The sequence below is a fragment of the Pseudomonas sp. RW10S2 genome, assembly GCF_014268985.1.
Taxonomy (GTDB): domain Bacteria; phylum Pseudomonadota; class Gammaproteobacteria; order Pseudomonadales; family Pseudomonadaceae; genus Aquipseudomonas; species Aquipseudomonas wayambapalatensis.
The window spans coordinates 1-49,990 of the sequence record NZ_JABWRO010000024.1 but is presented as its reverse complement, the minus strand read 5'-3'; the positions used below and the strand labels follow the sequence as shown (position 1 = coordinate 49,990).

Annotated in this window: 50 protein-coding genes; 16 read left to right on the top strand and 34 right to left on the bottom strand. The window is 59.8% G+C overall.

The window, feature by feature from the left end; genetic code table 11:
* Window positions 1-82: 82 nt before the first annotated feature.
* Complete coding sequence (locus tag HU729_RS07965; protein WP_186709488.1) at window positions 83-490, top strand: SMI1/KNR4 family protein; 408 nt, start codon at window positions 83-85, stop codon at window positions 488-490.
* Window positions 491-622: 132 nt separating this feature from the next.
* Here HU729_RS07965 and HU729_RS07960 read toward each other — a convergent pair whose 3' ends face one another.
* Entirely contained in the window at window positions 623-2,383 is a 1,761-nt protein-coding gene (locus HU729_RS07960; protein WP_186670145.1) for a cation:proton antiporter, read from the bottom strand.
* Between the two features lie 325 nt (window positions 2,384-2,708).
* Here HU729_RS07960 and HU729_RS07955 point away from each other — a divergent pair, with 325 nt between their 5' ends.
* Window positions 2,709-3,188: an acyl-CoA thioesterase gene (locus tag HU729_RS07955; RefSeq protein ID WP_054892983.1), complete on the top strand. Its 480-nt coding sequence runs from the start codon at window positions 2,709-2,711 to the stop codon at window positions 3,186-3,188.
* Here the strand turns inward: HU729_RS07955 and pdxY are convergent.
* Window positions 3,167-4,054: a pyridoxal kinase PdxY gene (gene pdxY / locus HU729_RS07950; RefSeq protein ID WP_186670147.1), complete on the bottom strand. Its 888-nt coding sequence runs from the start codon at window positions 4,052-4,054 to the stop codon at window positions 3,167-3,169. The two genes, HU729_RS07955 and pdxY, sit on opposite strands and share 22 nt — an antisense overlap.
* Before the next feature lie 120 nt (window positions 4,055-4,174).
* Here pdxY and HU729_RS07945 point away from each other — a divergent pair, with 120 nt between their 5' ends.
* Window positions 4,175-4,567 (top strand): DUF3301 domain-containing protein, encoded by a 393-nt coding sequence (locus HU729_RS07945; RefSeq protein ID WP_054892985.1) that lies wholly within the window; start codon window positions 4,175-4,177, stop codon window positions 4,565-4,567.
* Here HU729_RS07945 and HU729_RS07940 read toward each other — a convergent pair whose 3' ends face one another.
* The 3 genes from HU729_RS07940 to zigA all read right to left on the bottom strand — a co-directional run bounded on the left by HU729_RS07940 (window position 4,568) and on the right by zigA (window position 7,464).
* The gene (locus HU729_RS07940) at window positions 4,568-5,542 is read right to left on the bottom strand and encodes a CobW family GTP-binding protein (RefSeq protein WP_186709486.1); all 975 of its coding nucleotides are present in this window, start codon (window positions 5,540-5,542) and stop codon (window positions 4,568-4,570) included.
* An 84-nt stretch (window positions 5,543-5,626) separates the two neighbouring features.
* Complete coding sequence (locus tag HU729_RS07935; RefSeq protein ID WP_186709485.1) at window positions 5,627-6,259, bottom strand: DUF1826 domain-containing protein; 633 nt, start codon at window positions 6,257-6,259, stop codon at window positions 5,627-5,629.
* Window positions 6,256-7,464, bottom strand: coding sequence for a zinc metallochaperone GTPase ZigA (gene zigA / locus HU729_RS07930; RefSeq protein WP_186709484.1), 1,209 nt, complete (start codon window positions 7,462-7,464; stop codon window positions 6,256-6,258). The genes HU729_RS07935 and zigA overlap by 4 nt, the downstream gene beginning before the upstream one ends.
* Window positions 7,465-7,577: 113 nt before the next feature.
* Here zigA and HU729_RS07925 point away from each other — a divergent pair, with 113 nt between their 5' ends.
* Window positions 7,578-7,961: a hypothetical protein gene (locus HU729_RS07925; protein WP_063541878.1), complete on the top strand. Its 384-nt coding sequence runs from the start codon at window positions 7,578-7,580 to the stop codon at window positions 7,959-7,961.
* Between the two features lie 25 nt (window positions 7,962-7,986).
* Complete coding sequence (gene folE2, locus HU729_RS07920) at window positions 7,987-8,874, top strand: GTP cyclohydrolase FolE2 (RefSeq protein WP_186709483.1); 888 nt, start codon at window positions 7,987-7,989, stop codon at window positions 8,872-8,874.
* Between the two features lie 8 nt (window positions 8,875-8,882).
* Here the strand turns inward: folE2 and HU729_RS07915 are convergent, their stop codons facing one another.
* Window positions 8,883-9,413, bottom strand: coding sequence for a DUF3617 domain-containing protein (locus HU729_RS07915; RefSeq protein WP_054892991.1), 531 nt, complete (start codon window positions 9,411-9,413; stop codon window positions 8,883-8,885).
* 130 nt (window positions 9,414-9,543) lie between these two features.
* Between HU729_RS07915 and cls the strand changes: the two genes are divergently transcribed.
* On the top strand, window positions 9,544-10,983 hold the full coding sequence (gene cls / locus HU729_RS07910) for a cardiolipin synthase (protein ID WP_186670233.1): 1,440 nt from the start codon (window positions 9,544-9,546) through the stop codon (window positions 10,981-10,983).
* A gap of 40 nt (window positions 10,984-11,023) precedes the next feature.
* Here the strand turns inward: cls and cfaB are convergent, their stop codons facing one another.
* Window positions 11,024-12,208: a C17 cyclopropane fatty acid synthase CfaB gene (gene cfaB / locus HU729_RS07905; protein WP_063541884.1), complete on the bottom strand. Its 1,185-nt coding sequence runs from the start codon at window positions 12,206-12,208 to the stop codon at window positions 11,024-11,026.
* A gap of 205 nt (window positions 12,209-12,413) precedes the next feature.
* Between cfaB and lpdA the strand changes: the two genes are divergently transcribed.
* Entirely contained in the window at window positions 12,414-13,814 is a 1,401-nt protein-coding gene (gene lpdA / locus HU729_RS07900; RefSeq protein WP_186709482.1) for a dihydrolipoyl dehydrogenase, read from the top strand.
* Window positions 13,815-13,870: 56 nt separating this feature from the next.
* On the opposite strand, the gene hcnC is transcribed toward lpdA, so the two are convergent.
* From hcnC to HU729_RS07880, 4 genes are all read right to left on the bottom strand, one after another.
* Window positions 13,871-15,121, bottom strand: coding sequence for a cyanide-forming glycine dehydrogenase subunit HcnC (gene hcnC, locus HU729_RS07895; protein ID WP_186709481.1), 1,251 nt, complete (start codon window positions 15,119-15,121; stop codon window positions 13,871-13,873).
* A 2-nt stretch (window positions 15,122-15,123) separates the two neighbouring features.
* Complete coding sequence (gene hcnB / locus HU729_RS07890; RefSeq protein WP_186709480.1) at window positions 15,124-16,518, bottom strand: cyanide-forming glycine dehydrogenase subunit HcnB; 1,395 nt, start codon at window positions 16,516-16,518, stop codon at window positions 15,124-15,126.
* On the bottom strand, window positions 16,515-16,829 hold the full coding sequence (gene hcnA / locus HU729_RS07885) for a cyanide-forming glycine dehydrogenase subunit HcnA (protein ID WP_186709478.1): 315 nt from the start codon (window positions 16,827-16,829) through the stop codon (window positions 16,515-16,517). The genes hcnB and hcnA overlap by 4 nt, the downstream gene beginning before the upstream one ends.
* Window positions 16,830-16,920: 91 nt before the next feature.
* Window positions 16,921-17,283, bottom strand: coding sequence for a DUF417 family protein (locus HU729_RS07880; protein WP_186709476.1), 363 nt, complete (start codon window positions 17,281-17,283; stop codon window positions 16,921-16,923).
* Between HU729_RS07880 and HU729_RS07875 the strand changes: the two genes are divergently transcribed.
* Together HU729_RS07875 and HU729_RS07870 are read left to right on the top strand one after the other, a co-directional pair.
* A complete protein-coding gene (locus HU729_RS07875) occupies window positions 17,282-17,485 on the top strand; it encodes a hypothetical protein (protein ID WP_186709474.1) in 204 nt (67 codons plus the stop codon). The two genes, HU729_RS07880 and HU729_RS07875, sit on opposite strands and share 2 nt — an antisense overlap.
* A gap of 166 nt (window positions 17,486-17,651) precedes the next feature.
* Entirely contained in the window at window positions 17,652-19,028 is a 1,377-nt protein-coding gene (locus tag HU729_RS07870) for an amino acid permease (protein ID WP_186670169.1), read from the top strand.
* Window positions 19,029-19,142: 114 nt separating this feature from the next.
* On the opposite strand, the gene HU729_RS07865 is transcribed toward HU729_RS07870, so the two are convergent.
* Both HU729_RS07865 and HU729_RS07860 read right to left on the bottom strand, forming a co-directional pair.
* A complete protein-coding gene (locus HU729_RS07865; protein WP_186709472.1) occupies window positions 19,143-19,391 on the bottom strand; it encodes a pyocin S6 family toxin immunity protein in 249 nt (82 codons plus the stop codon).
* Window position 19,392: 1 nt separating this feature from the next.
* Complete coding sequence (locus tag HU729_RS07860) at window positions 19,393-19,887, bottom strand: colicin E3/pyocin S6 family cytotoxin (protein WP_186709471.1); 495 nt, start codon at window positions 19,885-19,887, stop codon at window positions 19,393-19,395.
* 52 nt (window positions 19,888-19,939) lie between these two features.
* Between HU729_RS07860 and HU729_RS07855 the strand changes: the two genes are divergently transcribed.
* The gene (locus HU729_RS07855) at window positions 19,940-20,650 is read left to right on the top strand and encodes an alpha/beta hydrolase (protein ID WP_186709469.1); all 711 of its coding nucleotides are present in this window, start codon (window positions 19,940-19,942) and stop codon (window positions 20,648-20,650) included.
* A gap of 215 nt (window positions 20,651-20,865) precedes the next feature.
* Here the strand turns inward: HU729_RS07855 and glmS are convergent, their stop codons facing one another.
* From glmS to rpmH, 21 genes are all read right to left on the bottom strand, one after another.
* Entirely contained in the window at window positions 20,866-22,701 is a 1,836-nt protein-coding gene (gene glmS, locus HU729_RS07850) for a glutamine--fructose-6-phosphate transaminase (isomerizing) (protein WP_186670171.1), read from the bottom strand.
* A gap of 2 nt (window positions 22,702-22,703) precedes the next feature.
* The gene (locus tag HU729_RS07845; protein WP_063541896.1) at window positions 22,704-23,480 is read right to left on the bottom strand and encodes a DeoR family transcriptional regulator; all 777 of its coding nucleotides are present in this window, start codon (window positions 23,478-23,480) and stop codon (window positions 22,704-22,706) included.
* Window positions 23,481-23,660: 180 nt separating this feature from the next.
* A complete protein-coding gene (glmU, locus tag HU729_RS07840; protein WP_186670173.1) occupies window positions 23,661-25,028 on the bottom strand; it encodes a bifunctional UDP-N-acetylglucosamine diphosphorylase/glucosamine-1-phosphate N-acetyltransferase GlmU in 1,368 nt (455 codons plus the stop codon).
* Window positions 25,029-25,149: 121 nt separating this feature from the next.
* Entirely contained in the window at window positions 25,150-25,569 is a 420-nt protein-coding gene (locus HU729_RS07835; protein WP_054893003.1) for a F0F1 ATP synthase subunit epsilon, read from the bottom strand.
* Between the two features lie 44 nt (window positions 25,570-25,613).
* Window positions 25,614-26,990 carry a F0F1 ATP synthase subunit beta gene (gene atpD, locus HU729_RS07830; protein ID WP_186670175.1) on the bottom strand — a complete coding sequence of 459 codons (1,377 nt, stop codon included), beginning with the start codon at window positions 26,988-26,990 and terminating at the stop codon, window positions 25,614-25,616.
* Window positions 26,991-27,017: 27 nt separating this feature from the next.
* A complete protein-coding gene (gene atpG / locus HU729_RS07825; RefSeq protein WP_003253195.1) occupies window positions 27,018-27,878 on the bottom strand; it encodes a F0F1 ATP synthase subunit gamma in 861 nt (286 codons plus the stop codon).
* 48 nt (window positions 27,879-27,926) lie between these two features.
* Entirely contained in the window at window positions 27,927-29,471 is a 1,545-nt protein-coding gene (gene atpA, locus HU729_RS07820; RefSeq protein WP_054893006.1) for a F0F1 ATP synthase subunit alpha, read from the bottom strand.
* 21 nt (window positions 29,472-29,492) lie between these two features.
* Entirely contained in the window at window positions 29,493-30,029 is a 537-nt protein-coding gene (locus HU729_RS07815) for a F0F1 ATP synthase subunit delta (protein WP_054893007.1), read from the bottom strand.
* A 12-nt stretch (window positions 30,030-30,041) separates the two neighbouring features.
* Entirely contained in the window at window positions 30,042-30,512 is a 471-nt protein-coding gene (locus HU729_RS07810) for a F0F1 ATP synthase subunit B (protein ID WP_054893008.1), read from the bottom strand.
* A 57-nt stretch (window positions 30,513-30,569) separates the two neighbouring features.
* A complete protein-coding gene (gene atpE, locus HU729_RS07805; RefSeq protein WP_003097235.1) occupies window positions 30,570-30,827 on the bottom strand; it encodes a F0F1 ATP synthase subunit C in 258 nt (85 codons plus the stop codon).
* Between the two features lie 143 nt (window positions 30,828-30,970).
* Window positions 30,971-31,840, bottom strand: coding sequence for a F0F1 ATP synthase subunit A (gene atpB / locus HU729_RS07800; protein WP_054893009.1), 870 nt, complete (start codon window positions 31,838-31,840; stop codon window positions 30,971-30,973).
* Between the two features lie 16 nt (window positions 31,841-31,856).
* Complete coding sequence (locus HU729_RS07795; RefSeq protein ID WP_054893010.1) at window positions 31,857-32,264, bottom strand: F0F1 ATP synthase subunit I; 408 nt, start codon at window positions 32,262-32,264, stop codon at window positions 31,857-31,859.
* 149 nt (window positions 32,265-32,413) lie between these two features.
* On the bottom strand, window positions 32,414-33,286 hold the full coding sequence (locus HU729_RS07790) for a ParB/RepB/Spo0J family partition protein (protein WP_054893011.1): 873 nt from the start codon (window positions 33,284-33,286) through the stop codon (window positions 32,414-32,416).
* Window positions 33,287-33,295: 9 nt separating this feature from the next.
* The gene (locus tag HU729_RS07785) at window positions 33,296-34,087 is read right to left on the bottom strand and encodes a ParA family protein (RefSeq protein WP_063541904.1); all 792 of its coding nucleotides are present in this window, start codon (window positions 34,085-34,087) and stop codon (window positions 33,296-33,298) included.
* A gap of 18 nt (window positions 34,088-34,105) precedes the next feature.
* Window positions 34,106-34,756 carry a 16S rRNA (guanine(527)-N(7))-methyltransferase RsmG gene (gene rsmG, locus HU729_RS07780; RefSeq protein ID WP_186670178.1) on the bottom strand — a complete coding sequence of 217 codons (651 nt, stop codon included), beginning with the start codon at window positions 34,754-34,756 and terminating at the stop codon, window positions 34,106-34,108.
* Window positions 34,753-36,645 (bottom strand): tRNA uridine-5-carboxymethylaminomethyl(34) synthesis enzyme MnmG, encoded by a 1,893-nt coding sequence (gene mnmG, locus HU729_RS07775; protein WP_186670180.1) that lies wholly within the window; start codon window positions 36,643-36,645, stop codon window positions 34,753-34,755. The genes rsmG and mnmG overlap by 4 nt, the downstream gene beginning before the upstream one ends.
* A gap of 509 nt (window positions 36,646-37,154) precedes the next feature.
* The gene (gene mnmE / locus HU729_RS07770) at window positions 37,155-38,525 is read right to left on the bottom strand and encodes a tRNA uridine-5-carboxymethylaminomethyl(34) synthesis GTPase MnmE (RefSeq protein ID WP_186709467.1); all 1,371 of its coding nucleotides are present in this window, start codon (window positions 38,523-38,525) and stop codon (window positions 37,155-37,157) included.
* An 86-nt stretch (window positions 38,526-38,611) separates the two neighbouring features.
* Window positions 38,612-40,294: a membrane protein insertase YidC gene (gene yidC / locus HU729_RS07765; protein ID WP_186709465.1), complete on the bottom strand. Its 1,683-nt coding sequence runs from the start codon at window positions 40,292-40,294 to the stop codon at window positions 38,612-38,614.
* Window positions 40,295-40,296: 2 nt separating this feature from the next.
* Complete coding sequence (yidD, locus tag HU729_RS07760; protein WP_011536514.1) at window positions 40,297-40,542, bottom strand: membrane protein insertion efficiency factor YidD; 246 nt, start codon at window positions 40,540-40,542, stop codon at window positions 40,297-40,299.
* Window positions 40,535-40,939 (bottom strand): ribonuclease P protein component, encoded by a 405-nt coding sequence (gene rnpA, locus HU729_RS07755; RefSeq protein WP_081255180.1) that lies wholly within the window; start codon window positions 40,937-40,939, stop codon window positions 40,535-40,537. The genes yidD and rnpA overlap by 8 nt, the downstream gene beginning before the upstream one ends.
* A 13-nt stretch (window positions 40,940-40,952) precedes the next feature.
* Window positions 40,953-41,087 (bottom strand): 50S ribosomal protein L34, encoded by a 135-nt coding sequence (rpmH, locus tag HU729_RS07750; protein WP_003253163.1) that lies wholly within the window; start codon window positions 41,085-41,087, stop codon window positions 40,953-40,955.
* 579 nt (window positions 41,088-41,666) lie between these two features.
* Between rpmH and dnaA the strand changes: the two genes are divergently transcribed.
* The 6 genes from dnaA to HU729_RS07720 all read left to right on the top strand — a co-directional run bounded on the left by dnaA (window position 41,667) and on the right by HU729_RS07720 (window position 49,965).
* Complete coding sequence (dnaA, locus tag HU729_RS07745) at window positions 41,667-43,196, top strand: chromosomal replication initiator protein DnaA (protein WP_186670186.1); 1,530 nt, start codon at window positions 41,667-41,669, stop codon at window positions 43,194-43,196.
* A 40-nt stretch (window positions 43,197-43,236) separates the two neighbouring features.
* The gene (gene dnaN, locus HU729_RS07740) at window positions 43,237-44,340 is read left to right on the top strand and encodes a DNA polymerase III subunit beta (RefSeq protein WP_186709464.1); all 1,104 of its coding nucleotides are present in this window, start codon (window positions 43,237-43,239) and stop codon (window positions 44,338-44,340) included.
* Between the two features lie 15 nt (window positions 44,341-44,355).
* On the top strand, window positions 44,356-45,459 hold the full coding sequence (recF, locus tag HU729_RS07735) for a DNA replication/repair protein RecF (protein ID WP_186709462.1): 1,104 nt from the start codon (window positions 44,356-44,358) through the stop codon (window positions 45,457-45,459).
* Window positions 45,460-45,463: 4 nt separating this feature from the next.
* A complete protein-coding gene (gene gyrB, locus HU729_RS07730; protein ID WP_186670192.1) occupies window positions 45,464-47,884 on the top strand; it encodes a DNA topoisomerase (ATP-hydrolyzing) subunit B in 2,421 nt (806 codons plus the stop codon).
* 820 nt (window positions 47,885-48,704) lie between these two features.
* Window positions 48,705-49,343, top strand: coding sequence for a TnsA endonuclease N-terminal domain-containing protein (locus tag HU729_RS07725; protein WP_186709460.1), 639 nt, complete (start codon window positions 48,705-48,707; stop codon window positions 49,341-49,343).
* Window positions 49,324-49,965 (top strand): hypothetical protein, encoded by a 642-nt coding sequence (locus tag HU729_RS07720; RefSeq protein ID WP_238348330.1) that lies wholly within the window; start codon window positions 49,324-49,326, stop codon window positions 49,963-49,965. The genes HU729_RS07725 and HU729_RS07720 overlap by 20 nt, the downstream gene beginning before the upstream one ends.
* Window positions 49,966-49,990: the final 25 nt, after the last annotated feature.

Genomic DNA, 49,990 nt, shown 5'->3' with positions numbered 1-49,990 from the left:
GGGGGGGGGTTTTTGCTTTTGCCATACTGGGCTACTAGGGTATAACGCGCAGCGTTGTCATCAAGGTAAGAGGAAGTGAACTGTGGAAGAAGTGATCGAACAACTCCGTGAAGCCAATGAGCCAGTACCGGTGCCCCTGGAGCTTCCCGACGAAGACCAACTGGTCGAAATCGAAGAACAGCTGTTCATCAACATTCCGTTCGTTTTCAAAGAATTCCTGCTGACCGTCAGCGACGTGGTCTATGGATCCCTCGAACCGGTCACTGTCACCGACCCGCAGTCGCACACCTACCTGCCTGATGTTGCCGCCAATGCCTGGGATGCCGGCGTACCACGCGACCTGATCCCCCTTTGCCAGGACGGCGACAATTACTACTGCGTCGAGGAAGACGGGACGGTGGTGCTGTGGGATGGCGACGAAGAAATCGTTGCCGAGGAAAGCTGGGAGTCGGTGTGGCACTGGGCGCGGGACGTCTGGCTGGAAAGCTGAACCCGATCACGAAAAAATGGCATATAGCCATTAAGTACTCGTAGAATCGCCAGGCTTTCTGCGCCTGGCGACATCGTTACCGCCTGATCCCCTCGGACTACCATGAAGTCTTGCGCAGGGAGCGATTACTCCTCAATGCGAGTGATCGCGGCTGTTCTCCAACGTTTCCAGCAGGGCGATCTGCATGCGCGTATGCACGCGCACGAACCAACGCCACAACAGCGCAACCACCACGGCCGCGACCACGGCGATGACCAGCAACAGCTCGTTGGTCGGCAGGATGCTCGCCGACAGTGCCGACAGCAGCAGGAAGATCACCAGCAGCGACAACAGCGGAATCACTTCGGCAATCACGCGGCGCACGCGCTGGGTGTGACGCCCGGCCATCTCCGGCTTGACGCCCATCTCTGCCAACAGCATCGACAGCGCCTTGAGCTTGCGATAAGCGGCGATCAGGAACGGCAGAGACAACAGCAATGCCGCGCCCCAGATCACTGCCTTCTGCTGCCCCACATCACCGATCCATTCGCTCAGCCACGTGCCGATGCGTACCGCGAAGTAACCACCGCTGAAGAAGATCGCGATCACCAGTGCCAGGTTCACCCCCACTTGCAGCAGGATGCGCCGGATCATCGCCGCCAGCATCGCACCCTCGCCTTGAGGCTGAATGTTGCGCAACCACTCGCCATACAACGACAGCACCCGCGACAGGCGTTGCGGCACCACCTTGCCCAGGCGAATCGACAGGGGGTCCGCGGCGCGGATCAGGTAAGGCGTGAGCAAGGTGGTGATGGCCGAGACCGCCACTGCGACCGGATAGAGGAAGTCGCTGGTGACCTGCAAGGTCATGCCCAACGCAGCGATGATGAAGGAGAATTCGCCAATCTGTGAAAGCCCCATCCCCACACGCAGTGAGGTGCGCCCATCGTTACCGGCAATGAAGGCGCCCATGCCGCAGGAGAGCATCTTGCCCAACACTACAGCCAGGGTGATCACCACGATCGGCCAGGCGTAGTCGATCAACACCTGCGGATCGATCATCAGGCCAATGGCGACGAAGAAGATGGCACTGAACAGGTCGCGTACCGGTTCGATCAGGCGCTCAATCTTCAGCAACTGGCGCGATTCGGCCATGATCGCACCGATCAGGAAGGCGCCCAGCACCATGCTGTACTCGAGCTTCACCACCAGCAGGCAGAAGCCGAAGCACAGCCCCAGCACCGTAATCAGCAACATCTCGTTGCTCTCGAACTTCGCCACGTAGGCCAGCAGCCGCGGCACAAGCAGAATGCCGATGACCAACGCCACGATCATGAACAGCGACAACTTGCCGACGGTAGAGAACACCTCGCCGGAACTGACCGAACCGCTGACCGCGATGCCTGAAAGCAGCGCAATGATGCCGATGCCAAGGATGTCCTCGACGATCAGCACGCCGAAGATCAGTTGCGCGAACCGCTCGTTCTTCATCTTCAGGTCGTTGAGCGCCTTGACGATGATCGTCGTCGAGGAAATCGCCAGGATGGCGCCGAGGAACAGCGAGTCCATGGTGTTCCAGCCGAACCAGCGGCCGATCTCGAAGCCGATCCAGATCATCAGCACGATTTCGAGGAAGGCGGCGATGAAGGCAGTCGCCCCCACCTTGAACAGCTTGCGCAGGCTGAACTCCAGGCCCAGGCAGAACATCAGGAAGATCACCCCGAGCTCGGCCAGGGTCTTGATGGTGTCTTCGTCGTGGATAAGGCCGAACGGCGGCGTGTGAGGGCCGATGATGAAACCGGCGACGATGTAGCCCAGCACCACCGGTTGGCGCAGCCTGTGGAAAAGAATGGTTACCACCCCTGCGACCAGCATGATCACGGCCAGATCCTGGATGAAACTGATGGCATGCATGGCGTGGCACTCCTTTTCTCTACGCACGGGGGGCAGACCGCTCCTCTGCCAGGCATCCCCGATCGAGCAGCTAGTACAGATTGTGTTGAAGGGTCGAACACCCATGTTGCATGGGCGTACTCAGGGTAACATCGCGTCCGCTCGTCAAACGCCGGTGCAATATGTAGAAACAGATCGGCAAAAGTGCGCGGGGTAATGGCATGATCGGCGTGACGACGGACCGTCGAGCGACGTCCGTTTCCAGGATGGGAAACCTCAACAGAGGGGAACAGAAGTGTCTGCAGATACCCGCCCCGTTTCAGCGCAACCTCACCGTGAGCACACTATGGAACCTGGAAACGCCCAGCTGAGCATGACTGTCCTGATGACACCGGACATGGCCAACTTCTCGGGCAACGTACATGGCGGCACCCTGCTCAAGTACCTCGACGAAGTGGCTTATGCCTGCGCCAGCCGCTATGCCGGCACCTACGTCGTGACCCTGTCGGTGGATCAGGTGATCTTCCGCGAGCCGGTGCATGTCGGCGAACTGGTGACCTTCCTCGCCTCGGTCAACTACACCGGCAACACCTCCATGGAAGTGGGCATCAAGGTGGTGACCGAGAACATTCGCGAGCGCTCCGTTCGCCACTCCAACAGCTGCTTCTTCACCATGGTCGCGGTCGACGACAATCGCCGTCCGGTTGCGGTGCCGCCACGTCAGCCACAGAACAGCGAAGAGAAGCGCCGTTTCCTGCAAGGCCAGCAGCGCCGCCAGATCCGCCAGGAGCTGGAGAAGCGCTATCAGGACCTGAAGACCGAGTGATCTAGGCTCTGTGCCTCGAAGCGCACCCGCGGATGGGCGATACGGTCCTGCGCCCGCACCAGCTGCAACTCGTAGCTGGCGCAGGCCTGGGTTTCCAGCAGCACTTCGTGCACCGCCGCCGCGGTGAACTCGAAGGCCCGCAGCCACGAATCCCCCAGCAGTACCCGCGCCAGGAACAGCCCCGAGGTCAGGTCACCGACCCCCACTGGCTGGCGCGGAAACGCCAGCAGCGGACGGCGCAGGTGCCAGTTCTGTTCGCGGGTCACCAACAGCATCTCGAAAGCATCCTCGCCGCGCCCCGGGTACGCCAGGTGCTTGACCAGCACCGCCTGCGGCCCGTGCTCCAGCAGGCTGCGCGCCATGACCACGCAATCCTCCAGCGACTGCGCATGCCGACCACAGAAACTGTCGAGCTCAAGCTGGTTGGGGCAGAGGATGTCGGCCACCGACGCCGCCTCCTTGAGCAGGAAGTCGCTGACCTCCTGGGGCACGATGCAGCCCTTCTCGGCATGGCCCATCACCGGGTCGCACAGGTACAACGCTCGCGGGTTGACCGCCTTGATCCGCTCGACGCCGGCCAGGATCGACCGCCCCTGTTCGGCACTGCCCAGGTAGCCCGACAGCACTGCATCGCAGTGGCCCAGCTCGCCGATATTGGAAATGCCTTCCACCAACGCAGGAATTTGCGCCGGAGCAAGCACTTCGCCAGCCCACTGGCCATACTGAGTGTGATTGGAGAACTGCACGGTGTTGAGCGGCCAGACATTGACGCCGATGCGCTGCATTGGAAACACCGCGGCGCTGTTTCCGGCATGGCCAAAGACCACATGGGACTGGATCGCGAGCAAGTGCGGTGTACGTTTCATGCAGGAGATTTCCGAAGCTGTGTGGATAACTGAAAGTCGAGCAGTATGAACCCGAAAGCCACCTGTACGACAGGCCAGGGACGCAGTTAAGCTGAAGCCACCTGTCTGGAGCATATGCAAATGTTGACCCTGGAGAACCTGTTCGTCCTGATGCTGTTGGCGACGGCTGGCGCCTGGCTGTGGCACAACCATGGCTTGCGTGAGAAGGCGCTGGAACGGGTCAAGCAGCATTGCGCGAAACTCGACCTGGAGCTGCTCGACGACGCCGTGGCCCTCAAGCGTATCGCCTTCGTGCGCGATGCCAATGGCCGCAAGCGCCTGGCACGGGTCTATGCCTTCGAGTTCACCGTCACCGGTGAACAGCGTCACCCTGGCACCGTGACCCAGTTCGGTGCCCATACCGTACAGATCGAACTGGCGCCCTACCCGTTCGAGATAAAGACCCCGCCGCGCACCGACAACGTCATCGAAATGCAGCAATGGCGCCAGGAGCACAACCGCTGGCGCAACTGATCAGCCGTTTACGCGACAGTGCTCGATGGCGGCCTGAAGGGGCTGCAACGGCTGAGGCTGATCGAAGATCAGCTCGATGCGCGAGTCCCTGCGCCATTCGCTCGAACGCCATTCAGGCACACCGCCCTCCAGGCCGTTGAAAGATTGCCAACCCCGAGCGCTGTGGATAACCCCTTTGGCCCGCCGCCACGCCCATTGCGCGAGCACGCCACGCAATGCAGCCTCATCGAAGCGCTGGCTCGGGTGCCAGCGCCAGCCAACACTCCACCCGCCCTCACCTTGCTGCGCCTGGCAGATGGGCTCGCGCGGATCTGTCCACAGGGTAGCCAAGCTGACTGGAGTCTTGTCCACAGGCAGGCTGGAAAGACTCGCCGGGGGGAAAACCTCTGTGGGCAGAATGGGCAGCTTGTCCAAGGCGAGAACAGCATGATCCGTCCAGACCGCCCTGCTTCCGCCAAATTGGGCAGTTATCAACAGCCGCTGAGCGTCATCCACAGCCCCTGACTTGTTGAAAATCAACAACCCCGCCTGCGCCACTGCCTGCTGTTGCGCGTCGGGCAGCGGTTCTCCCCGCGCCAGCGCCACAGCATCCAGCACCATCAGCAGTGGCTGTACATCCAGCACACCGATCCAGGGTGCTTGCTTCAACTGCTCCAGCAATTGCACGGGATGACCGAGGCCGGAGGGCTCGATGAACAGCCGGTCGGGCCTGGCCTTGCGCAGAAGACGCCCCAGACCGACCTGAAACGGCGCCCCGTTGATACAACACAGGCAACCGCCCGCGACTTCACCGATGGCGACGCCGTCCTCGTCTGTGCTGAGCAGGGCAGCGTCGAGGCCGATCTGGCCGAACTCATTGACCAGCACCGCCCAGCGCTGTTTTTCCGGGCGCTGGCCGAGCAGGTGGCGAATCAGGCTGGTCTTGCCTGCGCCCAGTGGGCCGGCGATGACGTAGGTGGGAATGTGCTGCAACATGGTTCGAGGTCTAGGTGGACGTGAAGCCAGTCTATCTTGGATGCAGGTATCTTGCCTTTGCTGGTCTCTTCGCGGGCAAAACCCTCAACCCAACCAATCAAGGCTCAACAACAAACGTTTCTCACCGCGCGGCGTCGGCGGCGAGCGGTGCACCAGGCCCGCGCCCTCATTACCCAGCCACTTCTCCCCCTTGAGCAAGGCCACATCGCCCACCTGCAAGCGCCGAATGTTATCCACAGGTGCTTCCGCCAGTTGCAAGCGATTGCGGTCAATGTCGCGTTCTTCCAGCCACTCACTGCCCGCGCCCACATAGGTGGTCAGCAGGCGCAGCGGGACATGATCCACATGAAAGCGCGGACACATCGCCCCGTCGAGCACCTTCAGCCGCAGGCCCACGCGGCGTGCGCCCAGCAGGCAGGTATAGGCCGCCACCAGCCACGACACGTCAGCCACGAAGCCTTCGTAACCGTGCAGGTCCGCCGCCTCGGGCAGCAAGCGATGCAACACCGGTGCCTCCCGCTCATCCACCTCCATCACACGCTCATCCGACATCGGCTGGCCAAGGTTGACCACCAGGGCCGCGAAGTCCTCGACCTGTGCCGGCAAGCGTCGCTGCCACACGGCCAGGTTGACGCCATCCTGAAGGATTTCGGTCATCACCTGCGGCGACTCACCGAACGCCTGGCGGATATCCACAAGCCGCGATGCCACCCTCATGCTGCCGCCTCTTCATACCAGGGGCCGAACGGGTCCTCCAGGCGCAACCAGGCCATCGGCCCTAGTTCCATCTCCTCATCCGTCAGCAAGCACGCTTCAAGCTCTGTGGATAACCGTGCGAAGTCGATGTTCTGACCGATGAACACCAGCTCCTGGCGGCAGTCGCCAGCCTCGACCGTCCACTGCTTGAGGATCGCTTCGAGGTTCTCTTCATCTTGCGGCCACTGCTCACGCGGCACGAAACGCCACCAGCGACCCGCCAAACCATGGCGCATCATGCCGCCTGCCTGCGACCAGCTGCCAGCTTCCTGGTACTTGCTGGCCAACCAGAAAAAGCCTTTCGAACGCAGCAGCCGGCCATTGCTCCAGCTGTTGTGGATAAAGTCGAAAAAGCGCTGTGGATGAAACGGCCTGCGCGCCTGCCAGGTGGTCGAGGCGATTCCGTACTCTTCGGTTTCCGGCACATGCTCGCCGCGCAGTTCCTGCAACCAGCCCGGCGCCTGGGACGCTTGCTCGAAGTCGAACAGCCCGGTATTCAGAATACGCTCCAGCGGCACCTGGCCCATCACCATCGGCACAATCTGGGCGCGAGCGTTGAGGCTGCGCAGGATTGCGCTCAGTTCCTCGCGTTCGTGCTGGCTGATCAGGTCGATCTTGCTCAGCAGCAACACGTCAGCGAACTCGATCTGCTCGATCAGCAAGTCGCTGATCGAGCGCTCGTCCTGCTCCCCCAGTGTTTCGCCACGACTGGCCAGGCTATCTGCCGCCTGGTAATCCCGCAGGAAGTTGAGGCCGTCCACCACAGTGACCATGGTATCCAGGCGCGCCATATCGGAGAGGCTACGGCCCTGTTCGTCACGGAAGGTGAAGGTCTCGGCCACCGGCAACGGTTCGGAAATGCCGGTGGATTCGATCAACAGGTAATCGAAGCGGCCTTCGTCGGCGAGCCGTGCCACTTCCTCGAGCAGGTCTTCGCGCAGGGTGCAGCAGATGCAGCCATTGCTCATCTCGACGAGCTTTTCTTCGGCGCGATTGAGGCTCACATTACGCTGTACCTCGCTGGCATCGATGTTGATTTCACTCATGTCGTTGACGATCACCGCAACCCGCAGGTTTTCACGGTTGCGCAGGACATGGTTGAGCAGCGTGCTCTTGCCGGCCCCGAGGAAGCCGGACAGCACGGTGACGGGAAGGCGGTTGGTCATGGTGAACCTCATCGGGCAAAGCGCATTCGAAACGATGCATTGCACAGCGTTATAATATAACAATACAATTTCGCCAAGCCGCGTCTGTCGAACGGCTGCCCGAGAGGATGGACATGAAGCACTCGAACCTCGCCCTATTGCTGCTGGCACTTGCCGTGCCCATCCCGCTCTACGCTGCGATCCCACAGCCCGGCCTGGCGCTGTGCACCCGCAGCGCCACGCTGTTGGCCTGCGAAGACGGCAAGGGCAGTTACTACAGTGTGCGAACCGAAGGCCGTGATTTTCATCTGCGCGGGTATGACAGCAACAGTCGACGACTCTGGGCGCAGACCAACAGCCGCTATGGACAGATGACCTTTTTCACCGGCCTGGCCAGCGACGGCGAAGCCTGGGTGGGCTACAGCCGCCGCGTTGGTTGGACCACCCTGAACCGCGTATCCAGCTCAAGCGGCCAACGTTTCAACCTGCACTGCAGCTTGATCGGAGGTTGCCGCTGAAGCCCCTTTTTCATGGACTCTATCGATGACCAGCCTGACGCTTCCCGACATCGCCGCGCAAACCAGCCACAAGCTCCAACCCCTGGACTGGGTCGGGATGCGCGGTATCGCCCTGCCTGTGCAATTGAATGGGCATCGCCTCAGCGCCTGGGCTGACGCCGGCGTGAGCCTGGATGATGGCGAATCGCGCGGTATCCATATGTCGCGCCTGTACCTCGCCCTGGAAGCACTGGAGCACACCGAGCTGACCCCCTTGGCACTGCGCCAGCTCCTGGCTCGCTTTCTCGACAGCCACGAAGGGCTTTCGTCCAGCGCCTACCTGCGATTGAAGTTCGACTATCTGCTGAAACGTCCTGCGCTTGTGAGCCCACTGGAAGGCTGGAAACGCTACCCGATCATCCTTGACGCACGCATCGAGAATGAGATGTTCCACGTGGAACAACACGTGGAAGTCCCCTATTCGTCGACCTGCCCCTGCTCCGCTGCGCTGGCTCGCCAGCTGATTCAACAGCAATTCCTCAAGGACTTCGCCAACCAGACACTCGACCCACAGGCCATCCTGCAATGGCTTGGCAGCAGCGCAGGTATCGTCGCGACGCCCCACAGTCAGCGCAGTCAGGCCATCGTCAAGGTGCGCCTGCAGCACAACCTGCAGACGCTACCGCTCGACGCGCTGATCGATACCGTGGAAAGCGCATTGGGCACAGCAGTGCAGACGGCCGTGAAAAGAGCCGACGAACAGGCGTTCGCCTTGGCCAATGGTCAGAACCTGATGTTCTGCGAAGATGCTGCACGTCGCCTGCACCGAGCGTTGCGCGAACTGGAATGGGCCAACGGCTTCGACCTGCGCGTGGAACATGCAGAAAGCCTGCATGCCCACGACGCAGTGGCTGCCAGCCAATGGCAATGGTGACGCGCTAGCTAGCTGCGCGGACGTACGTTTCCGCAGTCATTACCCAGCCACACCGCCCGGGTGTTCATGCTGCCCTGCTGCTGAACACCCGAGGCATTGAAGGTGCCGCTGACCTGGGTGGTGAATTCGCGATCACTGAGGAAGGTTGCCTGACCGGTGCCTTGGGCCTTGGGGCAACTGAACTGGAACTTCCAGACATTGCCTTGGCGGTCGGTGATCTTCTGCGTGCAACCTGACTGCGGATCCTGCAGCGGAATATCGTTGGTAGCGACCTGCTCTGGTGTCAGGCACGAGCGCACGCCATTGCCACCCACGGTGATGCCTTGCTTGGCCAGGGCGCCCTCCATCATGGCGCGCTGCTCCGGCGGCAGGTTCTTCAGTTGGCCGAGCATGAACGCCATGTCGGGCAGTGGCTTGCCGTCGACCTGCATGTTGCTGGTGGTCAACTCCCACAGACCGGGTTGCAGCATCTGCGCTTGCGCCAGCAGCGGGCTGCCCAGGCCCAATGCCAGGGCAATCAGTGGCAGACGAATCTTCATGGATCAGTGCTCCTCGAAATACCGGCTCCAGGCCGGACAGAGCCTTAGACGTCTTTTTCGCCCGCGGGTTGCAAGCGGCCCCGGGAACATGCTCTGTTAGGCGGCAGTGCTCTTGGAATGCAGGATGCGTATGGATTACCACAGCCCCTACTTCTTCGGTTACCTGCTCGGACTGATTCACTTCCTGGGCATCGTCGCTGCGCTGCATGCGGTGTTCACCGTGCGTACCGCTCAGGGCGCAATCGCCTGGGCAATGTCACTGTTCTTCATTCCGTACCTGACCCTGGTGCCCTATCTGGTCTTTGGCGCCCGCTCCTTTTACGCCTATATCCAGGCGCGGCGCCAGGCCAACCAGGAGATGCACGTGGCGATGGCCGACCTCAACTGGCGCCCCTGGGTGGAGGAAGCCCTGACCGCGCGGGAGTCGGAAAGCTACGCGGCACTGCGTGCCATGCCCAAGCTTGGCCGCATGCCCTGCCTGGCCAACAACCAGGTGAAATTGCTGATCGATGGCACTGCGACCTTCGACGCGATCTTCGCTGCCATCAGCGAGGCGCGGGACACGGTGCTGGTGCAGTTCTTCATCATCCACGACGATGCCATCGGCCAGGAGCTGCAACAACTGCTCCTGCGCAAGGCCGCTGAAGGGGTAAGGGTTTACGTATTGTTCGATCAGGTCGGCAGCCATGCCTTGCCGGCGCGTTACAGCCAGGTGCTGCGCGAGGGTGGCGTACAGATCCAGGCCTTTTCCTCGCGCCGTGGCTGGTTCAACCGCTTCCAGGTCAACTTCCGTAACCACCGCAAGATCGTCGTGGTCGATGGCCTGCTCGGCTTCGTTGGCGGGCACAATGTCGGCGATGAGTACATGGGTGGGCATCCGCGGCTGTCGCCCTGGCGTGACACCCATGTCCAGGTCAGCGGCCCGGTGCTGGCCTGTCTACAGGAGTCGTTCGCCGAAGACTGGTACTGGGCCACCCGTGCCTTGCCGCCGCTGATCCTGCCGGATGCCTATCCGGAGAACGGCGTGTTGTGCCAGGCCCTCGCCACTGGCCCGGCCGACCCCCAGGAAACCTGCCAACTGTTCTTCGTCGAAGCCATCCACTCGGCGACCCGGCGCATCTGGATCACCAGCCCCTATTTCATCCCCGACGAGGCAGTGTTCGCAGCCCTGCGCCTGGCGGTGCTGCGTGGCGTCGATGTGCGAATCCTGATCCCGTCGAGGCCAGACCACCGCATCGTCTATGCCGCGTCCAGTCTGTTCGCCTTCGAGGCAGTGCGGGCAGGTGTGCGGATGTTCCGTTATCAGCCAGGGTTCCTGCACCAGAAGGTGGTGCTGGTGGACGACGATGTCAGCGCCATCGGCAGTGCCAACCTCGACAACCGCTCGTTCCGTCTGAATTTCGAGATCACCTTGCTGACCATCGACCGCGCCTTTGCCGATCAGGTCGAGGCCATGCTGCTGTGCGACTTCGAGCAGTCGCGGGAGATAACCGCCGAAGACAGCCGCGACACTCATCGGCTGCAGCAGCTGGGAATGCGCATCGCGCGCCTGATTTCACCGATTCTGTAGCCAGAAAAGAAGCGGGGCCGCAAAGGCGGCCCCGTCTTGATCAACGATAGAGATCTTCTCGCGTCCACGGCAGGTCGTGGTGGCCATCCGCATACGGCTTCACTGCAAGAATCTGGTGCAGGTTGATCCAGCCCTTGGTGAAGGCATAGGCGCATCCGGCCAGGTACAGCCGCCAGATCCGCAGCGTCTTCTCCGGCACCAGCGCCGCAGCGCGATGCAACTGGTTCTCGAGGTTTTCACTCCAGTGATTGAGGGTCTTGGCGTAGTGCAGGCGCAGGCTTTCCACGTCCACCACTTCCAGCCCTGCCTCACAGATACGCGCGGTAATCATCGAGATGTGCGGCAGCTCGCCGTGCGGGAATACATAACGATCGATGAAATCTCCAGCACCTCGCCCAACAGGCCGACCATCCACATGCTTGGCGGTGATGCCATGGTTCATCACCAAGCCGCCTTCACGTACGGCGCCGAACAGTCGCTGGCAGTACAGTTCGAGGTTGGCATGGCCGACGTGTTCGAACATGCCGACGCTGACCGCCTTGTCGAAACGGCCATCCTGGGGCAGGTCGCGGTAGTCGAGGATCTGCAGGTCGACCTTGTCGGCCAGTCCTTCATCCTTGACCCGCTGGCGCCCCAGCGTCAGTTGCTCCTTGCTCAGGGTGATGCCGAACACCTTGGCGCCATATTCGCGTGCGGCAAAACGCGCCAGGCCGCCCCAACCGCAGCCGACATCCAGCAAGTAATCGCCGGCCTGCAGCCGCAGCTTGCGACACAGATGGTCGAACTTGTCTTGCTGGGCCTGGGCGAGGGTGTTGTCCGGCTCCTTGAAGTAGGCGCAGGAATAAGCCATGTCCGGATCGAGCCACAGTTGGTAGAACTCGTTGGACAGGTCGTAATGGTAGGAAATGGCTTCGGCGTCGGTTTTCTTGTCGTGCGAGGTGCGCACCGGGACTACATCTTCATCGTCTTTGAGCAAAGCCTCGCTGAGCTCGTCGCAAACGCGGATGACTTCGCCAATGTTCCCTTCGAGTTCAAGCTTGCCCTCGACAAAGGCTGTGCCCAGTTCATCCATGCTCGGGTGCGTCAGCTGACTGATCAGTTGAGGCTCCTTGACCAGGATGGTGACCTGCGGGCTAGGCCCTAGATCGAACTGGTTGCCGTCCCACAGCTTTAGACGTAAAGGCAAGTGCAGGCTCTGCAACGCAGGTGGAAGTTGCGCAAGCATGAAAGACCCCCCTTTCAATTACGGACGCCGTACAAGGATTCGAGCGTCACCGGATCAGGGTAGTTCATTCGTCGGAAGTTTCCTTTTATAGCGACCATAGTCCAATGCTAACGGCCATACCGCGACCAACAGATTGTATACAATCTTCCATTCAGCGACTAACCTTGTGGCCCTCTCGCGCATCTTCTTCCCTGGAGTGAATCCCATGAAATCCTATGATGTGGTGATCATCGGTGGCGGCCCTGGCGGCTACAACGCGGCCATCCGTGCCGGTCAGCTGGGCCTGAGCGTGGCCTGCGTCGAAGGACGTTCGACCCTCGGCGGCACCTGCCTGAACGTCGGCTGCATGCCCTCCAAGGCGCTGCTGCATGCCTCCGAATTGTACGAAGCCGCCAGCGGCAGCGAGTTCGCGCACCTGGGCATCGAGGTCAAGCCGACCCTGAACCTGGCGCAGATGATGAAACAGAAAGATGAAAGCGTGAGCGGCCTGACCAAGGGTATCGAGTACCTGTTCCGCAAGAACAAGGTCGACTGGCTCAAGGGCTGGGGCCGCCTCGACGGCGTCGGCAAGGTCATCGTCAAGGCCGAGGATGGCAGCGAAACCACGCTTCAGGCCAAAGATGTCGTGATCGCCACCGGCTCCGAGCCAACCCCGCTGCCGGGGGTGAATATCGACAACCAACGCATCATCGACTCCACCGGCGCCTTGTCGCTGCCCCAGGTTCCCAAGCACCTGGTGGTCATCGGCGCGGGCGTGATCGGCCTTGAACTGGGTTCGGTCTGGCGTCGCCTGGGGGCCGAAGTGACCGTGATCGAATACCTCGACCGCATCTGCCCCGGCACCGACGAGGAAACCGCCAGGACCCTGCAAAAAGCCCTGGCCAAACAGGGCATGAGCTTCAAGCTCGGCAGCAAGGTGACCCAGGCCACGCCTTCGGCGAGCAGCGTCAGCCTGACGCTTGAACCTGCCGCTGGCGGCGATGCGCAAACCCTGGAGGCCGACTATGTACTGGTGGCCATCGGCCGCCGCCCGTACACCCAAGGCCTGAACCTGGAAAGCGTCGGCCTGCAGACCGACAAACGCGGCATGCTCGCCAATGACCACCACCGCTCCCAGGTCCCCGGCATCTGGGTGATCGGCGACGTCACCTCTGGGCCGATGCTCGCGCACAAGGCCGAAGACGAAGCGGTGTCGTGCATCGAGCGCATTGCCGGCAAGGCGCATGAGGTCAACTACAACCTGATCCCCGGCGTTATCTACACACGACCGGAACTGGCGAGCGTCGGCAAGACCGAAGAACAGCTCAAGGCCGAGGGCCGTGCCTACAAGGTCGGCAAGTTCCCCTTCACCGCCAACAGCCGCGCCAAGATCAACCATGAGACCGAAGGCTTCGCCAAGGTGCTGGCCGATGCCGAGACCGACGAGGTGCTGGGTGTGCATCTGGTCGGGCCGAGCGTCAGCGAGATGATTGGCGAGTTCTGCGTGGCCATGGAGTTCAGCGCTTCGGCCGAGGATATCGCCCTGACTTGCCACCCGCATCCGACCCGCTCCGAAGCCTTGCGCCAGGCAGCGATGAACGTGGAAGGGATGGCGATGCAGATCTGAGCACAAGGCCGCTCCTGCAGCGACTACGAAACCTGCAGGAGCGCCCGCCCGAGCCCCTACCCCACCGCCCAGTTCTTATCCACAGCCCGCCCGAAACGCCTCGCCAGGAAAGGCGTAAGGTCCAGCGGCAGTGGCTCGCTGTGGATAACCTTGTCCAGCAGCACGCCGGTAATGGCCGAGGTGAGAATCCCGGTGCGGAAGTGTCCACAGGCGTTGAAGTAGCCGGGCACGTCATCCACAGGACCGAGAATCGGCAGTTCATCAGGCGACCCGGGCCGCAATCCTGCCCAGGTGCGCTTCAGGCTCACCTGCGCCAGTTCCGGCACACAACGCACTGCCCCCTGCACCAACCCGGCAATTTCGGGGAAGGTAGTGCTGACATCGAAGCCCTTGTCTTCCGTAGTGCTGCCAATCAGGACCTCGCCATTATCCTTTTGAGCCATGTAGCAATCACTGGTGGTCAGGCAGCCATCGAGCAGCTTGGGCAGACGTTCGGTGAGAACGATCTGGCCTTTCACCGGCTTGACCGGGATCGAAGTGCCGGTGGCCCACTCACTGAGCTCGCCCGCCCAGGCCCCCGCAGCATTGAGCAAGGTGTGGCAATGGAACCCCCCCGCCTCGGCAGTACGCACACCCTTGATCTGCGAGTTCCCATGCAGCACATCGGTGATGTTTGTGTTCAGGTACAGATCGACGCCGTTCTGCCGCGCGGCTTCCAGATAGGCATCGCCCAGACGGAACGGGCTGACCTGGTGATCGCAGAGGAACTCCAGCGCCCCCTTGGCCTGCAGGGTCACCGCCGGCTCCCTCTCGCGCAGTGCCTGGCGATCCAGCCAGCGCACCTGGTCCGCCAGATGCGGGATCTGCGCGACGATGTGCTCGGCGTACAGTTGGTCCTCATCGTCCTGGATGATGTACTTCAATCCGGTGCGCTCGAACTTGAAGTCCATGCCATGGCGCTCGATCAGCTCCTGGTGCAGCTGTGGATAAAGTGCGTTGGATTGCAGTGCCAGGTCGAAAAAGCACTGCGGCAGGATATGCGGCGTGCTCGAATCCACTGCCACTGCTGCGCCATGGGCCTCGCGTTTGCTGCGCGAGGACATCATGCGAAAGAAGATCACTCCGCACCCAAGGCCCACGGACTCGCCGATGGCCCACAGGCCGCCCGCCGATGCACGTGTCGCATTACCTGGACGCTTGCTGTCGATCAGGGCGATTTTCAGCCCCTTGCGCTTGGACAACTGATAGGCACACGAAGCGCCGATCACCCCGCCACCGGCGATGACGATGTCATAGGTCTTGTTCATGCTCAGGCCTCCGTGGCCAGGTGCTGGAATGCGGAAAATGGGATGGGATCGATCGGGAAACGCGGTCGCAGCCAGCCGACATCCGCCCGCCCGGTACTGGCGCGCAGGCGATCGCTGCAGTAGCCCACACACATGCGCCCCTGGCAGTCGCCCATGCTCACCCGGGTGCGCATCTTCAGGCTGACCATGTCCTGCACGCCTTGCTCGAGCGCCAGGTCGATATCGCTGCGGGTGACGTGCTCGCAGCGGCAGATCACCGTGTCGGCCTGCGGCAGCTCGATCTGCGCTGCGCCACGTTGGGTATAGCGCTCGACACCCGCTCTGAAGCGCGTGATCGCAGCCAGCTTGCCCAGGTACCGCTCGCGCCGCTCGATGGCCTGGTTGGCGTCGAGCACTCCGCGTTGCTGCAGGATCGACACCGCAGCGATGCGCCCGGTCAGCATCGCTGCCTCGCCACCACGGATACCACCCATGTCGCCGGCCAGGTGGATATGCGCCTGGCTGCTCTGCTGCCAGACATTGCATACCGCGCGCAGGTAGCCGTCGTCGCTGAACCCATGCGTTAGCCCCAACTGCTGGCTGAGCTGGGTGCGCGGGATGAAGCCATAGCCGACTGCCAAGGTGTCCACCGGCTCGCGCCGCACGCGGCTCATGTCGGCTTTCCAATCCTGGCCATAGGGCGCAAGGCTGACTTCGCGCAGTTCACCTTCACCACTGGCGCTGACCAAGCCCCAGCCATAGTGCATCGCAATGCCGTTGAGCTTCATGTAAGCCAGCATGCTGAGGCCGTCGAGAAACAACTGCGGTTTATTCAGCAGCGCCAGGCTTTCCTTGGCGATACGGTTGAAGGCGCAGGCCTCATAGACTCCGGCAACCTTGGCGCCAGCCGCATGCAGTTGGCAGGCCACCAGCGGCAGCAGTGGACCGGTCCCTGCGATCAAAGTGCTGCCCAGTGGCTTGACCGCACCGCTCTTGATCTGCAACTGCAGCCCGCCCAGCAGCATCACGCCAGGCAGCGTCCAGCCGGGGAACGGCACATTGCGCTCATGGCAGCCGGCCGACAGCAGCAGATGGGAATAGTCGATCTCGTGCAGTTGCTCGTCGGCATCGAGCACCATAAGGCGCTCGGTATCACCGCCAACCACACGATGGTTGAGGCGCAGGTCGATGTGCTCGGCGTTGGCGGCGAAATCCTCGTGCAATGTCTGTAGCGCCTTGCTGTAGCGCGCCCCCAGGTAACCCAGGTCGACACCGGCGCGCAGCGGCCCGCGATAGACCACGCCACCCGGACGCGACGCTTCATCGAACAGCAGGCAATCGACACCCTGCTCGGCCAGTTCGATGGCCGCCGCCATGCCGGCCGAGCCACCGCCGACGATCACTGGACGCAAGCTCATGACTGCGCCCCCTCGACAACGCGGTTGACCTCGGTCTCTACCCGCATTCCATGGCGGACTACCGTCTGACAGGCACGGCGCTTGGGCCGTCCGTCGATCGCCACCAGACAGCAATGGCACACGCCCATGCCGCAGAAGGCGCCACCTGGCTGGCCATGATCGTTCTGCGCCAGACGGCGCAGGCCAACGGCGTTGAGTACGCTGAGTACCGTCTCGCCTTCGGCGGCCTGCACCGCCTGGCCATTGAGTTGAAGGGTGATTTCAGCCGCCTCGAGCGGCTGTATGTCGAGCACGCGTTCCAGTGTTTGCATGAGCTTCGTCCTTGTTGAAAAAACAACCGACGATACGACAAAGCTCTGTAGGGAAACATTGACACAATCCGTAGGAAATGAAGGATTTATCCTAAGAATTTGTGAGCCTATTTCTCGCGGCGACTTGGTACAAAACCTGGCGGGGTGAATCGCCGACCATCACCACAACTCCCGACAGCATCAGCACGTCCTTGAGCACCAGGCGCCCGGCCCCCGACAGGTAGGGAAACCCGAACTGCGCATCGCCCAGGTTCGCCACCCAGGCCTCGGGCGTGGTCACCAGGAACGACAAGGTCACCACGGGTGTCAGGCAGGTCAGGACCGAGCCCAGCAGCCCCAGCTGGGGCGAGAACAGATACGCCAGCACCAACAGGCCGATGGTGATCTCTACCACACCCAGCCCGGTGGAGAATGCGTACGGATGGTTGGCCGCCTGCCTGGCGCGCTGCAGCATGGACCTTCGCTGCCAGTTCAGCGGGCGCTGGGCGGTCAACCACGAACCGGACGCCCCCGGTACCGCGCGCTATCACATCGTGCTGGCCGGCCACTGCCATGTGCGCCTGCCCAACCGGCAGGCCATCGTGAGGAGCACCCCGCCCCTGAACAGCCATGCCTCAGGAAAAATCCGCAGGATGTTGTGCCCAGAATTCGTTTGAGATGAAACGCCACTTTGCCCATGGTGGCGGATCGGATCGCCATTGCCTGAAGGGAGCTTCACGGCAAGACCTCGATTAATGGCATCGCCCCGTGCAGGTAGGTCCTCGAGCGGTTGCCGCTCGAAGGACGTTGCTGGTTCCTTCCAATAATAAGAGACGTCTGGACATGCAAGAAAACGGATTGAAGCAAAGCCTCAAGCAGCGGCATATCACCATGATCGCGCTTGGCGGTGTGATCGGCGCCGGGTTGTTCGTCGGCTCCGGCAGCCTGATCGCCTCGGCCGGCCCGGCCGCGATCCTGTCTTACGTGATCGGCGGCATCATCGTCACTCTGGTGATGTTCATGCTCGGCGAGATGGCCTCGCGCAATCCTGATGCCGGCTCCTTCTCGACCTACGCCAACACCTACCTCGGCAACTGGGCCGGGTTCACCGTGGGCTGGTTGTACTGGCTCAAGTCGATGATGACCATCACCCTCGAAGCGGTGCTGCTGGGCGCGATCCTCAACGATTTCATGCCCTGGCTGCCGATCTGGGTCGGCGCCTTCATCATGCTGGTGACGCTGATCGCCAGCAACGCCTACTCGGTGCGTTCGTTCGCCGAAGTGGAGTACTGGCTGGCGGCGCTGAAGGTGGTCACCATCCTTATCTTCATGCTGCTCGGCGCCTCCATCCTGCTGGGCTGGCAGGAGAACATCCCCGCCCCTGGCCTGGTCAATCTCACCGACCATGGCGGCTTCATGCCCAATGGCCTGTCGCCAGTGATGGCTGGTGTGATCGTGGCGATCTTCTCGCTGGGCGGCAGTGAAATCGCCGCTGTGGCAGCCGGCGAATCGGAGAACCCGCGCCGCAACGTGATCCGGGCGATCAAGAGCGTGATCGTGCGCGTCATGCTCTTCTACGTCGGTTCGGTGTCGATTCTCGTCCTGTGCCTGCCCTGGACCGACAAGGCCAACCTCGCATCGCCCTATGTCGCACTGTTCACCCTCGCCGGTTTCAAGGGTGCAGCCGTGGCCATGAAACTGGTGCTGTTCGTGTCGTTCATGTCGGTGATGAACTCGTTCATGTTCTCCAACTCGCGCATGATGTTCTCGCTCAGCCAACGCGGACACGCCCCAGCGCTGTTCTCCCGGACCAACGCCAAGGGCGTGCCGATCAATGCACTGGCGCTGGCGTTTTGCATTTGCGTGACGATTCTGGCGGTGCACTTCATCAGCGGCGGTGACCTCTTCCTGACCCTGGCCAGGAGCACCGGTGCGTTCATCATCTTCGTCTGGATCTTCATCATTTTCGCCCACGTCGGTATGCGTCTGAAAACCCGGCATGAAGCAGTGGACCCAACGTCATTCAGGGCTTGGGGATTCCCGCTGACCAACGTTATTGCGCTGCTGGCGCTGGTATCGGTGCTGGCAACCCAAGCGATCGATCCGGCGACACGTTTTCAGTTCTGGCTGGTAGCGGTGACCTTGCTGGTGATCGTGGCGGCGTACTTCATGGTGCGCAAGCGCCGGGGTGGCGAAGTGCGGGAACTGGCGCGGACTTGATATAAATCGAGCACTTAAATCTCAAATAAAAACATAGGAGGCAATTACCCATGCCTCCTATGTTTTTAAGTTAAAACTCGCGCAAACGTCAAAAGGTATTACTTCTTCTTACCACTAAGCTCGGACTCCAACAAAAAAGTCCAATCCTTCAGGCTTCGGATTGCCAAGTAAAGAAAATATTTTTTCTGCTTGTTCATCAGACAGAGGAAGCTCACCGTCCGATTCAGCCTCAAGAGACTGCCAATTCAAGAGTTTCATAACATCTTTTTCAAGTGCCGGTGGAATATCAAAATCGTACTTCAAGGAGTCATCAAACTCATGTTCTTTCAGAAAACCAGTTAAATTAATAAACATATTAAACATCTTACTTTTCGGTAGTTCGGCCAGGAACAGCTGATTTTGTTTGATCGCCAGACACAGAATCAAACTCTCCTAAGTGCTTGCCCTGCTTATCATATAACTCAACCCTACCATGCTGACTATCCCATTCATAAATTCTGCCTTTACTATCCACCCAACGCCTTCTAAGCTTACCGCCACCACGAACGCTGCTTTTAGCTCTCACAGGTTTCGCATCACGAAAAGCAATTAAGTTTTTGGGTGCCTGATGATATCCTGGAGTACTGAACATCAAATAGACCGGCTCAATTCCCGAGTCAATCGGGAATGTGATGATCAGGTCATTGGCATCCAGCACTTCACCGGGGTACGGTAGTGCCTCAATCTCAAGCGGCTGTAGCTCTACCCCTGTGTAGATTGGCACAGTCTGTGTTGCCGCGGGTGTAGTGGTTGTTGAGGACTGTTCGCCGGGGGCGCGACCTGGCGTCCAAGTTAGTGTGATAGGAGGCTGGTCAGGCACCAGGCTTGGTGGATATGTGCCATACGGCAACGGCCCGATTCACGTGCTGGTCATGCATGACTGGCTAGGCGACAACTCCAGCTACGACGCTCTCATGCCCTGGCTTGACGACCAGGCGTTCACCTATATTTTCGTTGATTTGCGTGGCTACGGGCGATCGATTGAATTGTCGGGCGAATTCACGGTAGAGGAAATTGCCACCGACTACCTCATGCTCGCCGACCATCTCGGTTGGACGAGCTTTCACGTAGTTGGCCACTCAATGACAGGGATGATCACGCAACGCATTGCTGCTGATACGCCATCGCGCGTCACGAGCGCGATCGCGGTGTGTCCCGTTTCTGCCGCTGACAATCGCTTGAGTCCGGACGCTCTAGCTTTCTTTGCAAGCACGATAGAAGACGACGATGCGCTTCGGCGCTTGTTCAAATTCGTCACTGGAGGTCTTTCCGATGGTTGGGCTAATCGCAAGGTCCGACAAAGTCGAGACACGGTCGCACCTGCTTGCCGGGCGCGATACCTCGAAATGCTGATCACGGCGAACTTCGTCGATGACGTTCGGGGCCTTGAAACACCCTATTTGGTCATCATCGGTGATAAGGATCCCGGACTGGATTCGGAGGCAATGACGCGTACTTTTCTCGCATGGCATCCGAACGCAGAGCTGCACGTGATTCCTAACTGCGGTCATTATCCGATGCAGGAGTGCCCGCCACATTTCGCAAGCATTTTCGAGGCGTTCTTGAAACGCAGCGCCATTTGACCTGAATGACTGGAGGAAGGCTGCAAGCGGACATATTCGGGTGAGGCCGGATTGTCCGCGATGGGCCCAGGCTTTGTGAAAACGCAGTAATCACATCGAACGGATTACCTGTGGAGTTAGCAGGCAAGAGCGTGGATAGACATTGGTAGTGCTATATGGGCCGTGTCAGCGGCCCATATAGCTTCGCAAAACCACCCTCTGCTCAGCGCAACCGCTTACTCCACCGTCACCGACTTCGCCAGGTTACGCGGCTGGTCGACGTCAGTGCCTTTGAGCACGGCCACGTAGTACGACAGCAGCTGCAGCGGGATGGTGTACAGGATCGGTGCCAAGGCATCGATGATGTGCGGCACCTTGATCACGTGGGTGCCTTCGCCGTTGCCCATGCCCGACTGCTCATCGGCGAACACCACCAGCTCGCCGCCACGCGCGCGGACTTCCTGCAGGTTCGACTTGAGCTTTTCCAGCAGCTCGTTGTTCGGCGCAACAGTGACCACCGGCATGTCGGCATCGACCAGCGCCAGCGGGCCGTGCTTGAGCTCGCCAGCGGGGTACGCCTCGGCGTGGATGTAGGAGATCTCCTTGAGCTTGAGCGCACCTTCCATCGCCACCGGGTACTGGGCGCCACGGCCGAGGAACAGGGTGTGGTGCTTGTCGGCGAACAGTTCGGCGGTCTTCTCGACCACGCTGTCCATCGCCAGGGCTTCGCCCAGACGCGTCGGCAGGCGGCGCAGTTCCTCGACCAGCTCGGCTTCGACGCCCGCTTCGAGGCTACCGCGTACCTGACCCAGGGCGAGGGTCAACAGCATCAGCGAGACCAGCTGGGTGGTGAAGGCCTTGGTCGAAGCAACGCCGATTTCCGGGCCGGCCAGGGTCAGCAGGGTCAGGTCGGATTCACGCACCAGCGAGCTGATGCCAACGTTGCAGATCGCCAGGCTGCCAAGGAAACCCAGCTCCTTGGCGTTGCGCAGCGCGGCCAGGGTGTCGGCGGTTTCGCCCGACTGGGAGATGGAAACGAACAAGGTGTCCGGCTGCACCACCACCTTGCGATAGCGGAACTCACTGGCGACTTCGACCTGGCACGGAATACCCGCCAGGCTTTCCAGCCAATAACGGGCGACCATGCCCGCATGATAGCTGGTGCCGCAGGCGACGATCTGTACATTGCGCACCTTGGCGAACAGCTCGGCAGCCTGTGGACCGAACGCCTGGACCATCACGTGATCCTTGCCCAGACGGCCTTCGAGGGTACGCTGCACCACCGACGGCTGCTCGTGGATTTCCTTGAGCATGAAGTGGCGATAGGCGCCCTTGTCGGCCGCCTCGGCGCCTTCGTGGTACTGCACGGTCTCGCGTTGCACCTTGCTGCCGGCCTGGTCCCAGATGCTCACCTGGTCGCGGCGGATTTCGGCGATATCGCCCTCTTCCAGGTACATGAAACGGTCGGTGACCTGGCGCAGGGCCAACTGGTCGGAGGCGAGGAAGTTCTCGCCATGGCCAAGACCGATCACCAACGGGCTGCCGCTGCGCGCGGCCACCAGGCGGTCGGGCTGCTTGACGCTGATCACCGACAAGCCATAGGCACCGTGCAGGCGCTTGACCACCGCCTTGAACGCGTCGGTCAGGTCGGGAATGCTCTTGAGGGTGTGGTGGATCAGGTGAACGATCACCTCGGTGTCGGTCTGCGAGGTGAATACATAGCCCAGGCCCTTGAGCTCTTCACGCAGTTCCTCGTGGTTCTCGATGATGCCGTTGTGCACCACGGCCACTTCCTGGCCGGAGAAATGCGGGTGGGCATTGTGCTCGGTCGGCGCGCCGTGGGTTGCCCAGCGGGTGTGGGCGATGCCCAGGTGACCATTGAGTGGCTCGGCAGTCACCGCGGCTTCCAGCTCGCTCACCTTGCCGATGCGGCGACGACGATCGAGCTCGCCCTGCTGGGTGATGACGGCCAGGCCCGCGCTGTCGTAACCGCGGTATTCCAGGCGCTTGAGGCCCTCGATGAGGATGGAGGTGATATTGCGCTCGGCGACTGCACCGACGATTCCACACATGGTCATTGCTCCTGGCTGATCGCGGCGCAGATCAGGTTGATGCCGCGGGCTTGAATCTGTTCGCGTGCCGCTGCGGGCAGGCGATCATCTGTAATAAGGGTGGTAACGCTGCTCCAGGGCAGCTCGAGGTTGGGGATCTTGCGTCCGACCTTGTCCGATTCGACCATCACGATCACTTCCCGGGCCACTTCCGCCATCACCCGGCTCAGGCCGAGCAGTTCGTTGAAAGTGGTGGTGCCGCGGTTCAGGTCGATGCCGTCGGCACCGATGAACAACTGGTCGAAATCGTATGAGCGTAGTACCTGCTCGGCGACCTGGCCCTGGAATGACTCGGAATGCGGGTCCCAGGTGCCGCCGGTCATCAGCAGCACCGGTTCGTGCTCGAGCTCACTGATGGCACGGGCCACGTTCAGGGAGTTGGTCATCACGACCAGACCGGGCTGGCGGCCCAGTTCCGGGATCATCGCGGCGGTGGTACTGCCACTGTCGATGATGATGCGTGCGTGCTCACGGATGCGTCCGACAGCGGCTCGGGCGATGGCTTTCTTGTAGCTGGAAACGGGCTGAGCGGCTTCGCCAAGCATCTCCTGCGGGACGGGCACCGCGCCGCCGTAGCGACGCAGCAGCAGGCCGTTGGCTTCCAGTGCGGCGAGATCCTTGCGGATGGTCACTTCCGAAGTTTCGAAACGCTTGGCCAACGCGTCCACACTCACCTCGCCCTGCTCGGCGAGCAAAGCCAGGATATTGTGGCGGCGCTGGGGGGTATTTCGTTTCGACATGAGCTTGTAAGTTTCGGTTCGAAAGATAATGGTTGCAATCAAAACCTAAGATGAAGGATTCGTCAAGGAGCGAATAGACTTACCTGGCAACGCTACTCCCTGTGGGAGCGGGCTTGTCCGGCAATAAAAAGCCGACTTACTCACATAAGTCGGCTTTCGATCGAAACGTCTGTGGATAACTCAGCTTTTCTTGATCTTCTCTGGCCGTTTCCAGCCATCGATGTTGCGCTGACGCGCGCGGGCTACTGCCAACTGAGCGGCTTCGACCGACTGGTTGATGGTCGAGCCCGCCGCAGTGGTGGCGCCATCCTTGATTTCCACAGGCGCAACCAGCGAGTTGTTCGAGCCGATGAACACATCTTCGCCTAGGACGGTCTTGAACTTGTTCGCGCCATCGTAGTTGCAGGTGATGGTACCCGCGCCGATATTGGTGCGCGCACCGATCTCGGCGTCGCCCAGATAAGTCAGGTGACCGGCCTTGGCGCCTTCGCCCAGACGGGCGTTCTTCAGCTCGACGAAGTTACCCACATGGGCCTTGGCTTCCAGTACGCTGCCTGGGCGCAGGCGAGCGAACGGGCCGGCATCGCTGCCCTCGCCCATCACCGCACCTTCGATGTGGCTGTTGGCCTTGATCACGGCGCCCTTGCGCAGGGTGCTGTTCTTGATCACGCAGTTCGGGCCGATCTGCACATCGTCTTCGATGACCACCTTGCCTTCGAGAATGACGTTGATGTCGATCAGCACATCGCGCCCCACGATCACCTCGCCACGCACGTCGAAGCGCGCGGGATCACGCAGGGTCACGCCCTGGGCCATCAGTCGGCGTCCTTCGCGCAACTGGTAATGACGCTCGAGCTCGGACAGTTGCAGACGGTCGTTGGCGCCCTGCACTTCCATCGCGTCATGGGGCTGTTCGGTGGCAACCACCAGGCCATCGGCCACGGCCATGGCGATCACGTCGGTGAGGTAGTACTCGCCCTGGGCGTTGTTGTTGGACAGACGCCCCATCCAGTCTGCCAGACGCGCGGCCGGCATCGCGAGGATGCCCGTGTTGCCTTCCTTGATCGCTCGCTGTGCATCACTGGCGTCCTTGTGCTCGACGATGGCCGCAACCTGACCTTGGGCATCACGCACGATGCGGCCGTAACCGGTTGGATCCTGCAGGGTGACGGTCAGCAGGCCGAGTTGCTGTTCATTGACCTTGGCCAGAAGCCGCTCGAGCGTGCCCACCTCGATCAATGGCACGTCGCCATAGAGCACCAGCACGGTATCGGCGGTGATCGCCGGCAGTGCCTGGGCGACGGCATGCCCGGTGCCAAGCTGCTTGTCCTGCATGACGAAATTCAGGTCGTCAGCCGCCAAGCGTTCACGCACCAGCTCTGCACCATGGCCGATGACCACATGGATGCCCTTTGGCTGCAACTGTCGCGCGCTGTGGATAACATGGCCGAGCATTGAATTACCAGCAACTGGGTGCAGCACCTTGGGCAGCGAGGAGCGCATGCGGGTGCCTTGGCCTGCGGCGAGAATAACGATATCGAGGGACATTGACTGGCTACCAATCCTGGGTGGTCAGGGATGTGACCGAAGGCGAAAATTCGGAAAAGAAAAAGGGTAGCCGAGGCTACCCTTTAACTCAATCGCAACGCAGGTTACCGGGAGGACCGGATCACTTGCCCTTGCGCAATTGCTGGACAGTACGCAGCTGAGCTGCAGCCTCGGCCAGACGTGCGGCAGCAGCGCCGTAGTCGAAGTCCGAGCCTTTAGTGTTCAGCGCGTTCTCGGCAGCCTTGAGGGCTTCCTGAGCCTGAGCTTCGTCCAGGTCGGCAGCACGTTGCACGGTGTCGGCGAGAACCTTGACCATGTTCGGCTGCACTTCGAGGAAGCCACCGGAGATGTAGAACACCTCTTGAGTGCCACCCTGCTTGGTCAGCGTGATCGGACCCGGCTTGAGATTGGTGATCAGCGGCGCGTGGCCTGGAGCGATACCCAGATCGCCCAGGTTGCCGTGCGCTACTACCATCTCGACCAGGCCGGAGAAGATCTCTCCCTCTGCGCTGACGATGTCGCAATGGACTGTCATAGCCATCTGCTTGCCTCAACCTGATTAGCGCCCCTTGCGGGGCGCCGGGATTACAGTTTCTTGGCTTTCTCGATCGCTTCGTCGATGCTGCCGACCATGTAGAACGCTTGTTCTGGCAGGTGGTCGTAGTCACCTTTGAGGATGCCGCTGAAGCCAGCGATGGTGTCCTTGAGCGGAACGTACTTGCCTGGCGAGCCGGTGAAGACTTCGGCCACGAAGAACGGCTGCGACAGGAAGCGCTGGATCTTACGAGCGCGGGCAACCAGTTGCTTGTCGGCTTCGGACAGTTCGTCCATACCCAGGATCGCGATGATGTCCTTCAGCTCTTTGTAGCGCTGCAGAACATACTGAACGCCACGAGCGGTCTCGTAGTGCTCGGTGCCGATCACGTTCGGGTCCAGCTGGCGCGAAGTCGAGTCCAGTGGGTCGACCGCTGGGTAGATACCCAGGGAGGCGATGTCACGGGACAGAACGACGGTGGCGTCCAAGTGAGCGAAGGTGGTCGCTGGCGACGGGTCGGTCAGGTCGTCCGCAGGTACGTATACGGCCTGAACGGAGGTGATCGAACCTTCCTTGGTCGAAGTGATGCGCTCTTGCAGAACGCCCATCTCTTCAGCCAGGGTCGGCTGGTAACCTACTGCCGAAGGCATACGGCCCAGCAGTGCGGATACTTCAGTACCGGCCAGGGTGTAACGATAGATGTTGTCGACGAACAGCAGAACGTCGTTACCTTCGTCACGGAACTTCTCAGCCATGGTCAGGCCGGTCAGCGCAACGCGCAGACGGTTTCCTGGTGGCTCGTTCATCTGACCGTAGACCAGCGCTACCTTGTCGAGAACGTTGGAGTCCTTCATCTCGTGGTAGAAGTCGTTACCCTCACGAGTACGCTCACCCACACCAGCGAACACGGAGTAACCGCTGTGTTCCATGGCGATGTTACGGATCAGTTCCATCATGTTTACGGTCTTGCCGACACCGGCACCACCGAACAGACCAACCTTACCACCCTTGGCGAACGGGCAAACCAGGTCGATAACCTTGATGCCGGTTTCCAGCAGGTCGTTGCCGCCTGCCTGGTCAGCGAAGGAAGGCGCTGGCTGGTGGATACCGCGACGCTCTTCTTCGCCGATCGGGCCGGCTTCGTCGATCGGGTTGCCGAGGACGTCCATGATACGGCCCAGAGTGGCCTTACCAACTGGAACGGAGATGGCCGCGCCGGTATCGACGACGTCCAGACCGCGCTTCAGGCCTTCGGTCGAGCCCATCGCAATGGTACGAACCACGCCGTCGCCCAGCTGCTGCTGAACTTCCAGGGTGGTTTCCGCGCCTTGTACTTTCAGCGCGTTGTAAACACTCGGCACGACGTCACGTGGGAATTCCACGTCGATGACGGCGCCGATGATTTGAACGATACGTCCGCTACTCATAGCTGGATCCTCTGAATTTTTGAACCGTTAAACCGCGGCAGCGCCGCCGACGATTTCCGAGATCTCCTGGGTGATCGCAGCCTGACGCGCCTTGTTGTAGATCAATTGCAGCTCTTTGATCAAATCACCGGCGTTGTCTGTGGCGTTCTTCATGGCGATCATCCGGGCCGCTTGTTCAGCAGCGTTGTTCTCGACCACCGCCTGGTACACCTGCGACTCCACGTAACGCACCATCAAGCCGTCCAGCAGCTCTTTTGCGTCGGGTTCGTACAGGTAATCCCAGTGATGCTTGAGATCCTGATCCGGGGTTGCCACCAACGGTACCAATTGCTCGACCGTCGGTTTTTGGGTCATGGTGTTGATGAACTTGTTCGAAACCACCGAGAGGCGATCGATACGGCCATCGAGGTAGGCGTCCAGCATCACTTTGACGGAGCCGATCAGATCGTTGATCGATGGCTCTTCGCCCAGGTGGCTGATCGCGGCTACGACGTTGCCGCCAAAGATGCGGAAGAAAGTCGCACCCTTGCTGCCGATCACGCACAGGTCGATTTCCACGCCCTGTTCGCGGTTTGCGCTCATGTCCTTGACCAGGGCCTTGAACAGGTTGGTATTCAAGCCACCGCACAGACCACGGTCACTGCTCACCACGATATAACCGGCGCGCTTTACAGGGCGCTCGATCATGAACGGGTGGCGGTATTCCGGGTTGGCGTTGGCCAGATGACCGATCACCTGGCGGATACGCTCCGCGTAAGGACGGCTAGCAGCCATGCGCATTTGTGCCTTGCGCATTTTGCTGACCGCCACTTTCTCCATGGCGCTGGTAATTTTTTGCGTGCTTTTGATGCTCGCAATCTTACTGCGAATCTCTTTTGCGCCTGCCATGTATCACCTATCAGGTTAGCAAGCGGGGGCCGGAGCCCCCGCTGCGGCTTACCAGGTCTGGGTGGCCTTGAACTTCTCGATACCGGCTTTCATGCCAGCGTCGATTTCGTCGTTGAAGTCACCTTTCACGTTGATCTTGGCCAACAGCTCGGCGTGATCACGGTGGAAGTAGGCGATCAGCGCTTGCTCGAAGCTGCCGACCTTGGAGACTTCTACGTCAGTCAGGAAACCACGCTCAGCGGCGTACAGCGACAGAGCCATGTCAGCGATCGACATTGGCGCGTACTGCTTCTGCTTCATCAGCTCGGTAACGCGCTGACCATGCTCCAGCTGCTTGCGGGTAGCCTCGTCCAGATCCGAAGCGAACTGGGCGAATGCAGCCAGTTCACGGTACTGAGCCAGTGCGGTACGGATACCGCCGGACAGCTTCTTGATGATCTTGGTCTGAGCGGCACCACCTACACGGGATACCGAAACACCGGCGTTCACTGCAGGACGGATGCCCGAGTTGAACATGGCCGATTCCAGGAAGATCTGACCGTCGGTGATCGAGATCACGTTGGTCGGAACGAACGCGGAAACGTCGCCAGCCTGGGTTTCGATGATCGGCAGGGCGGTCAGGGAACCGGTCTTGCCAGTCACTGCGCCGTTGGTGAACTTCTCGACATACTCTTCCGAAACGCGCGATGCACGCTCCAGCAGACGGGAGTGGAGATAGAACACGTCGCCTGGGTACGCTTCACGTCCTGGTGGACGGCGCAGCAGCAGGGAGATCTGACGGTAGGCAACAGCCTGCTTGGACAGGTCATCGTAGACGATCAGGGCGTCTTCACCGCGGTCACGGAAGAACTCGCCCATGGTGCAGCCGGCGTATGGCGCCAGGAACTGCAGTGCGGCGGATTCCGAAGCACTGGCAACGACCACGATGGTGTTGGCCAGGGCGCCGGCTTCTTCCAGCTTGCGAACGATGTTGGCAACGGTGGAACGCTTTTGGCCGACAGCAACATAAACACAGAAAATACCGGAGTCTTTCTGGTTGATGATGGCGTCGATGGCCATGGCGGTCTTGCCGATCTGGCGGTCACCGATGATCAGCTCACGCTGGCCACGGCCGACTGGGATCATGGCGTCGACGGACTTGTAGCCAGTCTGTACAGGCTGGTCTACCGACTTACGCCAGATCACGCCTGGGGCCACTTTCTCGACCGCGTCGGTCTGAGTGTTGCCCAGAGGACCTTTACCGTCGATCGGGTTGCCCAGTGCGTCAACGACGCGACCCAGCAGTTCCTTACCAACCGGAACTTCCAGGATGCGGCCGGTGCACTTGGCGCTCATGCCTTCGGCGAGGGTGTCATAGGCACCCAGGATCACTGCACCTACGGAGTCTTGCTCCAGGTTCAGTGCCATGCCGAATACGCTGCCAGGGAACTCGATCATTTCGCCGTACATGACGTCGGCCAGACCGTGGATCCGCACGATACCGTCGGATACCGAAACAACGGTACCTTCGTTACGGGCTTGGGAGCCGACATCGAGTTTCTCGATGCGACCCTTGATGATTTCACTAATTTCGGAAGGATTGAGTTGCTGCATTGCTCTGCTGCCCCTTCAAACTCAAGATTTCAATGCTTCGGCCAGTTTCGCGATCTTGCCGCGAACCGAGCCATCGATTACCAGGTCGCCGGCGCGGATGACGACGCCGCCGATCAGGCTGGCATCCTCCGACGCGTGCAGGCGCACTTCCCGGCTGAGCCGTGCACTGAGAACCTTGGCGAGTTTGTCTTGCTGTTCTTGGTTCAACGCAAAAGCACTGGTGACTTCCACGTCCACGGATTTCTCTTGCTCGGCCTTGTACAGGTCGAACAGAGCGGCGATCTCCGGCAGAAGCAGGAGACGGTCGTTTTCCGCGGCAACATGAATGAAATTCTGTGCCTGTACATCGAACTTGTCACCGCACACTTCAATGAATGCGGCGGCCTTTTCTGCGCTAGTCAGTTGCGGGGCCTTGAGCAGGCGCTGCATGGTGCCGTCTTCCGACACCGCAGCAGCCAGGCCGAGCATGGCTGACCAATTGGCCAGTTGCTGCTGGGCCTGGGCGTGCTCGAAAGCTGCCTTAGCGTAAGGTCGGGCCAACGTGGTCAGTTCTGCCATGATCGCCCTCGCTTAAATTTCAGCGGCCAGTTTGTTAACCAGCTCCGCATGCGCGTTTTGATCGATTGTGGCGCCAAGGATCTTTTCAGCGCCGCCAACGGCCAGGGCACCCACTTGGGCACGCAGGGCGTCTTTGATGCTGTTGAGTTCCTGTTCGATCTCGGCTTGAGCCTGAGCCTTCACACGGTCAGCTTCGACGCGAGCCTGATCACGGGCTTCCTCGACAAGCTGAGCAGCGCGTTTCTTGCTTTGCTCAATGATTTCGGCTGCCTGTGCTTTTGCTTCACGCAGTTGCTGACCCGCTTTCTCTTGGGCCAGCTCCAGGTCGCGAGCTGCGCGGTTGGCAGCGTCCAAGCCGTCGGCAATCTTCTTTTGGCGCTCGTGCAGAGCAGTGATGACCGGAGGCCATACATACTTCATGCAGAACAGCACAAAAATCAGAAAAGCAACGGATTGGCCAATCAGGGTTGCATTAATGTTCACGCCAACACCTCGCTCGGTCTTTGTCCATCACACCAATCAACTCGTAGGAACGAGTGATTAGCCGGCGATCTGACCAACGAAGGGATTCGCGAAGGTGAAGAACAGAGCGATACCAACACCGATCATGGTTACGGCGTCGAGCAGACCGGCAACGATGAACATTTTGACCTGCAGCATCGGAACCATCTCAGGCTGACGAGCAGCGCCTTCCAGGAACTTGCCGCCCAGCAGGCCGAAACCAATGGCGGTACCCAGAGCACCCAGGCCGATCAGCAGAGCAACAGCGATAGCGGTCAGACCAACTACAGTTTCCATCTTTCCTCCCGACTTTTACGTCGTATTGGTTAGGTTTTTTAATTGAAGCGGTAAAACAAATCGTTTGAAACAACTGCCCTTGCGGACTTTTTCAGTCTTCCCCCCGAACAGGCGGGGAAGACTATCAGACACGCCAGGCGGTCTTAATGGTTATCTTCGTGCGCCATCGACAGGTAGACGATGGTGAGCATCATGAAGATGAATGCTTGCAGAGTGATGATCAGGATGTGGAACACGGCCCACGCCCACTGCAGCACCACACCCAGGCCGCTCAGCCAGAGGATGCCGGTGCCGAACATCACGGCGATCAGGATGAACACAAGCTCGCCGGCATACATGTTGCCGAACAGACGCAGTGCCAGGGAGATCGGTTTGGCGATCAGGGTGACGAATTCCAGCAGGAAGTTCACCGGGATCAGCAGGATCTGCACGAAGATGTTCTTGCTACCGAACGGGTGGAGCGTGAGCTCGCCGATGAAGCCGCCGATGCCCTTGACCTTGATGCTGTAGAAGATGATCAGCGCGAACACGCTCAGGGCCATGCCCAGGGTGGCGTTCGGGTCGGTGGTCGATACGGCGCGGAACGGAATGTGCGGATCGCCCGAGATCAGGATCGCCAGCTGCGGAATCCAGTCGACCGGTACCAGGTCGATGGCGTTCATCAGGAACACCCAGACGAAGATGGTCAGGGCCAGCGGTGCGATGACCGGGCTACGACCGTGGAACGAGTCCTTCACGCTGCCGTGAACGAAGTCGACCAGTACTTCGACGAAGTTCTGCAGGGCACCAGGCTGACCGGAGGTCGCCTTCTTGGCCGCCATGCGGAAGATGAACAGGAAGATCAGACCCAGTGCAACGGACCAGCCCAGGGTGTCCAGGTGGAATGCCCAGAAGCCCATTGCCTTGGCTTCGGCAGCCGAATGGGCCAGGCCCCAGCTGCCGTCTGGTAGTTGACCGTAGGTCAGGTTCTGCAAGTGGTGCTGGATATAGCCCGAAGCGGTTTCTGCTGCCATGGTTGCCTCAAACGCCCTAAGGTCTCGAAAGTCTTTTATTCATCAGCAGTGGCGCGAACCAGCTGACCGTGAGAGTCAGCAGGAAGACGCCGAATACTGCTAACGGCGCCAGTGGCTTCACTCCTGCAAAGGTCAGTGCGAACAGCACTGCCGTCAAAATCAATTTGCCTGCCTCGCCTGCGTAGAACGACTTGACGATGGCCTGCGCCGCCCGGGCTCCGCTGAAGCGAAAAGCCTTCCAGGCGAAATACACGTTGGGCAGCCAGCCGATCAAACCTCCACAGAGGCCCGAATAACCGCTGACCTTGCCCTGCCACTGCCACAACACCAACGTTGCCAGCAATAACACCCCAAATTGAGCCAGCAGTACCGGGAAAACCGCCCAGCGATGGAAAGGCAGGCGGTTTGGCGTGCGGATTTCCATCAAAACTGCTCCTCGAAAGTCGACTGCCCAGTCAGCTATGACTTGGCATAATTTGTGCCGACAAAATGCGCGCAGAGTATAGGGGTGGATTAACCCCTATTCAACTCTTGGGTAGTGATTTCCGACTGCGCGCTACAACGGGAATTGTTTCAGCGGATGTGAGCAAGTACACCCTGAAGCTCGTCGAGGGAGTTGTAGCGGATGACCAGCTGGCCCTTGCCCTTGTCGCCATGGCGAATCTGCACCGATGAGCCCAGGCGCTCTGCCAGCCGCTGTTCCAGCCGGGCGATATCCGGATCAGGTTTGCTCGATTCCACCGGCTCAGGCTTGCCGTTGAGCCACTGACGGACCAGTGCCTCGGTTTGGCGCACGGTGAGGCCTCGTGCGACAACATGTCGCGCCCCTTCTTCCTGCCGGCTCTCCTCGAGCCCCAGCAAGGCGCGCGCATGGCCCATTTCCAGGTCGCCGTGGGCGAGCATGGTCTTGATCGCCTCAGGAAGGCTGATCAGGCGCAGCAGGTTGGCCACGGTGACACGCGACTTGCCCACGGCATCGGCCACCTGTTGCTGGGTCAGCTCGAACTCCTGCTGCAACCGCTGCAGGGCAAGGGCTTCTTCCAGCGGGTTGAGATCCTCGCGCTGGATGTTTTCGATCAGCGCCATGGCGATGGCGGCTTCGTCCGGCACCTCGCGGACCATGGCCGGGATAGTGTCCAGGCCTGCCTGCTGGGTGGCGCGCCAGCGACGCTCACCGGCGATGATTTCGTAGCGGCCTTCGCCAATCGGGCGAACCACGATCGGCTGCATCACGCCATGATTGCGGATCGAATGCGCCAGCTCCTCCAGCGCCTCCGGGTCCATGTCACGGCGAGGTTGGTACTTGCCACGCTGGATCAGTTCGACCGGCAGGCGCTGCAGTTCCTTCTGGTCGACCGTGACAGCCTGCTCTTCGAGCGCGCTGACGGAAGGACCACTGAGCAGTGCATCCAACCCACGTCCGAGACCGCGTTTCTTGATGGCCATGCGGATTCCTTAAGTTGTTTGTGCAGTGCGGGATTGACGGCGCTGACGGCGCACCAGTTCCCCAGCCAGGGCAAGGTAGGCGAGCGCACCACGTGATTGCTTGTCGTAGGCCAGCGCCGGCATACCGAAGCTCGGAGCCTCGGCCAGGCGAATATTGCGCGGTATCACGGTGTCGTAGAGCTGATCGCCGAAATGCTCCTTGAGCTGGGCCGAAACATCGTTGTTCAGGCTCAGGCGCGGGTCGTACATGGTCCGCAGCAGGCCTTCGATCTTCAGCTCCGGGTTCAACCGGGCAGCGATGCGCTTGATGTTATCCACAAGGTCGCTCAGGCCTTCCAGCGCGTAGTACTCGCACTGCATGGGGATAATCACGCCATCGGAAGCGACCAAGGCGTTCAGCGTCAGCATCGACAACGAAGGCGGGCAGTCGATGAGGATGTAGTCGTAGTTGTCGCGGATAGGCGCCAGCGCGTTGCGCAGGCGGCTCTCCTTCATCTGCATTTCCAGCAGCACCACCTCTGCGGCGGTGAGGTCACGGTTGGCGGGCAACAGCTGGAAGCCGCCGTGCTCGGAGTACTGCATGGCCTGGGCCAGGTCGCATTCCCCGATCAACAGGTCGTACACCGAGTGCTCGAGCTCGTGCTTGTCCACACCGCTGCCCATGGTGGCATTGCCCTGTGGATCGAGGTCGATCAGCAGCACGCGACGCTTGGTCGCGGCCAGCGATGCGGCGAGATTGATGCAGGTGGTGGTCTTGCCGACACCACCCTTCTGGTTCGCGATTGCGAATACCTTAGCCATTGTTGCGTGTGTTCCCAGTCAAGCCTTGCGGCGCAGTATCAGCAGATGGCGCTGGCCCTGGCAACCTGGAACGGTCAGGGCCTGCTCGCTTTCCACTGTGAAGTCTGCGGGCAATGCTACCAGTTCATCGGCAGGATGCAGCCCCTTCATTGCAAGCCATTGCGTACGGGCGTCACCCAGGTGGCGGGTCCAGTTGGTGAAATTCTCCATGCTGCTGAACGCCCGGGAGATGATGCCGCAGAACGGTTGCTCGGGCTGAACCTCTTCCACACGGCTGTGGATAACCGTCAGGTTGTCGAGTTTCAGCTCCATCTTCACCTGCGTCAGGAAGCGGGTCTTCTTGCCGTTGCTGTCCAGTACCGTCACCTGCTTGTGCGGATGCAGGATAGCCAGCGGGATACCCGGCATGCCGCCGCCGCTGCCAACATCCAGCCAGCGTTGCGTGTCGCTGTGGATAAACGGCATGACGCTGAGGCTGTCGAGCAGATGACGCGACACCATCTCGTCCGGATCGCGCACTGCGGTCAGGTTGTAGGCCTTGTTCCATTTGATCAACAGGGCCAGGTACCCAAGCAGCAGTTCGTGCTGCTGCGCACTCAGCTCGACTCCGAGCTGGCGCGCACCTGTGGACAACTCTTCGGCATGTTGCGGGGTGACCAGGGAACTCAAGCGCTTTGCTCCAATTCGCGGCCAGCGCCGCGTTTTTTCAGGTGAATCAGCAACAGAGAAATTGCCGCCGGGGTAACGCCGGGAATACGGGAAGCCTGGCCGAGGGTTTCCGGACGGGTCTGGCCGAGCTTGCTCTGGATTTCCTTGGACAACCCGGAAATGCCAGCGTAGTCGATATCCACAGGCAGGCGAGTGTCTTCGCTGGCGCGCAGACGGGCGATCTCGTCCTGCTGGCGATCGATGTAGCCGGCGTACTTGGTCTTGATCTCGACCTGTTCGGCCACCTGGGGATCGATGACATCACCGCCCGTGGCTTCGATCAGCCCCGCGTAGTCGATCTCGGGGCGCGCCAGCAGGTTGAGCAGGTTGTACTCGTGGGCCAGCGGTGTACCGAACTTATCCACAACGGCTTGGCCTTGCGGCGTGCCCGGGCGGATCCAGGTGCTCCTCATGCGCTGTTCTTCGCGCTCGATGCCTTCGCGCTTGGCGGTGAAGGCGGCCCAGCGCTCATCGTCGACCAACCCCAGCTCGCGGCCTTTCTCGGTCAGGCGCAGATCAGCGTTGTCTTCGCGAAGGATCAGCCGGTATTCGGCACGCGAGGTGAACATGCGGTAAGGCTCCTGGGTGCCCAGGGTAATCAGGTCGTCGACCAGTACGCCGATGTACGCCTCGTCACGGCGCGGGCACCAGCTTTCGCGGCCCTGCGCACGCAGTGCGGCGTTGGTACCGGCCAGCAGGCCCTGGGCGCCGGCTTCTTCGTAGCCGGTGGTGCCGTTGATCTGGCCAGCGAAGAACAGGCCGCCGATGACCTTGGTCTCGAGGCTGTACTTGAGGTCACGCGGGTCGAAGTAGTCGTACTCGATGGCGTAACCCGGACGCACGATGTGCGCGTTCTCCATGCCGCGGATCGAACGGACGATCTGCAACTGCACATCGAATGGCAGCGAAGTCGAGATGCCGTTGGGATACAGCTCATGGGTATTCAGGCCTTCCGGCTCGATGAATACCTGATGGCTTTCCTTGTCGGCGAAGCGATGGATCTTGTCCTCGATCGACGGGCAGTAGCGCGGGCCGATGCCTTCGATCACACCGGAGTACATCGGCGAGCGGTCGAGGTTCGAGGCGATGATCTCGTGGGTGCGGGCGTTGGTGTGGGTAATCCAGCAGCTGACCTGGCGCGGGTGCATCTGCGCATTGCCCATGAACGACATCACCGGGATCGGGGTATCGCCGGGTTGTTCGCCCATCACCGAGAAGTCTACCGAGCGGCCATCGATACGGGGCGGCGTGCCGGTTTTCAAACGGCCAACGCGCAGCGGCAGTTCACGCAGACGATGAGCCAGGGCAATGGCGGGAGGATCACCGGCGCGACCACCGGAGTAGTTCTGCAGGCCGATGTGGATAAGTCCACCGAGGAAGGTGCCGGTAGTCAGCACCACAGAGTCGGCGAAGAAGCGCAGGCCCATCTGTGTCACCACGCCCTTGACCTGGTCCTGCTCGACGATCAGGTCATCGCAGGACTGTTGGAATATCCACAGGTTCGGCTGGTTTTCCAGGATCTCGCGGACCACGGCCTTGTAGATGGCGCGGTCGGCCTGTGCACGGGTGGCGCGCACAGCCGGGCCCTTGCGGTTGTTCAGGATGCGGAACTGGATGCCGCTCTTGTCGGTGGCAAGCGCCATGGCGCCGCCGAGTGCATCGATTTCCTTGACCAGGTGGCTCTTGCCGATACCACCGATGGCCGGGTTGCAACTCATGTGACCGAGGGTTTCCACGTTATGGGTCAGCAGCAGGGTTTTCACACCCATGCGTGCGGACGCAAGCGCAGCCTCGGTACCGGCATGGCCGCCGCCGATGACGATCACTTCAAAACGGGAAGGGAAATCCACCACGCACCTCGTGCCTGTTTTGCGAATAGAGAAGGTAAGCCGACAAGTATAGGGACTTCACCCGCTCTAGTGAAACCGTCTGAGCAAATTTTGACCAGTCTGTGGATGAATGGCGGCAATAGAAATCAAAAAGGAAAAATTTATAAAAGCTTTGTTTTTATGTTTATTCTTAGGCGGCTACCCACATGTGGATAAGTTAATTGAGACCAGTATCCATGCTGCCTTCAGAGAATCATAACCCTGTGTCGAAGGGGGGGTGAGGGTTCTGGATAACGGCGTTTAACCTGTGGATTAAAGTACGTTTTACCCACAGGCGGGATTGTCCTCAGAAAAAAAGCCTGGTTATCAACGGACCTGAAGGCCAGTTTTCCACAGGGCTCCTGGTGATGGTTTTCGGTCTGTGGATGAGATCTACAGTGGGTAATCGATTCGCGGGCAAGCCCACGTTTCTGACAGGCAAAAAAAAGCCGCTCCTGGCTGGAGCGGCCTTGGTGTTGCCGAGCTGTGGATTATTTACCGATACAGAAGCTCGAGAAGATCCTTCCCAACAGGTCATCCGAGCTGAATGCGCCGGTGATCTCTCCCAGGGCCTGTTGAGCATGGCGCAGGTCCTCTGCCAGCAACTCACCGGCACCAGCGAGCGTCAGTTGGGCATGACCATGATCGAGGTAGGCGCTGGCCTGGCGCAGTGCATCCAGATGCCGCCTGCGCGCACTGAAGCTGCTTTCCGCAGTCTGTTCGTAACCCATGCAGGCCTTGAGGTGATCACGCAGCAGATCCAGGCCTGTAGCGTCGCCCTTCGCACTGAGGGTGATCGTCACGTGGCCATCATCACTCTGCTCGATACCGACGCTCTCGCCACTCAGGTCGGCCTTGTTGCGAATCAGCGTGACTTTTGCAGGGTCCGGCCGTTGATCGAGGAACTCCGGCCACAAGGCGAACGGATCGTTGGCCTCGGGCGCAGTGGAATCCACCACCAGCAGTACCCGGTCTGCCTCGCCAATCGCCTTGAGTGCGCGTTCCACGCCAATCTTTTCCACATGATCGTCGGTATCGCGCAGACCTGCGGTATCCACCACGTGCAACGGCATGCCATCGATGTGGATATGTTCGCGCAGGATGTCCCGGGTGGTGCCGGCGATGTCGGTGACGATCGCCGCCTCGCGTCCGGCCAACTGGTTCAGCAGGCTCGATTTGCCGGCATTCGGACGGCCTGCAATCACCACCGTCATGCCGTCACGCAGCAACGCCCCCTGCCCCGCCTCACGCTGAACTGTGGACAAGTCGTCCCGGACGGCTTCCAGCATCTTCAGCACATGGCCATCGGCGAGAAAGTCGATTTCCTCCTCCGGGAAGTCGATCGCCGCTTCAACGTAGATGCGCAGGGCGATCAGCGCTTCGGTCAATGCATGCACACGCTTGGAAAACGCCCCCTGCAGCGAGCGCAACGCATTGCGTGCGGCTTGGGTGGAACTGGCTTCGATCAGGTCGGCGATCGCTTCGGCCTGGGCCAGGTCGAGTTTATCGTTGAGGAACGCCCGCTCGCTGAACTCGCCAGGACGGGCGAGACGACAACCCAACTCGACACAGCGCTGCAACAGCATGTCGAGCACCACCGGCCCTCCATGCCCCTGCAGTTCCAGGACGTCTTCACCAGTGAACGAGTTGGGGCCAGGGAAGAACAGCGCAATGCCTTCATCCAGGACCAAACCACCGTCGGCACGAAATGGCCCGTAGTGGGCATGGCGCGGAGTCAGTGTGCGGCCGGTGATGGCCTGCCCGGCCTGGCTGGCCAGTGGCCCGGACAAGCGGACGATACCGACGCCACCGCGGCCCTGGGCGGTGGCGATGGCGGCAATGGTTTCACGCACGGTGTTCATGCTCGAAAGCCTCTACGACAAAACGACGGATAGCAAAAACGCCCCACGAAGGGGCGTTTTTATTCACAGGCTAACGGGTCAACCTGTCAAGCAGCCGCTTTTTTCGTGGCTGCTTCGATACGACGGGTGATGTACCACTGCTGAGTGATCGACAGGCAGTTGTTCACAACCCAGTACAGCACCAGACCTGCCGGGAACCACAGGAAGAAGAAGGTGAAGATGATTGGCATCATTTTCATGACCTTCGCCTGCATCGGATCCGGTGGGGTCGGATTCAGACGCTGCTGGATGAACATGGTGGCGCCCATGATGATCGGCAGGATGAAGAATGGATCCTTGATCGACAGGTCGGTAATCCACAGCATCCAAGGGGCCTGGCGCATCTCGACGCTTTCCAGCAGTACCCAGTACAGGGCCAGGAACACTGGCATCTGCACCAGGATCGGCAGGCAGCCGCCCAGCGGGTTGATCTTCTCTTTCTTGTACAGCTCCATCATCGCCTGGGACATCTTCTGGCGATCGTCACCGAAGCGTTCCTTGAGCTGGGCCAGTTTCGGCGCCACGGCACGCATGCGCGCCATCGAGCGGTAGCTGGCAGCCGACAGCGGGAAGAACAGACCCTTGATGAGCATGGTCAGAACGATGATCGACCAGCCCCAGTTACCCAGCAGGCTGTGGATATGTTGCAGCAGCCAGAAGATCGGCTGAGCGATGAACCACAGGAAGCCGTAGTCGACGGTCAGCTCCAGGCCTGGGGACAACTCCTTGAGCTTGGACTGGATCTTCGGACCTGCGTACAGCGTGGCGCTGGTCTCGACCTTGCCGCCGGCAGGCACGTTCAGCGCCGGGCCGGTGTAGCCGATGATGTAGTTGCCCTGGCTGTCCTTGCGGGTCTGGACCACGTTGTTGTCCGACTTGGCCGGAATCCACGCGGTCACGAAGTAGTGCTGCAGCCATGCTACCCAGCCGCCAGACACATTTTCTTTCAAATTACCTTTGTCGATGTCCTTCATCGACACCTTCTTGTACGGCTCCGAACTTGTCCACAGGGCAGCGCCCAGGTAAGTCGCGGTACCGGTCGCGGTGCTCGAGGAAGGATCGGAGCTGGCGTCACGCTTGAGCTGGGCAAACATGTTGCCGGTCCAGGCTGCACCGCTCTGGTTGTCGATCAGGTAGCTGACGGTCAGGTCGTACTCACCGCGCTTGAAGCTGAAGCGCTTGATGTAGTTGACGCCGTTATCGCTGAACTTGAGGTCGACCACCAGTTGGTCCTGACCGTCGGTCAGCTGGAAGCTCTTCTGGTCGGCAGCGTACAGGGGACGACCGCTCGAACGGGCGTCCGGGCCATTCGCGCCGGTCAGGCCGCTCTGCGCCAGATAGACACGCTCGCCGCCGTTGTCGAACAACTGGAAGGCGATGTCCGGATGATCCTGACGGCGTGGGTACTTGGGCAAGGTCAGCTGGACGATGTCACCGCCGACCGGGTCGATAGCCAGGTCCAGGACATCGGTCTTGACCCGGATCAGGTCCTTGCTGAGCGCGACTGGCGCGATTTCAGCGGGGCTGGCTTCGGCATTGGCGCTCGGCACATCGGCGCTGGCGCCGTTATTGCCGGCCGGCACGGTGTCCGGCAGAGCCGGTGCAGCGTTGCTGGCAGCAGTATGCTGAGTCGGCAGGGCTGCCTGACCATAGTCCTGGTTCCACTTGAGGACCAGAACGTAGGACACGATTGCCAGGGCGACGATCAGGATCGTGCGTTTAATATCCATGATTACTCGGCTATCGAAGAAGTTCGGGAGGAAGGAGCAGGCGGGACGGGATCGAAACCGCCATCATTCCACGGATGACAACGACCCAGGCGACGAACGGCAAGCCACCCGCCACGCAAGAGGCCATGGTTTTCTATGGCTTCATACGCGTAACAGGAGCAACTGGGGTAGAAACGACAGTGACTGGCCATCAGAGGACTAATGGCGTAACGGTAGAACTGGATCGGAACGAGGGCCAGTTTACGCATCGTGACTGTCTACCCGTGCGGAATCGGCAGGTACCGCTGGAGAGGGCCGACTGCGGGCCAGGCGCTTCCAGAGTTTGCCAAAGTGTTGGTGCAATTCTGGGTTTTCTATCTCACCCAACCCCTTGCGCGCGACGATCACTATATCCAGCCCGGCCAGACTTTGCTGGTTCAGACGGAATGAGTCGCGCATCAGGCGTTTGAGGCGGTTGCGTTGAACGGCGAGCTTGACGCTCTTCTTGCCGATCACCAGGCCGAGGCGTGGATGATCGAGGCCGTTCTCGCGGGCAAGGATGAGCAGGCTTTTCCCTGGAACCTTGCCGGTTGGGGAGTCGAAGACTGCTTTGAAATGCCGGGGTGTAAGCAGTCGCTTATCCCGACTGAAGTCCTGACTCACCACCTGTGCCGAAAAATCAAATTGCCAGACGCTTACGGCCTTTGGCACGACGACGCGACAGAACAGCGCGGCCGTTCTTGGTGGCCATACGGGCACGGAAACCGTGGGTGCGCGCGCGCTTGATGGTGCTTGGTTGGAAAGTACGTTTCATGGCGTGTTACCTGGGTTGTCGACAACGGGCCGGGATGGCCCCCTTTTTAAGAGACCGGCGATTCTAGAGAAAGCAAGCCGATAGGTCAATTTCCAACCAGCATTCCTTATAGACGGCCTTTCCCCTCTGCCAGCCCGAGGACCGGTTGATTCATACGGAACAGATGCTCAACATGTAAAAAAAGAGAGACATATAGAAAGCTTTTTTGAAGAACTTATAGATCTTAAGTGGATAAGTATCTGTGGATAACCTATTGCAGGCCACAATCCATCGACTGTACAGAGAATCATAAGTATGTCGGTAACAGGTGCTCTGGCTGTGCCGGACCCGCGGAAAAGCTGTGGATGGAACAGGCATTTATCCACAGCTGAATTATCCACAGGGCTGAGCCCAGGGTTGTGCATAGCCCTCATGTGCGGTTATCCACAGGGCTTATTTTCCGCTTGAAAGGTCGTTTTTGCCGCTAAATGACTGATTTGGCACAGCTCAACACACCACGACATGTGGATAAGTGACTGCTCGCCCGGTACAATGGCGGTTTGTTTTTGCCTCATCCGGCTTTCAACTCAGGGGATATCCGTGTCAGTGGAACTTTGGCAGCAGTGCGTGGAGCTTCTGCGCGACGAACTGCCTGCCCAGCAATTCAACACCTGGATCCGTCCGCTACAGGTCGAAGCCGAAGGCGACGAGTTGCGCGTCTATGCGCCTAACCGTTTCGTTCTCGATTGGGTCAATGAAAAGTACCTCGGCCGCCTGCTCGAACTGCTGGGTGAACAAGGAAACGGCCTTGCACCTGCCCTCTCCTTATTAATAGGCAGCCGCCGCAGCTCCGCTCCACGAGCGGCACCTAACGCACCGGTCAGTGCTGCGGTCGCCGCATCGCTGGCCCAGAGCCAGGCCAAGCCGGCTGTTCAGCCAACAGCGGTTGCCAGTGCACCGGTCACGGCGCTCGAGCCTGAGTTGGTCAGTGAGGTGCAGGAATCTACGTCCCACGACGGTTTCGATGGGGTGGGTGATTCGACGCCTGCGCCTGCGGCAACTACCCGTACCGAGCAACGGACCGTCCAGGTCGAAGGTGCGCTCAAGCACACCAGCTACCTGAACCGAACCTTCACCTTCGAGACCTTCGTGGAGGGTAAGTCCAACCAGCTGGCGCGCGCTGCGGCCTGGCAGGTTGCCGACAACCCCAAGCATGGCTACAACCCGCTCTTCCTTTATGGTGGCGTGGGCCTGGGTAAGACGCACTTGATGCACGCTGTGGGTAACCACCTGCTGAAGAAGAACCCGAATGCCAAGGTCGTCTACCTGCACTCGGAGCGCTTCGTCGCCGATATGGTCAAGGCGTTGCAGTTGAACGCAATCAACGAATTCAAGCGCTTCTACCGTTCGGTGGACGCGCTGTTGATCGACGATATCCAGTTCTTCGCCCGCAAAGAGCGTTCCCAGGAAGAGTTCTTCCACACCTTCAATGCCCTGCTTGAGGGTGGACAGCAGGTCATCCTCACCAGTGACCGCTACCCTAAAGAGATCGAAGGCCTGGAAGAGCGCCTGAAGTCGCGTTTCGGTTGGGGCCTGACGGTGGCTGTCGAGCCACCGGAGCTGGAAACCCGCGTGGCGATCCTCATGAAGAAGGCCGACCAGGCCAAGGTCGAACTGCCGCATGATGCTGCGTTCTTCATTGCCCAGCGCATCCGCTCCAACGTGCGTGAACTGGAAGGTGCATTGAAGCGGGTGATTGCTCACTCGCACTTCATGGGGCGAGATATCACCATCGAGTTGATTCGCGAATCGCTCAAGGATCTGCTGGCGCTGCAAGACAAACTGGTCAGTGTGGATAACATCCAGCGCACGGTCGCCGAGTACTACAAGATCAAGATCTCCGATCTGTTGTCCAAGCGCCGCTCGCGCTCTGTCGCGCGCCCGCGGCAGGTGGCCATGGCGTTGTCCAAGGAGCTGACCAACCACAGTCTGCCGGAGATCGGCGACATGTTCGGCGGTCGGGACCACACCACCGTGCTGCACGCTTGCCGCAAGATCAACGAATTGAAGGAATCCGACGCGGACATCCGCGAGGACTACAAGAACCTGCTGCGCACGCTGACCACCTGATGGGTGCCGGCGCAGCTCTTTGAAGGCAAGGGACTAGACCATGCATTTCACCATTCAACGCGAAGCCCTGTTGAAACCCCTGCAACTGGTCGCAGGCGTCGTCGAGCGCCGCCAGACCTTGCCGGTCCTGTCCAACGTACTGCTGGTCGTGCAAGGCCAGCAGCTGTCGTTGACCGGTACCGACCTGGAAGTCGAACTGGTTGGCCGCGTGCAACTGGAAGAGCCGGCTGAGCCTGGCGAGATCACCGTCCCGGCGCGCAAGCTGATGGACATCTGCAAGAGCCTGCCCAGCGACGTGCTGATCGATATCAAGGTCGATGAGCAGAAGCTGCTGGTCAAGGCTGGTCGTAGCCGCTTCACCCTGTCGACCTTGCCGGCCAACGACTTCCCCACCGTGGAAGAAGGCCCAGGTTCGCTCACCTGCAACCTGGAGCAGAGCAAGCTGCGTCGCCTGATCGAGCGCACCAGCTTCGCCATGGCCCAGCAGGACGTTCGCTACTACCTCAACGGCATGCTGCTGGAGGTCTCCACCGACACGCTGCGTGCTGTCGCCACTGACGGTCACCGTCTGGCACTTTGCGCCATGCAGGCGCCCATTGGCCAGGCCGAGCGTCACCAGGTCATTGTGCCGCGCAAAGGTATCCTGGAACTGGCGCGCCTGCTGACCGATCCGGAAGGCATGGTCAGCATTGTCCTGGGCCAGCACCACATTCGCGCCACCACCGGTGAGTTCACCTTTACCTCGAAACTGGTCGACGGCAAGTTCCCGGATTACGAGCGCGTATTGCCCAAGGGTGGTGACAAGCTGGTGATCGGTGACCGTCAGGCGCTGCGTGAAGCGTTCAGCCGTACTGCGATCCTGTCCAACGAGAAGTACCGTGGCATTCGTCTACAACTGGCCTCCGGTCAGCTGAAAATTCAGGCCAACAACCCCGAGCAGGAAGAAGCTGAAGAAGAGATCAGCGTCGACTACGAAGGCAGTTCGCTGGAGATCGGCTTCAACGTCAGCTACTTGCTGGACGTTCTTGGGGTCATGACCACTGAGCAGGTTCGTCTGATTCTCGCCGACTCCAACAGCAGCGCCTTGCTGCAGGAAGCCGGCAATGACGACTCGTCCTACGTTGTCATGCCGATGCGTCTGTAACCCGTAGCAGGCCAAATGTCCCTTCGACGTCTTTCGGTCACCGCGGTGCGCAATCTGCACCCGGTGACCCTCTCCCCCTCTCCTCGTATCAACATCCTCTACGGCGCCAACGGCAGCGGCAAGACCAGTGTGCTCGAGGCCGTGCATCTGCTGGGGCTGGCACGCTCATTTCGCAGTACCCGACTGAACCCCGTCATCCAGTACGAACAGCCAACCTGTACGGTGTTCGGCCAGGTTGAAATCAGCGATGGCGCGACAAGCAATCTCGGGGTTTCGCGCGAGCGACAAGGGGATTTCACTATTCGCATCGACGGCCAGAATGCGCGTAGCGCTGCGCAGTTGGCTGAGATGCTGCCGCTGCAGTTGATCAACCCGGACAGCTTCCGTTTGCTCGAAGGTGCTCCCAAGGTGCGTCGCCAGTTCCTGGATTGGGGAGTGTTCCACGTGGAACCTCGATTCATGGCGACGTGGCAACGCTTGCAGAAGGCCCTGCGGCAGCGGAACTCATGGCTGCGACATGGTACACTTGACGCTGCTTCGCAAGCCGCCTGGGACCGGGAACTGTGTCTCGCCAGCGCGGAAATAGATGAATACCGTCGCAACTATATCAAGGCCTTGAAGCCCGTCTTCGAGCGAACCCTGAGCGAACTGGTCGAGCTGGACGGATTGACCCTTAGCTACTATCGAGGCTGGGACAAGGATCGGGACCTCAGTGAAGTCCTCGCCACCTCTCTCCTTCGCGATCAGCAGATGGGCCATACCCAGGCCGGTCCGCAGCGTGCTGACCTACGCCTGAGATTGGGCGCCAATAACGCGGCCGATATCCTGTCTCGTGGTCAGCAAAAGCTGGTCGTTTGTGCCCTGCGGATTGCCCAAGGGCACCTCGTCAGTCAGGTTCGTCGCGGTCAGTGTATTTATCTGGTGGATGACTTGCCGTCCGAGTTGGACGAGCAGCATCGACGCGCGCTGTGTCGCTTGCTTGAAGAATTACACTGCCAGGTTTTTATCACCTGTGTAGATCACGAATTACTGAGGGAAGGCTGGCAGACGGATACGCCAGTTGCTTTGTTCCACGTGGAACAAGGCCGTATCACCCAGACCCACGACCATCGGGAGTGAAGGCATGAGCGAAAATCAAACGTACGACTCCTCCAGCATCAAGGTGCTGAAAGGGCTGGATGCCGTGCGCAAGCGTCCCGGCATGTACATTGGCGACACCGATGATGGTAGCGGCCTGCACCACATGGTCTTCGAAGTGGTCGACAACTCGATCGACGAAGCGCTCGCCGGTCATTGCGATGACATTACCGTCATCATCCATCCGGACGAATCCATCAGTGTTCGCGACAACGGTCGTGGCATTCCCGTCGACGTGCATAAAGAGGAAGGCGTTTCCGCCGCCGAGGTCATCATGACCGTACTGCACGCTGGCGGTAAGTTCGATGACAACTCCTACAAGGTTTCTGGCGGTCTGCACGGCGTCGGCGTCTCGGTGGTAAACGCCCTCTCGGAGAAGCTGGTTCTGACCGTTCGCCGTAGCGGCAAAATCTGGGAACAAACCTACGTCCACGGTGTGCCACAAGCTCCGATGGCTGTGGTCGGTGAAAGCGAAACCACCGGTACCCACATTCACTTCAAGCCTTCCGCCGAGACCTTCAAGAATATCCACTTCAGCTGGGACATCCTGGCCAAGCGGATTCGTGAGCTGTCGTTCCTCAACTCGGGCGTTGGCATCCTGCTGAAGGACGAGCGCTCCGGCAAGGAAGAGTTCTTCAAGTATGAAGGTGGTCTGCGTGCTTTCGTCGAGTACCTGAACACCAACAAGACCCCGGTGAACTCCCAGGTCTTCCACTTCAACGTCCAGCGTGACGATGGCGTGGGTGTCGAAGTCGCCCTGCAATGGAACGACAGCTTCAACGAGAACCTGCTGTGCTTCACCAACAACATTCCGCAGCGCGACGGTGGTACTCACCTGGTGGGCTTCCGCTCCTCGCTGACTCGTAGCCTTAACAGCTACATCGAGCAAGAAGGCCTGGCCAAGAAGAACAAGGTCGCGACCACGGGCGACGATGCCCGTGAAGGCCTGACCGCGATCATCTCGGTGAAGGTGCCGGATCCAAAGTTCAGCTCGCAGACCAAGGACAAGCTGGTTTCCTCGGAGGTGAAGACCGCCGTGGAGCAGGAGATGAACAAGTACTTCGCCGACTTCCTGTTGGAAAACCCCAACGAAGCCAAGGCGGTTGTTGGCAAGATGATCGACGCTGCGCGTGCTCGTGAAGCAGCGCGCAAGGCGCGGGAAATGACCCGCCGCAAAGGTGCTCTGGATATCGCTGGTCTGCCGGGCAAGCTTGCCGACTGCCAGGAAAAAGACCCTGCCCTTTCCGAACTGTACCTGGTGGAGGGTGACTCCGCCGGTGGTTCGGCCAAGCAAGGTCGTAACCGCCGCACCCAGGCAATCCTGCCGTTGAAGGGCAAGATCCTCAACGTCGAGAAAGCGCGTTTCGACAAGATGATCTCGTCCCAGGAAGTCGGCACGCTGATTACCGCCTTGGGCTGCGGCATCGGCCGTGAAGAGTACAACATCGACAAGCTGCGCTATCACAACATCATCATCATGACCGATGCTGACGTTGACGGTTCGCACATCCGTACCCTGCTGCTGACCTTCTTCTTCCGTCAGTTGCCTGAGTTGGTCGAGCGCGGTTACATCTACATTGCCCAGCCGCCGCTGTACAAAGTGAAGAAAGGCAAGCAGGAGCAGTACATCAAGGACGACGAGGCCATGGAAGAGTACATGACCCAGTCGGCCCTGGAAGATGCCAGCCTGCACCTGGACGAATCGGCGCCTCCCGTGTCGGGTGTTCAGCTTGAGGCACTGGTCAACGAGTTCCGCGGTGTGATGAAGACGCTCAAGCGTCTGTCGCGCCTGTATCCGGAAGAGCTGACCGAGCACTTCATCTACTTGCCGGAAGTCACTCAGGCGCAGTTGGCCGATCACACGACCATGCAAGCCTGGTTGGGCAAATTCCAGGAGCGCCTGAACAACAGCCAGAAGTCTGGTCTGACCTACCGGGCCAGCCTGCGCGAAGACAAGGAACGCAACATCTGGTTGCCGGAAGTCGAAGTTACTTCCCACGGTCTGGCCAGTTACGTGACCTTCAACCGCGAGTTCTTCGGCAGCAACGACTACCGTTCGGTGGTCGTGCTGGGCGCCAAGTTGGCGACCCTGCTTGGCGAGGGTGCCTATGTTCAGCGTGGTGAGCGTCGCAAGGCAGTCACCGAGTTCAAAGAAGCCCTCGATTGGCTGATGAACGAAACCACCAAGCGCCACACCATCCAGCGATACAAAGGACTGGGTGAGATGAACCCGGATCAGTTGTGGGAAACCACCATGGACCCGACCGTGCGCCGCATGCTCAAAGTCACCATCGAGGATGCGATTGCGGCCGACCAGCTGTTCAACACCTTGATGGGTGACGCGGTAGAACCGCGTCGTGACTTCATCGAAAGCAACGCGTTGTCGGTGTCCAACCTGGACTTCTGATTACGTGTAGGTTCACAGAAAAGCTGCACGCTTTCACAAATAGATGCCGGCCGGGCCCAAAATCTGGTCTCCGCCGGTCAACATCAAGCCCGCATTAGCGGGCTTTTTTTGCTTCCAATTCCTGCAGGCACCCTGCCCCCAACGGCTGGTCTGAAGCTGGCCGTCTGCGTACGGATGTGGAAAGGAAAATCAGGCCGAAGGGCTCGGCGGATGAATCTGGAAGGAAGTAGCGAATCCAGAAAGTCTTTAATAATGCACCGGAATACAAGCAGATTAAGTAAATCTGCTTGTATTAATTTAATACAGATAACAGGAGACTGTAAGAAACACCAAACTAGCTAGTTGGATTAACTGTAGATTTCAATGGAGTGTTGGAATAAGATCTAGGACCGCATTTTCTAGCTTCCAGATTGGATGTTTATGCCAATCAGACAGTTGAAGCAAAAACCTAAGATCAAATTGAAACTGCTGGTACGGTGACAAGCGTCTTGCTTAGAAAGAAAGAGATCAAGGCGATCTCTAGAAATTCTGATTAGTCATCAAATCCAGACCACTCCAGCAGAAAATGGAGGCCCAAATGTAGAAAAACGCGACCAAAACCGAGAGGTTCTGACCGCGCTTAGCGAAGCGGACTTGCGACGTGAGAAACCGCAATGTCTGCTTTTTCGAAGCCCCTGTCAATCCTCTCCCATCTTTTCGACCTTAGCGAGGCCACTCGACGGCACAGTGTTGCCTGTCGAAAGGCCTCCCTTAGCCTGCCCTGCGCCTCAGTTTTTTGGTGCAGCGGCGGCGCTCGTTTCGAGATTTTTGGAGGTGTTTCATGACGGTGAGAAAGGTAGTCACACGTCGGTCTAACCATTTCCGCGGGTATTTTCCATCGCTGAAAAATCAAAAGCCTGTGCCCTGGGAATCCCAGCTGGAGGGAGCTTTCTTTCGGCTTCTTGAGCTGTCGCCTGCCGTCATCAGCTACGTCGTTCAGCCCAGTGAGGAGCGTGTTCCCTCAGCTCAGGGGTATTTCAAATACTACCCCGACGTACGAGTTTTCCTCTCAGATGGGCGGGACTGGTGGTTTGAGGTGAAGCCGGAAGAACGCCTAAACATAGCTAGAGTCAGAGATCGGCTGGAAACAGCTGAACGCCATTTCATATCTACCGGCCGTAACTTCTCGGTAGTCACTGACAAGCTGATTGAAGAAGAGCCCCTTGCTAGCAACCTTCGTCGATTGATGTCTCATCGGCGTGGTCCAGTGCTTTCGGGTAAGAAGCTTGAGGAGGTGCTGACGGTCCTCAATGACCAGGTCCCCAAGACTGTTTCCGATCTTTTGTTAGCTGTGGGTGAGAGGCCGGGTTGGCGTCTGCTTGGGATGGGCATTGTGGGTATCGAACTCAATAAGCCCCTCGACACTGACTCCCCGATTTTCCTTCAGGGAGGGCACCGTCATGCAGACCTTTTCCCTTAAGGTGAAATTGGTCGTCATTGTGCGTGGCGTCCTGATGGTCCTTGAGAAGAGGCTCATTGACCGGAGGTTGCTCTTTTTCGATGAGCTCGGCGAACCCACGAAGCTGTCCGAGAAAGAGTTTTATCAGGGCTATGAGAGGCGTGAGATTGAGGTCGCTGCTGATCAGCCCTACCTCGGGAGGGTTCCGTATGTCCGGAACATCCCTCCAGACATTTCATGCTTCCCCGAAAAGCACAGGGGTGAGGCCTTGCGTCGACGCGAGTATCTGAACGCGTTAACTGAGCGCGGTAAAAACAAGTTGCCGAGTGAAGAAGACATGATTGTAGATATTAAGAGAATCGCCAAGAAAATGGGGGATGCCTGTGCACCTTCCATATCAACGATCCGACGTTGGGCTTCCAAATACATAGGAGACAATGTCACAAAGCTTATCCCTCAGCATGCCAAAAAAGGGCGAACTCCTGCGATCCAGGGAGAGCTCAAGGAGATACTCGATGGTGTGATCAACGACAGCTACCTCAAGGACGTGCTGCCTGGCGTTAGTAAGGTCGCGGCTCAGTTCAAAACCAAAGTAGAGGGGGAAAACTTATCCCGATTGCCCTCCAATCAGCTCAGAATGTAGTGGTCTACTAACCCCGGACACCCAT

Bases quoted from the DNA above. Each gene is read 5' to 3' on its own strand.
- HU729_RS07960 (WP_186670145.1), bottom strand. From the start codon at position 2,383: ATGCATGCCATCAGTTTCATCCAGGATCTGGCCGTGATCATGCTGGTC.
- HU729_RS07955 (WP_054892983.1), top strand. From the start codon at position 2,709: ATGGAACCTGGAAACGCCCAGCTGAGCATGACTGTCCTGATGACACCG.
- pdxY (WP_186670147.1), bottom strand. From the start codon at position 4,054: ATGAAACGTACACCGCACTTGCTCGCGATCCAGTCCCATGTGGTCTTT.
- HU729_RS07945 (WP_054892985.1), top strand. From the start codon at position 4,175: ATGTTGACCCTGGAGAACCTGTTCGTCCTGATGCTGTTGGCGACGGCT.
- HU729_RS07940 (WP_186709486.1), bottom strand. From the start codon at position 5,542: ATGTTGCAGCACATTCCCACCTACGTCATCGCCGGCCCACTGGGCGCA.
- HU729_RS07935 (WP_186709485.1), bottom strand. From the start codon at position 6,259: ATGAGGGTGGCATCGCGGCTTGTGGATATCCGCCAGGCGTTCGGTGAG.
- zigA (WP_186709484.1), bottom strand. From the start codon at position 7,464: ATGACCAACCGCCTTCCCGTCACCGTGCTGTCCGGCTTCCTCGGGGCC.
- HU729_RS07925 (WP_063541878.1), top strand. From the start codon at position 7,578: ATGAAGCACTCGAACCTCGCCCTATTGCTGCTGGCACTTGCCGTGCCC.
- folE2 (WP_186709483.1), top strand. From the start codon at position 7,987: ATGACCAGCCTGACGCTTCCCGACATCGCCGCGCAAACCAGCCACAAG.
- HU729_RS07915 (WP_054892991.1), bottom strand. From the start codon at position 9,413: ATGAAGATTCGTCTGCCACTGATTGCCCTGGCATTGGGCCTGGGCAGC.
- cls (WP_186670233.1), top strand. From the start codon at position 9,544: ATGGATTACCACAGCCCCTACTTCTTCGGTTACCTGCTCGGACTGATT.
- cfaB (WP_063541884.1), bottom strand. From the start codon at position 12,208: ATGCTTGCGCAACTTCCACCTGCGTTGCAGAGCCTGCACTTGCCTTTA.
- lpdA (WP_186709482.1), top strand. From the start codon at position 12,414: ATGAAATCCTATGATGTGGTGATCATCGGTGGCGGCCCTGGCGGCTAC.
- hcnC (WP_186709481.1), bottom strand. From the start codon at position 15,121: ATGAACAAGACCTATGACATCGTCATCGCCGGTGGCGGGGTGATCGGC.
- hcnB (WP_186709480.1), bottom strand. From the start codon at position 16,518: ATGAGCTTGCGTCCAGTGATCGTCGGCGGTGGCTCGGCCGGCATGGCG.
- hcnA (WP_186709478.1), bottom strand. From the start codon at position 16,829: ATGCAAACACTGGAACGCGTGCTCGACATACAGCCGCTCGAGGCGGCT.
- HU729_RS07875 (WP_186709474.1), top strand. From the start codon at position 17,282: ATGGACCTTCGCTGCCAGTTCAGCGGGCGCTGGGCGGTCAACCACGAA.
- HU729_RS07880 (WP_186709476.1), bottom strand. From the start codon at position 17,283: ATGCTGCAGCGCGCCAGGCAGGCGGCCAACCATCCGTACGCATTCTCC.
- HU729_RS07870 (WP_186670169.1), top strand. From the start codon at position 17,652: ATGCAAGAAAACGGATTGAAGCAAAGCCTCAAGCAGCGGCATATCACC.
- HU729_RS07865 (WP_186709472.1), bottom strand. From the start codon at position 19,391: ATGTTTAATATGTTTATTAATTTAACTGGTTTTCTGAAAGAACATGAG.
- HU729_RS07855 (WP_186709469.1), top strand. From the start codon at position 19,940: ATGCATGACTGGCTAGGCGACAACTCCAGCTACGACGCTCTCATGCCC.
- glmS (WP_186670171.1), bottom strand. From the start codon at position 22,701: ATGTGTGGAATCGTCGGTGCAGTCGCCGAGCGCAATATCACCTCCATC.
- HU729_RS07845 (WP_063541896.1), bottom strand. From the start codon at position 23,480: ATGTCGAAACGAAATACCCCCCAGCGCCGCCACAATATCCTGGCTTTG.
- glmU (WP_186670173.1), bottom strand. From the start codon at position 25,028: ATGTCCCTCGATATCGTTATTCTCGCCGCAGGCCAAGGCACCCGCATG.
- HU729_RS07835 (WP_054893003.1), bottom strand. From the start codon at position 25,569: ATGGCTATGACAGTCCATTGCGACATCGTCAGCGCAGAGGGAGAGATC.
- atpD (WP_186670175.1), bottom strand. From the start codon at position 26,990: ATGAGTAGCGGACGTATCGTTCAAATCATCGGCGCCGTCATCGACGTG.
- atpG (WP_003253195.1), bottom strand. From the start codon at position 27,878: ATGGCAGGCGCAAAAGAGATTCGCAGTAAGATTGCGAGCATCAAAAGC.
- atpA (WP_054893006.1), bottom strand. From the start codon at position 29,471: ATGCAGCAACTCAATCCTTCCGAAATTAGTGAAATCATCAAGGGTCGC.
- HU729_RS07815 (WP_054893007.1), bottom strand. From the start codon at position 30,029: ATGGCAGAACTGACCACGTTGGCCCGACCTTACGCTAAGGCAGCTTTC.
- atpE (WP_003097235.1), bottom strand. From the start codon at position 30,827: ATGGAAACTGTAGTTGGTCTGACCGCTATCGCTGTTGCTCTGCTGATC.
- atpB (WP_054893009.1), bottom strand. From the start codon at position 31,840: ATGGCAGCAGAAACCGCTTCGGGCTATATCCAGCACCACTTGCAGAAC.
- HU729_RS07795 (WP_054893010.1), bottom strand. From the start codon at position 32,264: ATGGAAATCCGCACGCCAAACCGCCTGCCTTTCCATCGCTGGGCGGTT.
- HU729_RS07790 (WP_054893011.1), bottom strand. From the start codon at position 33,286: ATGGCCATCAAGAAACGCGGTCTCGGACGTGGGTTGGATGCACTGCTC.
- HU729_RS07785 (WP_063541904.1), bottom strand. From the start codon at position 34,087: ATGGCTAAGGTATTCGCAATCGCGAACCAGAAGGGTGGTGTCGGCAAG.
- mnmE (WP_186709467.1), bottom strand. From the start codon at position 38,525: ATGAACACCGTGCGTGAAACCATTGCCGCCATCGCCACCGCCCAGGGC.
- yidC (WP_186709465.1), bottom strand. From the start codon at position 40,294: ATGGATATTAAACGCACGATCCTGATCGTCGCCCTGGCAATCGTGTCC.
- yidD (WP_011536514.1), bottom strand. From the start codon at position 40,542: ATGCGTAAACTGGCCCTCGTTCCGATCCAGTTCTACCGTTACGCCATT.
- rpmH (WP_003253163.1), bottom strand. From the start codon at position 41,087: ATGAAACGTACTTTCCAACCAAGCACCATCAAGCGCGCGCGCACCCAC.
- dnaN (WP_186709464.1), top strand. From the start codon at position 43,237: ATGCATTTCACCATTCAACGCGAAGCCCTGTTGAAACCCCTGCAACTG.
- recF (WP_186709462.1), top strand. From the start codon at position 44,356: ATGTCCCTTCGACGTCTTTCGGTCACCGCGGTGCGCAATCTGCACCCG.
- gyrB (WP_186670192.1), top strand. From the start codon at position 45,464: ATGAGCGAAAATCAAACGTACGACTCCTCCAGCATCAAGGTGCTGAAA.
- HU729_RS07725 (WP_186709460.1), top strand. From the start codon at position 48,705: ATGACGGTGAGAAAGGTAGTCACACGTCGGTCTAACCATTTCCGCGGG.
- HU729_RS07720 (WP_238348330.1), top strand. From the start codon at position 49,324: ATGCAGACCTTTTCCCTTAAGGTGAAATTGGTCGTCATTGTGCGTGGC.